We start from the raw sequence: 57,671 nt of genomic DNA on the forward strand, positions 1-57,671 counted from the left end.
TATAAGTAAACACACCTGATGCTGCAGTAGAAACCGGAAGTGTATAGGTGTTTCCTGTACTTGCCGGAGTTGTTACCGTAGTTGTTCCTCCATCTGTACTATAGGTAAAAGTATATGGTGCTGTTCCATTTGCTCCAGTAAAGGTAATATTTGGACTAGGTGCATTTTTACAAACCGTTGTGGTTCCTGTTATTGTCGCGGTAGGCAAAGCTCTAATGGTTACCGTTGCTGAACCAGTTATAGTTCGTGAACAAGTAGTTGTCGGATTCAAAACACTTACTAAAGTATAAACAGAATTAATTGTAAGGTTTGGAGTCGTTACAGTAGCTGTTCCTGAAGCATTTAAAAAGGCTTGGGCAGGGTTTCCATCAACAGTATAATTAACTGTTGCACCAGGTGTTCCAGTAAAAGTTATAACTGTATTAGTACCCGAACAAATAGTTGTTGTACCGGCAATAGTAGCCGAAGGTAATGGATTGACAATAAGATCAAAATCTGTTGTATAGTATGTCCCTGGAGTAATGGTACTCTCCATTCTGATATATATGGTTTGATTTGTTCCAACAAAATTATTTATCGGGCTTATCTCTGTACCTGGTACTCCGGCATTAGCGAGTGCTTGAGATGTATAATAGGTTATTGTATAATCCGCGGGGCTTTCACTTCCTAAGGCAATTGCCGTTTGAGGAGTTAAATTAAAGGATGCGGTTCCACTTCCAAATGAACTCTCACAGCGCGTCAGATCTGGAACCGGTGATATATTTCCGCAGGAAATTATTAAGTCAAAAGGTTTTACAACGGTACATCCATAGGCATTCACATAAATTGCCATATATATGGTTTGTCCTGAACTCACAAAAGCTGTTGGATTTGTAATCGGACTGGTTATAGTAGCTGCATCAGCAGCAGTGAGATGGTATGAAATATCGTAATCTGTAGGATTTAATGCTCCTAAAACAACACTTGCGTTTGATGTTAAATTAAAAGTATTAATACATTGAGTTATATCTACCGGCGAATTTGTTAAATCCGGATTAACATTTAATGTTACAGAAGTAGTAGCAGTTTGTGGCACACCACATACATTATAAACTGCATTTGCCGTGTAAGTTGTAGTTGCAGTTGGGCAAACAGTAATATTTGGTCCTGTACCAATTGGTGTTGAACCTTGTAACCAATTTATAATAACTGAAACAGGTGGTCCTGTTGGTGTAAAACGCCAAGCCTCTGGAATAGTTGTCACCGACCAGCTTCCTGTATCTCTTCCTGGAGCTGCTACCCATTGAGCTGACGAACCTCCAATCAAACCTATAGCTCCTGAACCAGCCCAAGGCGATCCGGCAACTCTTCTTTGTACAAAAACTTCAATGATATTTGAAACCTCATACAAAACAATTTGTGATGTTTGAAGTCCCGGACTAGTTGCAACAGAATTCCATTGACCCAAGTTATAGAAATTCACAATAAGTTTTCTACATGGATAAGTTCCCTGAAGAACCCAATTGACCTGACGGTCAGCTGCAGAAGGTGGTACACCCATATCTGTATCTTGGTATACTCCGAAAATTGACTGTGATTGGTTTTGCCCTGATATTGGCACACTTGTCGCCGGCCATGGGCAGAAAGAACCCGGTGTCTTAGGCACAAAGGTTAGCAAACCATTAGTCCCCGCATTACATGAGGTATAATTTTGTCCGTAGAAACAGAAGTTAAATGGCAAATTAATTACATCTGACCAAAAATCATCTCCACCTGTAATTGGAACAACATTATAACTCGGATCAATAAAAGGGTAAGGACAATATGGTATCGAAGTCGCTGCATAAGTTGAAGTAGACGGAACATCAGAGATATTCGCTTGTATATTTCTACATTCTCCCGTAGTACATAAAGTCAAATCTAATGGCAAACTAGTTGGTCCCGGAATAGTTCCAACAGTAGCACAACCATTTGGAACAACAGTAATAGTAACAGTAATCCCTGTATAATTTCTTTGACAAAATGTAGCGAAATTTTTAATACTAACTAGAGTATATACAGTAGTTACATTTAAAATAGGAGTTGTAAATGTACCTGTTCCACCAGCACCTACAAATGGAGCATAAGTATGTCCGAAATTATCCGTTAAGGTTACGCTGGAACTTGGAGTTCCTGTGATACTAATGACTGCCGTATTTCCTGGACATATTGTTCTATTCCCTGTAATATTAGCTACAGGTAAAGGATTTACAGTAACAGTGAGTGATCTTGTAACTGTACATGCGCCAATTGTAGAAGAAGCAGTATAGACAGTTGTACCTGCCGGAGATACTGTTGGGTTAGGAATATTAGGTGTTGTTAAACTTGGATCTGCCGGAGCAGCTGTCCATGTATATGGATTGGGACTTCCTGTAACAGAAAGTGTGGTTGAACTTCCTGCACAAACAGGAACATTGCCGCTTGTTGTTAAAAAAGGGCCAACAACAACATTTCCTATCGTTGCCGTGGCAGCAGTCGGAAGTGCGCTATCTGTAACAGAAACGGTATATATTCCGGGAGGCACTCCGACAAAAACACCAGTAGCATTATTCAGAGTTACCGGACCGGTAATATTATAATTTATATAAGGCAATGTACCTCCAATACCACTAACAGTTATTGAACCGTCACTAGCTGTAGCACATAATGCATTAGTAACATTATAGGTAACCATAAGGTCATCAGTAAGCATAAAATCATCTACAGCAAAATCATTTCCGACTGCACTTGTATTTGCATTCCATAATTCAATAGTTGCTGTGGTAGCTGCGGCTGTGAAAGAATAAACGACATGCTTCCATCCTAATGAAGGCAGCGGTGCCAATGTTGTACCTGCCACTAAGGTTAGTCCACTTCCTCCTGTTAACTGTATATTAATATCCGCTTGTGATGCCGGACCTGTAACCAAACTCGAAACTGATTTAATCCAATAACTAAATCTGTAAGTAGTTCCTATCGTTAACGTTGTGATTCCAGCTCCTGTATTTCCGGCTTTCCAAAACCTGGGATTTCCGGCAGTTGTATTACCATCAATAATCAACATTCTACCATTCCCGGATGTGTGATCCGAACTTGGAATAAAATTAGCGGTATTTATGATGTTGGGGTTTGTGGTGAACGCAAAGTTTCCTGTTGTAGTTGTGCCGGAATAAGGACTGTTTAAAAGCGTGTATCCAGCGCCATTGGTAACAAAACCAATCCCGGATCCTCCGAGTTCAAAGCCTGGATTAACAATTAAATTTTGTGAAAACAGAGAATTTGCAAATAAAAAAACAAGTAGTAGTAGTGTTGATTTTTTTTTCATATTTGGGAACAATTTTTTTTAGCAGCGAAATTTAAGTAATTTTAAGAAATAATTATCTTAAAATTTCTAAAATTTTTAATTAACAAAACTATTCCCAACAGATTAATTATAATTATTTATCTTTGTGTTTTAAATTTCAAAACCCGAATTAACAAAGAATTTGATGATAGATAGTGACCAATTTAATGAAGAATTAGGCGAAAATCATATTGCAACAAGTGCACAGAATCCTGTAAGAAATGATGCGTTTACTTTATCCGATGAACAAAAAATTGAACAAATAAAAAAAGATGTTGAAAATATCCTGCACACACTGGGAATGGATTTAACAGATGATAGCATAAAAGGAACACCAAATCGTGTTGCTAAAATGTTTGTCAAAGAAATTTTCGGAGGATTAAATCCAAATAAAAAACCAAAAGCTTCCACTTTTGCCAATAACTACAAATATGGTGAAATGCTGGTCGAAAAAAACATCACCCTCTACTCTACTTGTGAGCATCATTTATTACCAATAATCGGTAGAGCGCACGTTGCCTATATCTCTAACGGAACGGTTGTAGGACTTTCTAAAATGAACAGAATTGTAGATTATTACGCCAAAAGACCTCAGGTTCAGGAGCGTTTAACGATGCAAATTGTTCAGGAATTACAACAAGTTTTAGGAACTGAAGATGTGGCTTGCGTCATTGATGCCAAACACCTTTGCGTAAATTCACGCGGAATTCGTGATGTTGAAAGCAGCACGGTGACTTCTGAATATGGAGGAAAATTCAATGACGAACAAACCCGCAGAGAATTCCTGGATTACATCAAATTAGACACCGAATTTTAATAGCCCAGATTGACGCGACATCCTTTATTTTTAGGATTGGCCTTTGTGCCAACAAAGGCCAATCCTAAAAATAAAGATATAGCAGAAAGCTGGAAATAGCTCCTAATAAAATGCAATTATATAAAAACCATCAACTAAAAATATACAACTCTCTTTCGGGAGAAAAAGAAGTTTTCAAACCTGTGCATGCAGGAAATATTGGCATGTATGTGTGCGGACCAACCGTGTACAGCAACGTGCACCTTGGAAATGTTCGGACTTTCATGTCGTTTGATATGATTTTCAGATACTTTTTACATTTAGAATACAAAGTCCGCTACGTGAGAAACATCACCGATGTTGGCCATATTGTGGATGATGTGGATGATGGCGAAGATAAAATTGCCAAAAAAGCACGTGTCGAGCAACTCGAACCAATGGAAATTGTACAGCGTTATACTGTCGATTTTCACGATGTTCTGAATCAGTTTAATTTTCTTCCGCCAAGTATTGAACCAACCGCAACCGGGCATATCATTGAGCAGATTGAAATCGTAAATCAGATTATTGAAAAAGGATTTGGTTACGAAAAGAATGGCTCTGTTTATTTTGATGTGGTGAAGTTTAACATAAACAATCATTACGGAAAACTAAGTGGCAGAAACATTGACGATATGCTTGCCAATACCCGCGACACCGACGGTCAAAGCGACAAGAAAAACCCACAGGATTTTGCGCTTTGGAAAAGAGCCGAACCGGAACATATCATGCGTTGGCCTTCGCCCTGGGGCGTTGGTTTTCCTGGCTGGCATCTAGAATGTACTGCTATGAGCACCAAATACCTTGGTGAAACTTTTGATATTCACGGTGGCGGAATGGATTTGAAATTCCCGCATCACGAATGTGAAATTGCTCAGAATGAAGCCTGCACAGGACATAGTCCGGTGAATTATTGGATGCACGCCAACATGCTGAATCTGAATGGTAAAAAAATGTCAAAATCGACAGGGAACAATCTGCTCCCTGGTGAAATATATTCGGGTGGAAGTCCGTTTTTGAGCAAGCCTTTTTCTGCTAATGTGGCTCGTTTCTTTATGATGCAGGCACATTACCGAAGCATTCTCGACTTTACTAACGACGGAATTGTAGCTGCCGAAAAAGGATTTAACCGATTGATAGAAGGCATTGATATTCTGAAAGAATTAGAGCCAAGCGCTGCTTCTACTCTTGATATTGCTGCCTGGAAACAGAATTGCTATGAAGCAATGAATGACGATTTCAATACGCCAATTTTGATTGCAAACTTATTTGAAGGAATTCGATTTGTCAATTTGATAAACGATGGAAAAGAAACTCTTAATGCAGCCGATTTAAAAACACTTTCGGAAACCTTAAATACGTTCACTTTTGATGTTATCGGAATCAGAGATGAAAAATGTGCTGCCGATAATTCAGAAAAATTAGATGGTGTTGTTGAAATGCTGATTGGTATGAGAAATGAAGCCAGAGCGAATAAAAACTTTGCGTTGTCTGACCAGATTCGTGACCAGTTGTTAGTACTTGGAATCCAGTTAAAAGACGGAAAAGACGGTACAACTTTTACAGCTTAATATCAAATATGTTGAAGAAAATTGCCATAGCGCCATTACTTGTACTTATTTATTTTTACAAAATTGTATTGTCTCCGTTATTGCCCTCAAGTTGTCGATTTCAGCCAACATGCTCTACATATTTTATCGAAGCGTTAAAAATTCATGGTCCATTTAGAGGAACTTATTTGGGCATTAAAAGAATTGCAAGCTGTCACCCTTGGGGAAAAAGCGGCTATGATCCAGTTCCTGAAAAAAAATGTGCGCATTAAAGTTTCCTTAATTTGATAGACTTTTTAGAACAAATTACTATTTTTACATCCACACCTAACCCAAAATAACATGATCTGGAATCCATCAGAAGGAATTAATATTGGTTTTTTTACTATCCGTTTTTACAGCTTAATGTTTGTCATTGCATTTGGGCTTGGATGGTACATAATGAAACATATTTTTATTAGAGAAAAAGAGTCGCTTGAAAAATTAGACACGCTTTTTATTTGGACCGTTATTGCCACTTTACTTGGTGCACGTTTGGGTCACGTTTTTTTCTACGATTGGGAATATTACAGAAATAATCTATTAGAAATTTTACTTCCGTTTAGATTTAATCCACAGTTTGAATTTACCGGTTTTCAAGGTTTAGCAAGTCATGGAGCTGCAGCTGCCATTATTATTTTTATGTATTACTATAGCAAAAAAGTAATAAAAAGACCTTTGCTTTGGGTTTTGGACAGAGTAGTAATTCCTGTAGCTTGTGGTGCTATTTTTGTTCGGATTGGAAATTTCTTCAACTCCGAAATTGTTGGTAAAATAACTAATTCTCCATTTGGTGTTCGCTTTATAAGAGATTATTATTCTCCGAAAGAAGTGGTTAACTTCACTAAAATTTCAAATGTAAACGATGCCTATCACGCGCTTGTAAACGATCCAAAATATGCCGCACTTTTAGAAAAAGTTCCGGCAAAACATCCTGCACAATTGTATGAAGCTTTTGCTTATGTATTTGTATTTTTTATTCTCTTTTTCTTGTATTGGAAAACCAAAACAGCCGAAAAGCATGGTTTATTGTTTGGTTATTTCCTAATCCTACTTTGGTCAGTTCGATTTGTAGTTGAATATGTAAAAGAAAGCCAAGGTGGAATTGAAGAAACTTTCGGATTGCTTTCAACCGGGCAATGGCTGAGTATTCCTTTTATTTTAGTCGGAATCTATTACTTATTCGTTGCCGAAAAACCAGTAGAATAATTTGTCGTAATTTTCTTTTTAAATTAAAATATAATATTACTTTAGCCCACTCAATAAAAACCTAAAATACTATTATGAAAAAAAGAATCTCTATTACTGCTTTGTTATTATCGATGACAATTGTATTAAATAGCTGTGGTGTAATGTTTGGCGGAAGCAAATACCAAGGAACTATCATCGCAAAAGACCATCCTAATGCTGAAATCTATGCAAATGGAAAAAAATTAGGAAACGGACAGGCAACTGCACTTTTTCCAAGAGATAAAGAATTGACAGTTGAAATAAAAGAACCAGGCTGCGAAACAAAAACACAAACATTTGCTAAAGCATTCCGTACCGGAAACTTTATCTTAAGTGTTGTAAGCTGGGGATTACTAGGCTTAGCTGTTGACTTAGGAACTGGAGCGTCATACAAACCAGATCATAAACACAATCCTGCAATTCAAAAAGTTACTGATAAAGAATATACTTTTACTGTAGATGCTCCGGCCTGTAATAAATAATTCTATTTATATTCAATAAAAAGCCCTGATTTTATCAGGGCTTTTTTTATTCTTCTTCGTTTGCATTTGACTTAGCGTAATTGCGCCATTTCTCGATACAATCTGTCATATCTTGTGGCAATTCGGTGTCAAACCGCATAAATTCTTTGGTAACAGGATGTACAAATCCCAATGTTTTTGCATGTAATGCCTGTCTTGGCAACGTCTTAAAACAATTGTCTATAAACTGTTTGTATTTGGTAAAAGTGGTTCCTTTCAAAATCAAATCACCGCCATAACGTTCGTCATTGAATAAAGTATGCCCAATATATTTCATGTGCACACGAATCTGATGCGTTCTTCCGGTTTCCAATTTGCAGGAAACCAACGTAACATAACCAAAACGCTCCAAAACTTTATAATGTGTAACTGCATGTTTTCCAATATCGCCTTCAGGAAAAACAGCCATTTGCATTCTGTCTTTCACGTGACGCGCAATATTGCCTTCTACGGTTCCTGACTCTTGTTTTACATTTCCCCAGACCAACGCAATATATTCACGTTCCGAAGTTTTGTCTTCGAATTGTTTTGCCAGATGCGTCATCGCCTGCTCTGTTTTGGCAACGACCATAAGTCCGGAAGTGTTTTTGTCAATTCGGTGAACCAATCCTGGTCTGTCGCTTGAATTCTTTGGCAGGTTTTCAAAATGAAAAGCCAGAGCGTTTACTAATGTTCCTGTATAATTTCCGTGTCCGGGATGAACAACCAATCCTGGTGGTTTATTGATAACCAAAAGCGATTCATCTTCATAAACAATATCAAGTGGAATATTTTCGGGAAGTATCAGGTTTTCAAATGGCGGATGTGACAACATCACACGCACCACATCAAAAGGCTTAACGCGATAATTTGACTTTACCGGAATATCGTTCACCCAAATGTTTCCATCTTCGGCAGCTTTCTGAATTTTATTTCGGGTTGAATTAGCAACCAATTGCATCAGGAATTTATCGACACGCAACAACGATTGTCCTTTGTCAGCAACATGTCGGTGGTGTTCAAATAATTCCTCTTCTTCTAATTCAGGCGTATCGTTATTATTGAGCATCTACTTCGGGCATTTTTGTGGTATCAACTTCGGTAGTATCAACAGTTTCTTCATAAGTGATTTTTCCATCACCAAGAACCAAGTCAATTTTGGATGATTTCAGGATTTTATCACCAGCTTTTAGTTTCTTTCCGTTCTGGCGCAATTCAAGAACCATATCTTTTCCTAAATAAGGCTTATAGGTAATCTCTCCTTCTAACAAACCTACAGCTTCAAGTGTTGGAACTGCCTGACGATAGGTTTTCTCAATCAAATCAGGTAAGCTGACCATCGTATATTTTGAAGCGTTTATTTTGATATAAATCTTTCTTCCTTCTTTTACTTTTGCACCAGCTTTTGGCTCTTGATCAACTATAGTCAACTTTGGAAAATCAGGTCTGAAATCAACAGTGTCAAGGATTATATAATCTAAATCGATAGCGCTTAATTTTTCTTCAGCCTGTTCTGCAGAAAGTCGGGCCAAATCAGGAACTGTAATTTCCTGTCCGTGATGTGTGGTATAAGTTATCCAATGAAAAAATAAATATGCGATAGCGGCAAAAATTGCCATAGCGGCAAGAATTTGGGCAAAAAAAACTCGACTTGTTAAATACGCACGTAAACTCATAAAGAAATTTAATTTGCACAAAGATATAAAAAACATAAAGGTATTTGGTTTCAAAAAAATTGATAATTTTGTTTAAACTAAAACTTACCTAAATGAACGTAGCAGTAGTAATGGGTGGATATTCAGATGAATCTGTAATATCATTACGAAGTGGTCAATTAATCCTAAATCATCTTGACAAAACAAAATACCAACCTTTTGAAGTCCACGTACTTAAAGACGAATGGTATTGCGTAATCGATTCGGTAAAATATCCTGTCAACAAAGGTGATTTTACTTTTACCAAAGACAATCAGACCGTAAAATTTGACGTTGCCGTAAATACCGTTCACGGAACTCCGGGCGAAGACGGGCATTTACAAGCTTATTGGGAACTTATTGATTTGCCTTATTCGGGTTGCAATTACTATCAATCGAGTTTGACTTTTAATAAAAGAGATACACTTTCTGTGTTATCAAAATTTAATATACCAAAAGCAAAATCCATTTATATAACCAAAGGCGAAGCCATTGACGGAAAGAAAATTGAAGCCGAATTAGGTTTGCCATTCTTTGTTAAACCCAATCAATCCGGAAGCAGTTTGGGTGTTTCGATGGTCAGCACTTTAGAAGATTTACCTAAAGCTTTAGATTTTGCTTTCGCGGAAGACAATGATATTCTGATTGAATCCTATCTAAACGGAACCGAAGTTTCTGTCGGAGTTTTGAATTATAAAGGAGAAACCACAGTTTTGGGCATTACCGAAATTCTTTCTCAAAACGCATTCTTTGATTATGAAGCTAAATATTTAGGAAAATCAGAAGAAATTACGCCAGCCAGAATATCAGCAGAATTAGAAAAATTGGTCGTAGAAACCGCCAAAAAAGTATATGAAGCCTTAGGAATGAGTGGTTTTTCAAGAACTGATTTCATCATCATGAATGGCATTCCACATTTTATCGAAATCAATACCAATCCTGGTTTGTCGCCACAAAGTATTTTTCCGCAACAGGCAGCGTATGCAAATATTCCATTCAGCGATTTGTTGGATAACGAAATTAAATTAGCTTTACAAAGGAAACCTATCTGGAAAAAGTAAAATATGTTCTTCTACGGCGTAAAATCAAAATCACTAAAAAAAGGAATGTTAACCAGCATTCATTGTGATTATTGCGATGAAGACAGCGAAATGGAATATAATTTTCTTCAGAAATATTTCCATTTGTATTGGATTCCGCTTTTCCCTTTAAAAAAGAAAACAGAAGTTAGCTGTGAAAATTGTGGCCACCTATTTCAAAATAAGGAAATTACAAAAGACATCACTCAAAAATTAAATCGGGTAAAAGACCGCTACCCTACCCGAACTCCGGTTTGGGCATTCTCGGGAATAATCATTTTAGTATTATTCTTCACTTGGGCATTTTGGCAATCCGGAAGACACGAGGTTGTTGAAGGCGATTACATTAAAAATCCAAAAAAAGGCGATATCTATTTTTTAAATTTTACACCAGGTAATTACACGACGCTGCGGATTGATAAAGTAGATAAAACCAATGTTTACTACACACTGAATGATACTTCGGTTTATAAATACACCAAAGTCTTTTTTATAGAAGATGATAAATATTACACCAACAAAAAAGGGATTTATACACGTCAAAAAATTGAGGATTTTTACAAAAAAGACAGCATCATTTCGATAAAACGAAAATAAGAGTAACGGAAATATTGCGTTCAGCGATTTGCCTGATAACAAAATAACCTTAGCTTTACAAAGGAAACCAATTTGGAAGAAATAAAATTGCTGTCAGTTCTCAGTTTTCTGTAAAACTGACAACAGATAACTCACAACAGATAACTGAAAACTACAATGAAAAAAGCAGTATTCCCAGGTTCGTTTGACCCAATAACCAATGGTCATTATGATATTATTAAAAGAGGCGTTTCGCTTTTTGACGAAGTGATTGTTGCGATTGGAATCAATGCCGATAAAAAATACATGTTTTCGCTTGAAGACAGAAAAAGATTCATCGAGGAAACTTTTAAAAATGAACCAAAAGTAAAAGTGATTACTTATGAAGGCCTGACGATTGATTTGTGCCGAAAAATGGAAGCTAAGTTTATTCTCCGTGGTTTGCGGAATCCGGCCGATTTTGAATTTGAAAAAGCCATCGCTCATACCAATAGAAAATTGTCCAAAATTGAGACGGTGTTTCTGTTGACTGCTTCAAATACTTCTTATATTTCCTCAAGTATTGTTCGTGATGTAATCAGGAATAATGGCGATTACACGGTTTTGGTTCCGGAAAGTGTTATAGTTAAGAAATGAAAATTTTAGACATCTTTAAACCAAAAAGAATAGTTAAAACTGTTACTGTTTATATTTCAAATAAACATTCCGAGATAATAATAGCTCCTATTTCAACAGAAAAAAATAGACCTGGATATTATTTTGAACAAGAGACTTGTGAAGTAATTGATTTAAAAAGTTCGCCTGAAATTATTGGTGAAGCTATAAAACGTAATTTCAACAAGTTTCGCATTGCCAAAAATAACAATTCGGGAAAGGTAACTGATTGGCCAGGTTTAAAAACAAGCAAAGAAAAAACTAAAGTTGGTTTTGAAAAAAATTATACTAGAATATCAGTTACAGGTTGTAACGAATACAATATCAGTTTTGAAATCGAAACAATATTAAATTATCAATCAGAAATTGATTTGATTACTACAATTTCAGCATATGGTGATAACTCCAAATTAGGAACCAGAATCTTGAAAATTTACAATTCAGATATTTGTGAGCGAAAATTTTAAACTGAACACTACTCCTCCACTTTCTTAATCACTTTACGCGCAACTTCAATCTTGAATTTCTTGCCTTTCATTTTTTCGTCCCTAATGGCATTTAGTAAATCTTTTACTTTTTTGGATTTTACTGCTGCAAACGAAATGAAATCTTTGACTTCAATCAAACCCAAATCACCTTTTTCAAGTTTCCCTTTTTGCGAAAAGAAACCAACGATGTCAATCTTGTTTAGTTTATTCTTCTTTCCACCGCTGATATAAATTGTTTGGAATTCCGGTGGTTTTGGCAATGAATTGGAATTGTCAACATTTAAAACTTTCATGCCGTAGTTGATATAATCCATTTTTTTCTCACTTTCGTGATTAATGATATAAGCCGTTCCTGTTGTTAACATTCTCGCGGTTCTTCCGTTTCGATGCGTGAATTCATCTTCTTTTGATGGCAGATGATAATGAATTACATGTTTCATTTCAGGAATATCCAAACCACGTGCGGCCAAATCGGTGGTAACCAAATAACTCACACTTCAATTTCTAAACTGGATTAAAGCGCGCTCTCTTTCATCCTGATCCATTCCGCCGTGATAATACGTAGCATAAATTCCTTTTTCGTTTAACGTATCGCTAATGCGTTCGGCAGCATCACGATGATTACAGAATATAATCGCTGATTCTGATTTCAATGAACAAATCAAATTGAAAAGCGAATTGATTTTGTCTTTATCTTTAGAAACAACCATCTTCATATCCAGATTGCTGTTCTCTTCATTATTCGGAATAAAATCCAAAACGGTCGGATTGACAACTTTGGTATATCTCGGAATTTCAACATCCGAAGTTGCCGAAACCAAAATACGTTTGTTGACTTTGGTCAATCTCGAAATGATAAACGACATCTGTTCGTGAAAACCAAGCTGTAATGATTTATCAAATTCATCCAAAACCAAGGTTTCGATATAATCCGTTTTGAAAGTTCCTCTGTCGATATGATCCATAATCCTTCCCGGCGTTCCAATTAAAACCGCTGGTGGATTTGACAGATTCTTGATTTCTGTTTCGATAGAATGTCCGCCATAACAAACATTTACTTTGTAATTAGTTCCCATTTTTTTCCAAACCTGCTCAATCTGCAATCCCAATTCGCGTGACGGAACCAAAATCAGGCATTGAACCCTGGTGTTGATATCTTCGTTCAGCATTTCAAAAATTGGAAGTAAAAAAGCAAGCGTTTTTCCCGAACCTGTTGGCGAAAGCAATAAAACATTAGCATCATTCAGAATGGCTTCCGAAGCTGTTTCCTGCATTTCGTTTAGCCTTTCAATACCTAAATTCAGAAGTAAATTGTTGGAATGTGGATTTTTATACATGCAGCAAAGGTAAAGCCAATTACGAATTATGAATTATGAATTACAAAATAAAATTTGAAATCTCGCCAAACGCCTCTTGTTTGAATGTATTATATAATTTATTTACTTAGCAACCGTCTTTGCTAGGTGGCCTTTTATAAATCATTTTACTATCTCGTTCTACATAATCGCCCGACACTATTGGATATAAATACTTGGGCGCGTGCGATACGCTATGGCTTTTTATAATTATTTTGTTGTTAACTTTCAGGCTATGCAATTGCTCAAATTCATTGTTAAAATTCAAAATATTCTTTCCAGAATTTTCTGTACCAAAAGCAAGAATATAATCGTCACCATTAATCCTTACCATTACTCCGAAACCTAACCTTGAGCCTGGCGGAAGAGAAAGAGAGGTTATAACAGCCTCCATATTGGTATAATCTTTAATGTGATTGCTTATTTTAGCTTCAGCGGCATGCACTTTTTTACCTGCGGGAGACGCTTCCCATTTTTTGTAAATTATACCATCAGGAGTAGCCTCCCATTTTTTCAGTTCGGCTTCTCTTTCAGCAGCAGAAAATGGCTTTAAGGTTAACCTTTTAGAAGTTTCATTTTTAATTTCGCTATTAGCAAATACCAGTCCGCTTACCACAACCAGCGATAAGATCAGCACATAAATAACTTTTTTCATAATTTTTGGGTTTATTAAATAACATAAAGATTCTTTTGATTAATCAGATTACATAGAAATTTTTTTATTTTTCATATCCTTTCAAATTGATTCAACAAAATTACTTTGATATCTTAAGACATAAAGTATTTGGATTGTAAATAAAAATGTAAACTTTGTAAATAATAACTTGACACTATGCATCTTATTCAAAATTTCATCTCAGGAAAACGCAAATACCTGTTTGGGTTGATATTCCTTTCGTTTGTGTGTATGATCTGTGCGGCTTTCACTATGGAAGATAGTGACGGATTTGACTTTGCCAAAAGGGAAGTTTTAATCCGCAGCATCGGACACGAACTACTTTTACAGTCGGGCGATAGCACATCAAGAGTGCTTCCGGTAAAAAAGATTGCAGCCAATGAATATCAAATCAGCTTTGAGAATGAGCTTACTTTTCAACCGAAATTGCTAATGAATACAACAAGGCGTTTGTTGTCCAAAGACCCGCTCGCACGAGATTATGTTGTTAACGTTCTGAACTGTGATGACTCAAGTATAGCCTATGGATATGCCGTATCCAAAAATAAAAAAGATGATGTTGTAACCTGTATAGGAAGAAGACAACCCAAAGCCTGTTACATAATTAACATTAAATTCAAACCGACAGGAACAACTACAGCAAAAAATGGATATCTTTTGGGCAGCCTCTCATTTTTAGCATTTGCCGGTTTTATTTTTTTGAGATCTGCTAAGCCGCGAAAAACTTTACCTGACGGTCAACATACTAATATGTTCACTTGGGGATCGGTGTTGTTTGATGCGAAGAATCGTAAACTCATCATAAATGGAGAGACAATAGACCTGACCGGAACAGAAGCACGTGTATTGCTCATTTTCGCATTGTCTCCCAATGTTACCATAGAGAGAAGCCGACTGCAAAAAGAGATTTGGGAAGATGAGGGTGTTATTGTGGGACGAAGTCTGGATATGTTCATATCTAAACTTAGAAAAAAATTAGAAGTAAATCCCAATATCAAAATTGTTGTGATACGCGGAAAAGGATACAAACTTGAAATTACACCCGTACAGGCAATTACGAATTAAAAATTACGAATTACGAATTAGGAATTAAATTGAAAACGCTGTTAGTAGATTGGCTTTTTTATGCTTCTATTTCAAAAATTTTTATAAAATCATTTTCAAGTTTCTTTTTTTTCCACTTTACAGAAAAATGTAGAAATAGCGCCAAACCAGCTATAATTGAGTTCATTATTAAAACTATTTCAAAAGATTCCGATACACTATAAAAAGTCAAATTAAACATAACAAAAGCAATCAGCGGAAAGTATTTGAGCCAATAATAGCCGAATCCAATTGGTTTTAGTTCGTAATTTATTTCTGTTTGGTTATTTTTTTTTGATTTGAATTCTCCTGAAATTATAAATGGAGTCGCATAAATAATAGTATTTTTAGTTAATTCAAATTTTGTTTTATTGTATGTGCCAAAGAATATTTTCTCAGACTCTCCAAACGCATAAAAGACAGAAAATGGAGTTCCTAATATCCTTGGACTTCCATACTTGGTGTTTTTATTTAAACGTTCGCTAAATTCTGCAGGGTTTATTTTTGAAATCATTTCTGGTTTTTACTATCAGGAAACAATTCCTGCGTACGTTTTTCCATTTCACAGGCAATTATTTCTCCGTCGCCACCTTGTTCTGTAAGTTTTGCTTTGATGTTTTTGTAGCTTTCGGCATCTCTGTCCTGACTCAATTTAAAAACATGTTCTAATGATGTTACTTCGATTTCAAATGCGACAATCAACTTCATGAGTTTTTGTTTAAACGCTTCATCAACATTGTCAAAATAGGTAGATGATTGTTTGTTATAGCCTTCAAAATGAAGCGTGGTTTTTCTAAGTATGTCAATCAGCGCTTCATCATCTAAAAACTTGATTAAACCTTTGGCGTGGACCGACATATAATTCCATGTAGAAGCCATATGTGGATTGCTGTACCAGGTCGCGCTGACATAAGTATGATGTCCGGTAAAAACCACCAATACATTAGGATTGTGCAAAAACGTCAAATGGTGATCGGTGTTTTTCATGATATGTCCACGCAATATTTTCTTTCCGTTTTCTTCTTCAATAAATACCGGAATTTGTGTAGCAATTGGTTTGTTGTCTTTATCGCAACCTGAAATAAACGCAAACGGATTATCGTTTATAAACTGTTTGATTACTTCATCGTTTTTTTCTTTATAGTCTGGAAGATCGTACATGGTGATTTTTGTTACGAGTAAAAATTGTAATGAGTTATTGGACAAACTGCTGTTGTGCTTTGGCTTTGTGTGTTTTAAATTTCTAACTTATGTTATTTTTATGTTATTGTTGATTTCCAATATTTTATTTATAAAAATGTCATTCGTTTCTGGACTAATATAAATTACTTCAAATTTTCTATATTTTAAAATTAATCCATTTCTTGCAGTTGCTGGTTTTAAACCTGACCAAAGGGTTTTGGCTTTCATGATTTCTGTAATTTCTTCGATTTTTATTTTCCCTCTTATTGGACCACTTTTATATTTTAATTCTGTTTCAGACAATTCATATTCAGTTCCGAAATACAACCAAAATAATAGACCAATCAACATTACCATTAAAATAGCTGTGAATATAAATTCAAATTTTTCTCTTTGAAAAAATATTTGAATTAGAATAATTGCGATAAACAATCCACTTAGTCCTAATACAAAAAATTTAAAAAAATTATCTTTTCTACTTTTGAATTTCATCTCTATTTTTTTAGGTTGCACACAACGTTCAAGCGCTTGGCAAGGTTGCAAATTTCGGAACAAATTATTTTCTGTTAAAGATAAAAAATCTTGATAAACGTGACGTGAACTTACCGCAAAATTCGCATTCTTGCCAAACGGCCGTTGGTGGCAGTTTTTTATTGTATTGCTTTAATGAATTTTTTCATTTCGTCCATTTTACCAACTGTAATCCTTGTCCATTTACCTTGCTCTTCATAAATTCTTCCCCCTTGAATAGTATTGTTTTCTAATTGCTTGAAATAGTCCTTGCTATATTTTGCAAGTGAAAAATAGATAAAATTTGTATTAGAAGAAATGCACTCACAATTTAATTTTTTGAGTTCGCTGATAGTATATTGTCTTACATTTTCATTTAGCAAGTAGCAATTTGAAACAAATTTATCATCTTTCAACGAAGCTATGGCAGCAAGTTTTGATAATACACTAACGCTATTATTTGTATTGGATTGCAAATTTGCCAAATTATCAATTATTGTTTTGTTCGCAATTGCATACCCAATCCGTGCTCCAGCCAAACCATATATTTTGGAAAATGTTTTGGCGATAATAATATTTTTGTGGTCATTTACGATATTGCTAAGGGATTGCTGTTTAGTAAAGTCCAAATATGCCTCATCAATTAATACAATTGTATTTTGTGAAATCTTGGTTACAAATTCTACCAATGCTTCTCTTTCACAAATTGTTCCTGTTGGGTTATTTGGATTACAGATATAAACAAGTTTTGTATCTTGGTTTACAACTTCCAACATAGCTTGCAAATTAATTTTCTTGTCTGCAGTAAGTGGTACATTATTTTTCTTTAAACCTAAATTATCTAATGTAACTGTCCAATAATCATAGCTTGGGTCTGCGATTACATAATTTCCTTTGTCAAGTGATACAAATTTTGCAACCAAATCTAAAATTTCAGTTGAACCAGCTCCCAACAATATGTTTTCATCTTTAACACTATTTCTTTTTGCAAGGTCAGAAATCAGTTGTGTCGCAACATCCCAATTATATCGGTTACTAATATTCGCATTGTCTACAAATGCTTTCCTTGCTAATGGAGATGGACCATAGGGGTTTTCATTTGAGCGTAAAAAAATTAAGTTATCATGATTTTCTAAATTCTCAAAAAAGTCTTCTGAGATAACAGGAGATGCATAAGATTTTACATTTGTCAATCCAATGCCTGCAATTCCTAATCCAATTTGTTTTAACCAAAGTCTTCTGCTATTTTCCATATTTCCTTTTTTTTAATTTGACTTTAAAAAAATAGTTTGTTACAACCGCAGAGTGTTAAAATTGCCACCAACGTTCCGACGCTACAAGAAGTGGCGAACTTCGGAACTGCATATTTTCCACTAAGATAATTTTTCTTGCGAAAGAAAAATATGAATTTAGCAGATTTCTCGCCATTTCTTGAAACCGCTGTTAGCGGTTCGTGCTTTTATTGTTTATTTTTCATTACAATTTCTTTCACGCCTCCTTTTGTCAAAATTATAGAATTGTAGATGCCTGATTTATCCTTTATAAGTTCTATTGTTCTGTCATTATTGTTGGCTTTAAAAAATTTCGTTTGTGATTCGGGCAAAAGTTCTGTTTCTGAATTGTTATAATATAGTTTTTCTCCAATTTTGATTATTTCAATTTCTCCATACTTGCCTATGTATTTATCATAAATTGAATTGTCTATTTTAGTTTGATAATGTTTGTATGGAAGTTCTATCGGCATTTGTAAGGCAATTGCAGAAAGCCCATAAGCAATTATGTACGAAAATGATTCATTGTTAGAAAGTACTGTTACAAAAAGACTATCATCTGTAAATCGGTTGAGTGAAGTCATTGCTCCAAAAAAACCACCGTCATGAGAAATAAGTTGATGCCCATGATTATAAAATGGATTAATAATAAAACCATATCCCCAATTTTCTTTGCTATAAGGCGTAAACATTAGTTTTTTCATTTTCTCTGACAAAATTGTTGTTCCATAAAGTGCTTTATCCCATAGGGCTAAATCTTCAACGGTAGAATAAACTCCATCATGTCCAATATTGATTTTCCAATTTATATAAGGGTTGTTTGTGTATTTATTATCTTCTAAAATATAATTTTTAGCCTTTTTAGGAATCAAGATTTCGTTGGTAATCACTCCAGAGTTTTTCATTCCCACTTTTTCAAATATATGTTTGTTTAAATAATCGGCGTATTTTTCTCCTGAAACTTTTTCTATAATTTTTGCTAATAAATAATAACCAATATTGCTGTATGCCGTTTTTGTGCCAGGCGAAAATTCATAAGGCATTTTTTTAATTTCATTGTATGCAGAATCTGCAGACATACTACTTGTTGCTATTTCTTTAAAACCCATTGCAAGGCCTGAAGAATGAGATAATAACATGTGAATTGTGACGCTATCTGCTTTAGGATAATCTGGGAAGAACTGACTAAGTTTATCATTAAGCGAGAGTTTTCCTTTTTCTACTAATTGAAGAATTGCAGCCGCTGTAAATTGTTTAGTGACCGAAGCCAATTGATATTTTGTATCAATTGTATTTTTAATATTCCATTCATAATCTGCTAAACCATAAGCTTTTTTTAGTAAAATTGAACCGTTTTTTGTAACAATAACTGTTCCGCTGAAATTATTTATTTCGACTTGAGCTTGCATATATTTTGCAAGATTAGTTGATATGTTTTTTTGTCCAAAAATTATTGTTGGAAGAAGAATTAAAATTAAAGCGATTCCTAATTTTGCGGTTTTACGTATTTTTTTCATTAAAGTTTGAAATTATTTTAGTTAGTATTTTGTCAATTAATTCAACTCATTTTCTAATAATCTTTTAAGAATTGCATGTTTTTTATGTTTATGATAAGAGTTAATAATTCAATTGCTTTTTGAAGTACAAAGTTTAGAAGTGACTAAAATTTTCTACAATTGTGATTCTAATTTTAAAATGCGTGCTTTAATTTCATCAGCAGTTAATTCCATTTTAGTATTTGTTTTCAATAAATTTTCAAGTGCAATAATTTGAGCTTTTATTAACGCTTTTTCAGAACTTATTTTTATATCAGTATCAATACCGATATGTTCCCAATTAGTATTTGTGATTGAGCTTTTTTCAATTGAAACTGGTATAAATAAATGATATTTGTTGCCAATAAAAAACACTTTTACTGGATTTGCCGCACCATATGTTTTATCTCCAATTATTTTTGCAATTTTATTTTGTTGTAAATCATATGCTAAAGCTTCAGCAGCAGAAATAGTTTTGTTATTTACCAGAATAAATACGGGTTTACCTATATACTTTTGACCGTTCACTTTTTTCGCCGTGTAAGCTTTTGTGGTTTTATGATTATACCTTGTATAAGCCTCGCTTAATTTTATTTTATTTTCAAAAAAGTAACTTAAAAAAAGTCTTACCATTTTGCTATCTCCACCTCGATTGTTTCTTAAATCTATAATCAAAGCGTTTGTATTTGAAACAAAATTCATTGTAGCATCTAAAATTTGTTGAGCAGGTTTATTTCCTTCGGGAAATCCGGTATATTCAATGTAACCAATATTCCCATCTAATCTCATTACTTTTTCAAAGCCATAATTCCATTGTTTATTAATAGCATCATATTCTTTTAGCATTTCCTTTTCATTAACTACTTTTTCTTCTTCTTCATTTGGACGGTATAACACATTGAAATGCAAATCATTTCCGTTTTTGGTTAAATAGTTGGAAAGCGATTTTGCAAATTCTTTATCAGTAAGATTATCAAAAGTTTTAAGTTCTATTTCTGATTTTAATTTTTTAGAAAGTTGATTTGCCACATCTTCGAAAATGTAGTATTCATTAATGTTATCGGCTATTTCAATTATTTGTTTATTTCGTTCAGTCAAATCCTGAGCATTTGTTTTTAAGTAGAAACTGCTAACAAGGCTAAGTAATAATAGATTAAATACTATTTTCATTTTTTTAGATTTTACAATTAGTAATTATTTTATTTAAAGTTTTATTGAGTAAATCAATTTCTTCCAATGACAACCCATTTAGTGCTGTTTTTCTGTTTGTTTGGATAATTGGCGACAATAATTCAATTGTTTTTTGTCCTTTTTCTGTGATTTCAAGGTTAAATTTTCTTCTGTCTAATTCGTTTATTTTTCTTGTCAGATACTCTTTTTTCACCATTAGTTCAATAATTCTAGTAATTGAAGTATTGTCTTTAAAAATCAATTCAGCTATTTCCTTTTGAGAATAATTAGGATTTTTATTAAGCACAATTAATAATAGACATTGGTCAACTGTTATATCATTTACAATTCTCCCTATGTTTTTCTGTGAAATTTTTCTATACTCTTTTATTGTTTGTTCAATTGTATAGAGGACTGTTCCTGTTGGATTGCTTTTTTTCATATTAAATTAGTTGATGTAAATATAATTGATGCAAATATAGTTGTTGTATCAACTAAATAAAAATAATTTAACAAATTATTTTTATTTTTTAAAAAAATTGTAGTTTTTTAAATGAGATTTCTGGTGAGGTAGCATGACCGCTAACATTATATATGCGCTATTAATTTGTTTCTTCTCTTTCAAATATAATCATTAACTATTACACACGAGCAAAGCGACTGCCGAAGGAAATCATCAAACAGTTTTGTGTGAAAAATTTTTAAAAATCAAAACTCACACACAAATAAGTTGGCACTTCGACAGGCTCAGTGTGACAGTTAAGTGCGATTGTGTTTTCCAGTATTACAATTAAAAAGATAAATGTCAGTCTGAGCCTGTCGAAGACTTTCTTTAATAAAAAGAAACTACTATTTCAGCAGCCTTTCTTCTTCAAATAATAATTTGATATTTTCATACGAGTTTTTCAACGCTTCTTTTATTTGCTCGGGGTTGAGCCAAACCGCTTTTTCTATGCCTTCATTCGCCTGCGGAAATGGAATCCCATCAAATTTAGTCTGCATTTCAAACCAATGCGTGACTTTCAGTTTATACTTTCCGTTGCGTTTAAAAACATGGTAGGTTTTTTGAAGTTTTCGGGTAATGGCTAATTTGTCGACACCTGTTTCCTCTTCCACTTCGCGCATAGCAGTATCTTCAATTTCTTCTCCTCTTTCGATTCCGCCTTTTGGTAAATCCCATTTTCCGTTTCTGAAAATGAACAAAACTTCGCCTTTTTTATTAAAAACCAATCCACCTCCGGCTTTGCAAACCGGAATTTTTTCTTTCAGTTTTTTCAGAATCGCTTTTTCATCGGGATAATACAAATAAGCTTTCTGAATTTTGTTCTGAAACATTTTGATGATGACTTGCTCAAAATCAATGCTTTCCAACAAAAACAACTGAAAATCGGTCTCTTTGGCGATCTCGTTGGTTAAAAAAAGTGGTTTATCGTTGACAAAAACTTTATACATTTGTACTTATGATTATTAATAAAGACACAGCCGAAAAAACAGCCGAATTGCTTTTACAAATAAATGCAATTAAATTGAATCCAAAAAATCCTTTTACGTGGGCATCGGGTTGGAATTCTCCAATTTACTGCGACAACCGACTCATACTGTCTTTCCCGGCGATAAGAAATTTTGTACGCGAAGAATTTTCTAAACGTATTGAGAAAGAATTTGGAAAACCCGACGTTATAGCAGGCGTTGCAACTGGAGCAATTGGCATCGGAATGCTCGTTGCCGAATACATGGGATTGCCTTTTGTATATGTTCGCCCGGAACCAAAAAAACATGGTAGACAAAACCAGGTGGAAGGCTTTTTGCAAAAAGGGCAAAACGTAGTTGTTGTCGAAGATTTAATCAGTACCGGAAACAGTAGTCTGATAGCTGTTGAAGCCCTGAAAGAAGCCGGAGCACATGTTAAAGGAATGGTAGCGATTTTTACTTATGGCTTTGATGTTGCTATAGAGAATTTCAAAAAAGCGAATGTTGATTTGCATACATTAGCCGATTACAATAATTTATTAGAATTGGCTGTTGCCAAAAATTACATTACTGAAAAAGAACTCAAAACATTGCAGGAATGGCGTGAAAGTCCATCGACATGGAGTGTGTAAAAAAAGAACATAGAATATAGAACAAAGAACATAGAAGAAAAAGTAAGTATTAATAACTTATCTATTTTCTATATTCTATTCTCTATTTTCTCTAAAACAAAAACTATGAATTTAGAAAGCCCGAAAGTTACCATAGAAAAATCAGCACAACACATCTTTGATTCATTGTCTGATGTAAAAAACTTTGAAAAACTAATGCCTGAGAATATTGCCAAATTTGAAGTTTTGGGTGATGATATTTTCAACTTTGGTTTAAAAGGAATGCCGGAAATCAAATTGAAGATGAAAGACAAAACTCCAAATTCCAAAGTGGTTTTAGCTGCTGCAAGCGATAAATTACCATTTACTTTAACAGCAAACATTGATTCAGTTTCTGATTCGTCAAGCGCAGTGCAATTGCATTTTGAAGGCGATTTCAATCCAATGATGGCAATGATGATAAAAGGGCCAATCTCAAAATTCATAGAGACGTTGGCGGAGAATATGCATAAGTTGTAAAATTCGTAATTCGTAATTATAAATAAAAAAGCTACTGAGAAGTAGCTTTTTTATTTATTTAACGGTCGTCAATCGCTTGTCAATAACGCGTTCCATATAATCCTGGACAAACGCTTTGCAGCGTAACTCAAGTGAATTCATTTCTGCGTTTCGTTGTGAAATTAGATTATGCTCCATTCCTTTATCATCTGCAGCATAAAACCCAATTGCTTTCTTCCCATCAAAAGTGCAGATATAATTGCCGCTCATAAACTGGTACATATTAGAACCATATTTTATCACAAATGGCGCTACTTTCTTTTCGCTAATTAAGCTTCTACCCCAACTTCTGAAAGGCTTTTGATACCCAATCATATCCAAAAGCGTTGGGAAAATATCGATTTGTTGTGCCCAGTCATTGTTAACACCAACATATTTTTCATCAGGAGAAAAGAACAGAATGGGCACTGTGTTTTTATTGAATTCCTTTTTGTATTCATCATAAGCAATTGTGTTTCCGTGATCTGCTACGAGAACAAAAATGGTGTTTTTGTACCAAGGTTCTTTTTTGGCTGCAGCGAAAAATTTCTTCAGCGCCATATCTGTGTAACCTATGCATTGATTGATATTGACTTTGCCTTTTGGAAATTTGCCTTCATACTTCTCCGGAACTTTATACGGCTCGTGAGATGAAACCGTGAATATCGTTCCCATAAAAGGTTGCTTTTTCTGTGACAACGTTTTATTGAAAAACTGGAAGAAAGGTTCATCCCAAATTCCCCAAACGCCATCAAAATCAGCATCGTTACTATACTCTGTTTTGCCATAATAATGGTCGTAACCCAATATATTTCCGAACCCTAAAAATCCCATCGAACCATTTGGCGCACCATGAAAAAACGAAGTGTCATAACCTTCACTTTTTAAAGTAGAAACCAGCGATTCTATTTTTTGCTTTGGATATGGTGAAGAAGTAAACGCATTCTGAAACGACGGAATTCCGGCAATAACAGACGACATTCCGTGAATCGATTTCCAGCCATTGGCATACGCATTGGTAAAAATTAAACTTTGCTGCGCCAACGAATCTACGAATGGTGTATAGCCTTCATAATCCGGAATTTTTGTTCCTTTATTAAAAGCACCGCTATATTCTCTGGCAAAGCTTTCTATAATAAAAATGACAATATTTGGTTTAGTTGGCGGATTGTTTTTGTATTGTTTTATCGGCATCAATAAACTATCAACCTGCGCTTTGGAAACAAGATTTACTTTCTTAAATGTATTGGTATTCCAGGTTCTGATTATCGCAAATGGTGTGTTCAAAACCACATCGGCCTGACCGGAACTTTTAGTATAACGGCTGGCATCTAAAATATTAATTGGCCGTGTACTTTTCTTAAAATCACCTCGAATTCCTCCAATGCAAAGAGTTGTAATCAACAGGAAACTTACCACCGAAAAGAAGAAATATTTAATGCTCGGTCTTTCTGTATTATCAACTATTTTAATCTTTTTATAAATCCAAATCCAAAGTAATGCCAACACAAAAAACAGCAAAAACACGTGCCAATAGTTTTTCAAAAAATCAAAAAACAAAAGCGCTTTATTGCTCTCATTTTCAAGTGTATCAAGCGAGGCTCTTGTACTTCTGCTAAAAGTATATCGATAATAAATAAAGTCAATGAAATTAGCTGAGTAAGCCAAGAAATTGGTAACAAAATAGATGTAGAATAATACCTTTTGATATGCCTTTTTTGTATTGACAACTGCAGGAAAAATGGAAACTAAAATGAATAAGCTGTTTACATACAAGATGGTTGTGGTGTCGAAAACCAATCCGTGATAAGACAATTTCAGAAAATCAATGAGGCCGTCAACTTTAATCAAAGAACTGTTATAAACATAAAATAAAACTCGGGCTATGGAGTAAAAAACGTAAGCTAATAAAATTCTAAAAACGAGTATTTTGTATTCGTCAAAACGCGGGTATCTTTTCATAAATAGTAAAAAAAGGAACAGAGCAAAACTACATATTTCAGTGGTAAATGCTGCATATTTTAAATTAATATTGTGCATCACGCTACTTTTATTTAATTTGCACTAAAATATCAGCATAATGACTCAAATCTCAAGACTTTTTGACTTCCCATACCATCAGCTTGAAAAGTATAATCTTCAGGACGCATTAGTTACAAAACAAAACGGACAATGGATTAAAACTTCAACAAAGGAATATCTTGAAAAAGCCAACACGATTTCGAGAGCATTATTGGGAATGGGAATTCAGAAAAATGACAAGATTGCCATCATTTCTTCCAACAACAGAACCGAGTGGCATATCATGGATATTGGCGTTTTGCAGACCGGTGCGCAGACAGTGCCAATCTATCCAACCATTTCAGAAATCGATTATGAATATATTTTAAATCATTCTGAAGCGATGTATTGCATCGTATCTGACGAAGAAGTTTTGGGGAAAGTGAATCAGATTAAAGCCAATGTTCCAAAACTTAAAGAAGTGTATTCATTCAATGAAATTCCAGGTTGTAAAAACTGGTCTGAATTACTGGAATTGGGAAAAGACGAAAGCAATCAGAATGAAGTTGAAGAACGAAAAAATAACGTTAAGCCACTTGAATTAGCAACGATAATTTATACTTCGGGAACAACCGGAAGACCAAAAGGCGTAATGCTTTCGCACAACAATATTGTTTCAAATGTTTTGGACAGTGCCGACAGAATTCCGTTTAATCCAGGTGAGAGTCGTGCGTTGAGCTTCCTTCCTATTTGCCATATTTATGAACGGATGGTAACTTATATATATCAGTTTTATGGTTGTTCGATTTACTTTGGAGAATCCATTGAAAAGATTTCAGATAATATAAAAGAAGTCAATCCAACCGTAATGACGGGCGTTCCAAGGCTTATTGAAAAAGTTTACGAAAAGATTATTGCCAAAGGTTCTGAACTTACCGGAATAAAAAAGAAGTTGTTTTTCTGGGCGATTGATATCGGATTGAAATATGAGCCTTATGGAGCCAATGGTTTTTGGTATGAATTACAGTTAAAAGTTGCCCAAAAACTTATTTTCAGCAAATGGAAAGCTGGTTTGGGCGGAAGATTAGATTTGATTGTAAACGGAAGTGCAGCATTACAGCCACGCTTAGCTCGAATATTTGCGGCTGCAGAAATCTATGTTATGGAAGGTTATGGTTTATCTGAAACTTCACCTGTAATATCTGTAAACGACATGCGAAACAGAGGTTTCAGAATTGGAACTGCCGGAAGAATTATCAATAATGTAGAAGTTAAAATCGCTGCCGATGGTGAAATACTTTGTAAAGGTCCAAATGTGATGATGGGTTATTACAAAGACGAAGCGCTGACCAAAGAAGCAATCGTTGACGGTTATTTTCATACAGGCGATATTGGTGAAATTGATGCCGATGGTTTCCTCAAAATTACCGACCGGAAAAAAGAAATGTTCAAAACATCAGGCGGAAAATACATTGCGCCACAGTTATTGGAAAATGCTATGAAGCAATCTCGTTTTATTGAGCAGATTATGGTTATTGGCGACGGACAGAAAATGCCTGCTGCCTTCATTCAGCCCAATTTCGAATTTGTAAAAGAATGGGCAAAGTTGCATAAAATAAATATTGGAACAACCAACGAAGAAATTATACAAAATCCTGAAGTCATCAAACGCATCCTCCAGGAAGTTGACACGGTGAATGAGAAATTCGGTAACTGGGAAAAAATCAAAAAGTTTGAATTAACTCCGGATTTGTGGACAGTTCCAGCCGGACATTTAACGCCGACAATGAAACTAAAACGCAAAATTGTAATGGAAAAATACATTAATCTGTTTCACAAAATTTACGATTCCAACTAACCTTTAACTCTTTAAACTATGAAAATAAAACAAATTCTAATCACATTGATAACGGTAACTTTATTTTCTGGCTGCAAAGAAAATAAATCGGAAACTACTAAAGCACAAAATTCTACAAGTGACAGCATAAAAGCCAACTATTTGGATTACTCTAAAAGTGATGATCAGGCAACTGGCGGCATCAAAATGATTCCGATCAAAACTCCAAAAGGCACTTTTAATGTCTGGACAAAACGGGTCGGAAACAATCCTACTATAAAAGTCCTTTTATTGCATGGTGGCCCTGGCGGAACTCATGAGTTTTTTGAGAGCTATGACGGTTATTTCCCAAATGAAAGTATTGAGTACATTTACTATGACCAGCTGGGTTCTTATTATAGTGACCAGCCAAGTGATAAAAGCTTGTGGACTATTGACCGTTTTGTTGAAGAAGTGGAACAAGTCCGCATAGCTTTAAAATTGGACAATTCTAATTTCTATTTATTAGGTCAGTCCTGGGGCGGCATATTGGCTATGGAATATGCTTTGAAATATCAAAAAAATTTAAAAGGATTGGTCATTTCAAATATGATGGCGAGTGCGCCAGCGTATAACAAATATGCTGAAGATGTTCTTGGTCCGAAACTTCCAAAAGAAGTTTTTAATCAAATAAAGGAATTTGAAAAAAACAAAGACTATCAGAATCCAAAATATGCTGAATTGCTATTCAAATATTATTATACGGAACATATACTTAGAATGCCAATCGATAAATGGCCTGAGTCAATCAACAGAGCCTTCAAGCATTTGAATCCTGAGGTGTATATTTATATGCAAGGGCCAAGTGAATTCGGAATTACGGGCGATGCCACTTTAAAAAACTGGGATATCACTTCAAAGTTAAAAACACTTACGATTCCGACACTCGTAATTGGCTCACAATATGACACTATGGATCCAAAACATATGGAATGGATTTCCAAAGAAGTCCAAAACGGACGGTTTTTATATTGTCCAAACGGAAGTCATTGTTCTCAATTTGATGATCAGGAACATTATTTTCCTGGTGTAATTAAGTTTTTAAGAGATGTTGAGGCCGGTAATTTTAAAAAGTCTTAACCATCAATAATCCCATTCAGAGTAAAGCTTCTTAAAAAATTAAGAAGCTTTTTTTACATCAAATCCATAACGATAATTCATAATGTTTTGTCATTTAGGTTATTAACATTATTGATTTTTAAATAGTTAATAATTAATTATGTTAATTTTTAACAATAGTTCAATTATCAATACTTTTATTCTACTAACCATTTAATTTTTTAATTATGAATGTAAAAAACTTTTTAATCGGTGGAATTGTTGGAGGAATTGTTGACTTCTTATTAGGATGGCTTGTTTATGGCATGCTATTGAAAAACATGATGCCTCCACCAGAAGGTTCTGGACCAGAAAATATGTTGTACATTTTCCTAGGCTGCATGTCTTTTGGTTTTTTAATTTCCTGGGTATTTGCACAAGGAGAAGGAATTTCTAACGTTACTGCCGGAATTAAAATGGCAATCGGTATATCGATATTTATGTCGCTATGCACTCATTTCTTCCAAAACATGTATAGTGACAGTGTAGATGTTAAGATGGTTGCTATTGATATTGTAGCAGGATTGGTTTTGGCTACTGGTGTCGGAGCTGTCGTTGCAATGGTCAATGGCAAGATGAAATAAAGTATTACAATTTTCATAGTGAAAAGCGCCTGGGGATTCGTTTCTGGGCGCTTTTGTTATTTAGCATAACTTCCTTAGCGCCAATAATGTGAATTATGCAATTTTAAAGAATTATTTTGTAAGGCATATAACAAAACAAAGAACCAACTTTGTTCAACCAATAAATGGAAAAACAAAACAAATCCTAAAAGTTGGCTTATCAACCTAAAAAATAAAAATTATGAATTTAAAAAGAATCTTCGGAGCTGTACTAACCGTTTTAGGAATTGCCAGTTTAATATATGCTGCGCAAATGTTCCTTAGCGGAAACGATGGAAATAGACAAATCAGAGAGCTTATAGTATTTACTGTTCTCGGGTTAATTTTTTTCGTGACCGGAATCAGTTTGGTCCGAACTACAAAAGACGAAGCATAAATGAAATAAATATACACTAACATTTAAAATTAATAATTATGAAAACAATCACAAAACTCAGAATGTTGATGATTATCTTATCATTAGCCATAACTGCTCCAGCGTTTGCTACAATTGACCCGGCAACGGAAGCAGCCGTTAATAATGCAACGACTGATAAAGCTAAAACCGAAATTTTCGAAAACAGGATTAAAGAAATCAGAGATATGGATAGAACTGATATGACCCGTGCTGAAAGAAAAGAACTTAGAAAAGAAGTTAAAGAAATAAAAACTTCGATGAAAGCTCTTAGTGGTGGTGTTTATATTTCAGTAGGAGCCATTATCATCATTTTGTTATTGATTTTAATATTATAATCTAAAGAAAGTATTTATACTTACTCTTTTACGTCCTATACCCTAAATTCTCTGGAATTTCTTTCAGGGAATTTTAGTTAACTCTAGTTTCATCAACAGAAATTTCTATTCACTCTTATTATTAAGCTATTGATATATGATTACTGCTATAAAGAATATGTTTACCAATACTGGAGATATTTCCTTATTTACCGCAAGGTTTTTTAAAGAAGCATTTCTACCTCCGTTTCAAATCAATGAATTTTTCAGACAATGTTATACTGTTGGCTGTAAATCATTGCCTTTGGTGTCATTAACTGGCTTTATTATGGGTGTAGTGCTCACGATACAATCCCGCCCAACAATGGTGAAGTTTGGTGCAGAAACCTGGCTGCCAAGTATGGTGTCACTTTCACTTATCAGAGAAATTGCACCGGTAATAACCGCTTTAATATGTGCCGGAAAAATAGCATCGAGCATGGGAGCCGAGTTAGGTTCGATGAAAGTAACTGAACAGATAGATGCTATGGAAGTATCAGCTATAAATCCATTTAAATATTTGGTGGTTACCCGTGTTTTAGCCACTACTTTAATGATTCCGCTTTTAGTTCTTTATGCTGATTTCATTGGTATTGCTGGAGGTTATATCGGATATAACATTCATGGTTCTATGAGTTTACAACGTTATCTTGCTGGTGTTTTTGATCATTTGGAATTTATGGATATTGTTCCGGCAACCATTAAAACTTTTTTCTTTGGATTCTTTATCGGGATGATAGGTTGTTATAAAGGCTTTACCGCTTCCAATGGAACTGCCAGTGTGGGAGTAGCGGCAAATTCAGCCGTTGTAACTGCTTCGCTATCCATTTTTATCATTGACATGTTGGCTGTTCAATTAACCGATTTATTTCTTTAACCCATGGAAAAAAATACGCCAGCAATAGAAATCAAAAATCTTCATAAAACTTTTGGAGATAAAACTGTACTTGATGGGATTGATGTTACAGTAAATAAAGGCGAAGATGTTGTCATTCTGGGGCGTTCGGGTGCCGGAAAATCAGTAACCATTAAATGCATAGTTGGATTAGTGAAGCCAGATAAAGGTGCAGTAAAAGTTTTCGGGACAGATGTAACCAAATTAAACGCCAAAGAACTTAACGAAATCAGAACCCGAATTGGATTTATGTTTCAAAATGGTGCTCTTTATGATTCTATGTCGGTCAGACAAAATCTCGCGTTTACTTTAAAACATCATAATAAGAATATTAGTAAAGAAGAAACTGAAGAAAAAATAACCGAAGCGCTTGACAATGTAGGGTTACTGGAGGCCATAGACAAAATGCCTTCAGAACTTTCAGGAGGTATGCAAAAACGAATTGGGATGGCGCGGACATTAATCGTTAAACCCGAAATAATTTTGTATGACGAACCTACTTCGGGACTTGATACCATAACATCGCGCGAAATAAGCGAATTAATGGTGGCCATACAAAAAAAGAATAAAACAGCGTCTATAATTATTACTCATGACTTGGCTTGCGCCAAATTAACCGCTGATAGAATTATAGTTTTACAAGACGGAGTTATAGCCGAAGAAGGTACCTATGCACAACTCGAAAAAAGCAAAAATCCTTCAGTACAAGCATTTTTTAAATAATTAAAAAAACAAAAACCATGGTAAAAAATACAGGAAATATATGGAAATTAGGGGCGTTTGTAATCTTAGGAATCTTACTCTTTATGGTAGCTGTTTATCTGATTGGGCAAAACAAAAATTTGTTTACTGAAACCTTTCAGGTAAAAGCCACTTTCAGCAATGTGAGCGGACTGACACCAGGGAATAATGTCCGGTTTGGAGGTATCAACATTGGAACAGTAAAGACCATTGAGTTTGTATCTGATAGTTCCGTGGTAGTAACAGCGGTAATTAAGGAAGAGGTACACAAATACATTAAAAGTGATGCGATGGCAAGTATTGGCTCAGACGGCTTAATGGGAGATAAAGTATTAACCATTTCGCCCGGAACAAATTCAAAACAAATGGTAAAAAACGACGGATTTATTGCATCTAACAAAGCAGTAGAACTGGAAGATATTATGGGAAGCCTCAAAGTAAGTGTAGACAATGCCCAATACATTACTTATGAGTTGGCTGAGTTCACCGCAAAAATGAATAACAAAAATACGTTACTGTCAAGACTGGTAAGCGATGAAAAATTAGGAGAATCAGTAGAAAAAAGTCTCAATAATCTTCAGGGTGCTACCAAAGGTTTGAACGAAAATATGGAAGCAGCCAAACATAATTTCCTTTTGCGCGGTTATTTCAAGAAAAAGGAAAAAGCCGAAGAAAAAAAGAAAAAAGAATTAGAAGAACAAAAGAAAGAAGCGCTGAAAAAAGCTGAAGATGAAAAGAAAAAATAACAGAATGAAATTCTGAAACATTCTTCAAATATTCTGTAACGCTATAAGCCGTGCGATTTAGCAACTTTGTAATATAATTTTTTAATAACCTATAAATATTGCTAAATGAAAAAATTAATTTTAATGCTGAGCATTGTGGCTGGAGTTTCAATGTTCTCTTCTTGTAGTAATGATAATTCCACAGGTAGTGGAGATTATGCATACAAAGTTCGTATGACCGATGCCCCTGGTCCTTATGATTCAGTGAATATCGATTTACAAGGGGTAGAAGTTACCGGAAACAACGGTGAAACTGTAATGCTTAATACTACTGAAGGCATGTACAACTTACTGGATTACTCAAATGGTACCAGTGTGTTAATTGCAAACAGCAATCTCGTAGATGCTGATGTACAACAAATCAGATTGATATTGGGATCTAACAGTACAGTTGTTGTTGATGGGGTAACCTATCCTTTAAGCACACCTAGTGCTGAACAAAGCGGATTGAAAATAAACGTAAATCAAACACTAAGTGCAGATGTTGATAACGAAATCCTGCTCGATTTTGATGCAGGTGCTTCAATTATTCAAACCGGTAATGGAACCTATAAATTAAAACCAGTTTTACGAACAGTTGTTGCAACATCTGGTACTATTAGAGGTTCTATAACACCAATAGGTAATGCGATGGTAACGGCAACCTCAGCTACATCTGTAGAATATACAAGTAGTACAAACGATGCCGGTCAATTCCAGATTTCAGGATTACCAGCTGGTACTTACACGCTTACCATAACTCCTGAATTACCTTTACTTCCTATCATCCAAACAGATGTAGTAGTAACGACGGGAGTTGTAACCAATGTAGGTATTATAACATTCTAGAAACAACAAACTAATTATAAACGTGAAAAAGCGCTTCAGGGATGGAGGGCTTTTTTTTATGCAAAATAGTTTCCGTTGATTGCTTTCAACTCCTTGTTATTTGATCAATAAAAAAAAGGCCGTAAACTATTGTTTACGACCTTTTTAATTTTTAATCTAAAAGTCTAATTGAAATGCTTTGCAATAAAAACAGCAAAGTTTTCATCGCTCATTTTATTGGAAGTACTTTCACTGGATACCGCGTTTTTATACTGTGGTGTTTCAGCCAGAAATTTCATAAACTGTTCCTGGCTTTGTCCAGTTCCGGTTATGTGTATTTCATCAATATTGGGCATTTTACTAGCAATTTCTTTAAAGAACTTATGAGTTAACCCAATCTCCTGATTATTTGTTGTTTTTTCATTTGAATGATGATCTGGGCCTGCATTAGATACATGGCCAAGAATAATAAATTCTCCTTCATTAACATTCTCTTTTCCTACGATTATTGCGTTGTGTGAATCCATCCAAACACCGAACTGTTTTTTGTTTTTATCTGACATTTTTTTATTTTTCTTAAAGGTAAGCCTTTTGAAAAGTAAATACTGTTTTTTGTGTTAACATTGTGACGCTTCATAAAAAAGTACAGAAAGAACAAGAAGAAAATCGAATAAAGCATCATCATCAGTTATATAATTTACGAATGGATATATTATAAACCCTATGTGGAATTATATAAACCTACTTCTCCACCAAAAAAGGTAACCCATCATAAATAAAAATTTAACATAAATACTATGCGTGCATAATAAAAATTTTGTATCTTTGAACTTCTTATAGTAAAGATATGAAAGATAAAACTATAGATTATATACTCCGCGCTACCTGGCAGGCAGTGTCCAGAATGTACAACGAAGAAGCGTCCAAATTTGAAGGTTCAATGGCAATTGGTTTTGCATTGTTAAGCATCGATCGTGAAGAAGGAACGCCTTCAACAGCCATAAGCATGAGAATGGGAATGGAACCTACAAGTCTCACACGAACATTAAAAACTCTGGAAGAAAAAGGGTTAATATACCGCAAAAAGAATCCCGATGATGGTCGTGGCGTCCTAATATACCTCACCGATTTGGGTAAACAAATGAGGGAACAGTCTAAAATTACCGTTTTGAAATTCAACGAAATTGTAAGGCAAAATATCTCCGATGAAAAGTTACAACACTTTATCGAGGTTTCCGAGATTATTAATGAATTGATTACGGAGAAGAAGATTTTTTAAAGGCTATTTTAAATTTTTAATTATAAATTTTAAATGATTTTATAATTAAAATAGAAAGACTTACTAACAACACACGACTAATTTAAAATTCAAAATTTATAATTTAAAATAATTTAAATGAAGAGGATAATTAAAAAAGTGGCAGTAGTTGGCTCAGGAATTATGGGCTCAGGAATTGCTTGTCATTTTGCTAACATTGGCTTGGAAGTTTTGCTTTTGGATATCGTTCCAAATGAACTTACTGAAATTGAAACCAAAAAAGAATTGACATTAGAAAGTAAAGCCGTTCGCAACCGATTGGTAAACGACCATTTAGCCAATGCTTTAAAATCTAACCCATCTCCTATTTACAGCCAGAAGTTTGCCTCCAGAATCACAACTGGAAACACAACCGATGATATGGCTAAGATTACCAACTACGATTGGATTATCGAAGTCGTGGTGGAACGCTTAGATATCAAGAAATTGGTTTTCGAACAAATTGACAAATTCAGAAAACCGGGAACTTTAGTCACTTCAAATACTTCCGGGATTCCAATTCATTTTATGAGCGAAGGACGAAGTGAAGATTTCCAGAAGCATTTCTGCGGAACCCATTTCTTTAATCCAGCACGTTATTTAAAATTATTCGAAATCATTCCAGGGCCACAAACTTCCCAGGAAGTTTTGGATTTCCTGTTTGATTATGGTTCAAAATATTTAGGCAAAACTTCGGTCATTGCCAAAGACACTCCGGCTTTTATCGGAAACAGAATCGGAATTTTCGGAATCCAGAGTTTATTCCATTTGGTAAAAGAAATGGGACTAACAATCGAGGAAGTTGATAAGTTAACCGGACCAGTTATTGGCCGTCCAAAATCGGCTACGTTCAGAACCGTTGATGTTGTTGGTCTGGATACTTTAGTTCATGTAGCCAATGGTTTATATGAAGGTGTGCCAAATGACGAAGCGCATGACTTATTTAAACTTCCGGATTTCATCAATAAAATGTTGGAAAACAAATGGCTGGGAAGCAAAACGGGACAAGGTTTCTACAAAAAAGTAGACAAAGACATCTTGTCTTTAGATTTGGATACGATGGAATATCGTCCGGCAAAGAAAGCTTCTTTCGCTACTTTGGAATTGACAAAAACCATTGATAAACCTATTGACCGATTCAGGGTTTTAGTAAAAGGAAAAGACAAAGCGGGTGATTTCTACAGAAAAAATTTCTCTGCGATGTTTGCTTATGTTTCGAATCGTGTTCCCGAAATCACAGATGATTTCTATAAAATCGACGATGCGATGAAAGCTGGTTTTGGATGGGAAAACGGACCATTTGAAATTTGGGATGCCATTGGAGTTCAGAAAGGTATCGAATTGATGGAAGCAGAAGGTTTAAAACCGGCAGCATGGGTTCGTGAAATGATAGCTTCAGATACAACCAGTTTCTATAGTATAAAAGAAGGAAATACCTATTATTATAATATTCCAACAAAATCACAAGTTAAAGTTCCGGGACAAGACAGTTTCATCATCCTGAACAACATCCGCGAAAGCAAAAAAGTTTGGAGCAACAGTGGTGTCATCATTGAAGATTTGGGTGACGGAATCTTAAACTTAGAATTCCAATCCAAAATGAACACGATTGGTGGTGATGTTTTAGTCGGAATCAATAAAGCAATCGACCTTGCCGAAAAAGAATACAACGGACTGGTAATCGGAAATCAGGGAGCGAATTTCTCTGTCGGTGCCAATATCGGAATGATATTTATGATGGCAGTCGAACAGGAATATGAAGAACTGAATATGGCAATCAAAATGTTTCAGGATACAATGATGCGCGTTCGTTATTCATCAATTCCTGTTATTGTTGCGCCTCACGGAATGACATTAGGTGGTGGTTGTGAAATGACACTTCACGCAGATAAAGTTGTGGCTGCAGCCGAAAGTTATATTGGTTTAGTTGAGTTTGGTGTCGGAGTAATTCCGGGCGGCGGTGGTTCTAAAGAAATGGCATTACGTGCTTCTGATTTGTTCCGTAAAAATGATGTGGAATTAAATGTACTGCAGGAATATTTCTTAGCTGTAGCAATGGCAAAAGTATCAACATCTGCTTATGAAGCTTTCGATACCGGAATTCTGCAAAAAGGGAAAGATATCATTGTAGTAAATAAAGACAGGCAAATCGCGGAAGCAAAAAAACATGCCTTATTAATGGCAGAAGTCGGATACACACAACCAATCAAAAGAACTGATGTAAAAGTCTTGGGAAAACAGGCATTGGGAATGTTCTTAGTCGGAACCGACCAAATGGTAGCGGGAAAATACATTTCGGAACACGACCAAAAAATAGCCAACAAACTGGCATACGTAATGGCTGGCGGCGATTTATCAGAACCAACATTCGTATCAGAACAATACTTGTTAGATCTTGAAAGAGAAGCGTTCCTTTCATTATGTACTGAAAGAAAAACGTTAGAAAGAATACAGTTTATGTTAACTAAAGGGAAACCGCTTAGAAATTAGAAATTAGAAAATAGAACATAGAAAAAAGAATATAGACTCGCAACTGCAAAAAGTCTATTCTCTATATTCTATTTTCTATACTCTTAAAAAATAAAAAGATGAAAACAGCATATATAGTAAAAGCATACAGAACAGCCGTCGGAAAAGCACCAAAAGGAGTTTTTCGTTTCAAACGTCCCGACGAATTGGCTGCAGAAACCATACAGTTCATGATGAGTGAATTGCCTGATTTCGATAAAACCCGAATCGACGATGTGATGGTTGGAAATGCTATGCCCGAAGCCGAACAAGGTTTAAACGTTGCGCGTTTGATTTCGCTAATGGGATTAAAAGTTACCGATGTTCCTGGTGTAACTGTAAATAGATATTGCGCCTCCGGATTGGAAACTATTGCAATGGCAACTGCAAAAATCCAAAACGGAATGGCAGATTGCATTATCGCTGGTGGTGCCGAAAGCATGTCTTTCATTCCGATGGGCGGTTACAAACCAACTCCTGATTACGCCGTCGCGGCCGAAGGTCACGAAGATTACTATTGGGGAATGGGTTTAACTGCAGAAGCGGTCGCCAAACAGTTCAACGTTTCCCGCGAAGATCAGGATGCATTTGCATTGAATTCGCATCTAAAAGCAATTAAAGCTCAGGCTGAAGGTAAATTTGACAAACAGATTGTCCCGATTACGATTGAGCAAATTTTTGTCAATGAAAATGGTAAAAAAGAAACCAAATCATATACCGTAACCAAAGATGAAGGTCCAAGAGCTGATACTAACGCTGCGGCTTTAGCAAAACTAAAACCAGTTTTCGCCGCCGATGGCAGTGTAACTGCTGGGAGCTCTTCACAAATGAGCGATGGTGCTGCTTTTGTTTTAGTCATGAGTGAAGACATGGTCAAAGAATTAAACCTCACTCCTATTGCCCGCATGGTCAGCTATGCTGCAGCAGGTGTGGAACCAAGAATCATGGGAATTGGTCCGGTAAAAGCAATTCCGAAAGCGTTGGCTCAGGCTGGTTTAAAACTGAATGATATCAACTTAATTGAGCTAAACGAAGCTTTTGCTTCTCAGGCTTTAGCCGTTACAAGAGAATTGGGATTGAATCCGGATATCGTTAATGTTAATGGTGGCGCAATTGCACTCGGACATCCATTAGGCTGCACCGGAGCAAAACTATCCGTACAGTTATTTGACGAAATGAAACGCCGTGGCGATAAATATGGGATTGTTTCAATGTGCGTCGGAACAGGACAAGGTGCGGCGGGAATCTATGAGTTATTATAAATTTTGAATTATAAATTATAAATGAAAGACAATCTGATAGCAATAAAAACATTTGATTTTTCTTTGATGATAATCGGATTGTTCATTCAATTAAAAAAGGAAAACGAGTTTATTGTATCTAAACAATTACTAAGATGTGGGACAAGTATCGGTGCGAATGTAGAAGAAGCCATTGCTGCACAATCAAAAAAAGATTTTATAAATAAACTTTCAATAGCTAATAAAGAAGCGAGAGAAACTAAATACTGGTTAAGATTATTGGATAAATCTGAATTGACAAAAATTGGATTAGAGAATTATCTAATAGAAATAGAACACATAATAAACATCATTACCAAGATTATTAAAACATCACAAGAATCAAAATAATTTAAAAATTATAATTCAAAATTTAAAATAACAATACAATGGAAGATATAACAAGAGGTGGACAGTTTTTGGTAAAGGAAACCAAATGTGAAAATGTATTCACTCCGGAAGACTTTAGCGAAGAGCAAATCATGATGCGCGATTCTGTAAAAGAATTCGTTGACAAAGAAATCTGGCCAAACAAAAATCGGTTTGAAGCCAAAGATTACGCTTTCACAGAAGAAGTAATGAAGAAAGCCGGAGACATGGGATTCCTTAGCGTTGGTGTTCCTGAAGCTTATGGCGGAATGGGAATGGGATTCGTCGATACGTGTTTGGTTTGCGATTATATTTCAGGTGCAACCGGTTCGTTTTCTACCGCTTTTGGCGCTCATACCGGAATTGGGACGATGCCTATTACGTTATACGGAACCGAAGAACAAAAACAAAAATATGTGCCAAAATTAGCTACCGGCGAATGGTTTGGTGCCTATTGCTTAACCGAACCGGGTGCAGGTTCTGATGCCAACTCAGGAAAAACCAAAGCAGTTTTGTCTGCAGATGGGAAATATTATAGCATTACAGGAGGAAAAATGTGGATTTCAAACGCAGGTTTCTGTTCCTTATTTATCGTGTTTGCCCGAATCGAAGATGATAAAAACATTACAGGTTTTATTGTAGAAAATGATCCAGCTAATGGAATCACAATGAATGAAGAAGAGCATAAATTGGGAATCCGTGCTTCCTCTACACGTCAGGTTTTCTTTAATGATACAAAAGTTCCGGTTGAAAATATGCTTGCCGGTCGTGGCGAAGGTTTCAAAATTGCCATGAATGCTTTGAATGTTGGCCGTATCAAACTGGCTGCGGCTTGTCTTGATGCACAACGTCGTGTGACTACAAATGCTGTTCATTATGCAAACGAAAGAATCCAGTTTAATGTCCCAATTTCAAGCTTTGGTGCGATTCGTTACAAACTGGCGGAAATGGCAACTTCAGCGTATGCCGGAGAAAGCGCAACCTATCGCGCTGCTAAAGACATTGAAACGCGTATTAAACTTCGTGAAGCAGAAGGCGCCTCACATCAGGAAGCTGAATTAAAAGGTGTCGAAGAATTCGCTATCGAATGTTCAATTCTAAAAGTAGCAGTTTCTGAAGATGTTCAAAATGCTGCCGATGAAGGAATACAAATCTATGGCGGAATGGGATTCTCTGAAGATACTCCGATGGAAAGCGCCTGGCGTGATGCCCGTATTGCCCGTATTTATGAAGGAACGAACGAAATCAACAGAATGCTATCGGTTGGAATGCTAATCAAAAAAGCGATGAAAGGTCATATTGATTTACTTGGCCCGGCATCAAAAGTTCAGGAAGAATTAATGGGAATTCCATCATTCGATACTCCGGATTATTCTGAATTATTTTCGGAAGAAAAAGAACTAATTGGCAAACTGAAAAAAGCATTCTTAATGGTTGCTGGTGGTGCCGTTCAAAAATATGGACCGGATTTAGACGCACATCAGCAATTATTAACAGCTGCAGCCGATATTTTAATTGAAATATACATGGCTGAAAGCACTCTTCTACGTACTGAGAAATTAGCCAAAAAAGCTGGAGAAGATAATGTTAAAGAGCAAATCGCTATGGCGAAATTATACTTATACAAAGCAGTAGATGTAGTAACCCAAAAAGGAAAAGAAAGTATTATTTCTTTTGCCGAAGGCGATGAACAACGCATGATGCTTATGGGATTGCGTCGTTTTACAAAATACACCAACATGCCTAATATTGTGGGATTGAGAGAAACAATCACAACAAAATTAGTTGCGAAAAATAGTTATTGTTTTTAGTTTAAATTAAGTTAATTGTTTGGAAAAGCTGCTCTGAAAAGAGTGGCTTTTTTTATTGTTTAAGAACTTTAAAATGTGAAATTTTCGTATCGCTTTGCGCGTTTATTAAATACATTCCCGAAGCCTGACTGCTTAAATCAATAGTTTCATGCAATAAATTCGAATAGCGATTGCTGTAAATTTTATTTCCTAAAACGTCATAAACACTAATTTCAACATCTGTTAAAGCATTGTTTCCAACAGCATCAATATTCAAAATTCCGTTAGAAGGATTAGGATACAAAACCAAATCGTTTCCATATTGATTTTGATTAACACCTAAAACGCCACCTGCAAATTGATACAAATAAGCAAAAGCCTGAAAGTATTGATTGGCAATATTCAAATCGTGAACAATTAAAATATTCTCGTCATTTTTATTTTCTGCCGAAGAACTCCAATTGTGTGAACCAACTAAAACCAAAGGATCTGAAGCACTGTTATAGTTATCCACCACCATGAATTTATGATGCATTATACCACTTCCCGAATATACAACAGCATGATTGGCAGCCAAACCAGATTGAATCGTACTTATTTGATTTCCAGATGGATTCTGGCTATCAACAACGATATTGGTATTTGTCAATCCACCGTTATATTTATTAATTAAAGCACTGGCAACATCACTTCTTGTTACTACCATTGTGGCGACATCAATATCAGTATTAGCTGAATTTATAGAGGAAATAATTTTGGAATTAGTCCCATCACTCGGACTAAAATAGCTGTTCACAACCTTACCGCCAATATTATAGGCATGTGGTGTATTATTAGTTTTATCGGGACCGAATTTCGACAAGGCGGCATTTGGCGTCATAGTACTTGAACCCCACATTTCTTCAAACTCAATTCTGTATCCTAAAGCTAATGTCTGGTCTTGTATAACAATGGCACTATTCCTGTCTGGTCCATCTATTTGAACCGTTGTCCAATTGGTTGAACCTGTCCAAACGAAAGGTTTATTTGCATCGGCAACATTGGCATCGAATATCACAAACTTATTATGCATAATGCCATAAGCTGCATCGTTCGGACTTGCTAATCTTGGTATTGCAGCATTTAATAAAGGTATCATTACACTACTTGTACTGCCATCATAAATAACCCGCACTTGTACACCTCGCGTATAGGCGGCATTTATAGCACCCGCAATTCCTGTAGTTGCACTAGGCGAATACGAATTATAAATAGTAATATCCATTGTAGTCGTACAGGCATTGATATAAGTAATCAACATATCATCCAGCGTGTTGCCCAAGTTAACAGCGCTTTGAATTTGAGCATAACTTGTATCAACCTGATGATTAAAATAAACGTTTATCGTACCCGTAGAAAGTGACGAATTAGCAATAAAACCGCGGTGAATATTGGATACTTCATTACCAAAAATGTATTCAAGCTGAACTATTTCAGATGGATATAAATTATTTAAAGTATAGGTTTTGGAAGTTCTTGAAAAATCGACATTGCTGTGAGTTACAACATCAACAGCACTTAACAGCACTGGCGTGTCTTTGTTCTCATCAAATTGAATGGTAATGGTTGAATTTCCATAAACAATTGTATAATCTTCTTCTTTAGATTGCTGGCTATAGCAAGCTGATAATTGCAGCAGCGTTAAAAGTATAACGCATGATATTCTTTTAATAAACATTGTGGTAGTTTTTCCAAAAGTATCAAATGGAAATTAAAATTGCATGAAGACGGTTTATTCAAAAATGGCCGACAAGAAGCCATTTCTCTTTAATTTAAAAATGAAAAAACCTTTCAGCTACTGCCATCTCTGGTATTTCTATTTATCAGAATTGTATTGAGAATCTGTTAACAGCCATTTTTCTCGATTACTTTAATTTCATTTTTCTGCATTAAGTAAGGTTTTTTGTAGATTTATTTTGGATTTCATCCTTACATAAGATTTTAATTTCCGATAAATTCATAATCTGTAAATGGCTATATTTGCCTAACTAAATCGATATAGTACAATGGAAGAATGCATCTCCGTTTTTGATATGCTCAAAATTGGTGTTGGACCATCAAGTTCACACACTCTTGGACCTTGGCGTGCAGCCGAACGCTTTTTAACCGAATTACAAACAGAAAACATACTCGAAAAAGTAACCCGCGTCAAAGTTGATTTGTATGGTTCGCTTTCACTAACAGGAAAAGGACACGCAACAGATTTGGCAATAATGCTAGGACTAAGCGGTCAAGATCCAGAATATATCCCGGTGCAGGACATTGCCGGAATTGTAAAGAAGATTGAAGACAAAAACGAAATCAATTTAGCAAACAAAATCGTTATCCCATTCTATTTCCTGCAGGACATTATATTCAATAAAAACTTTCTTCCTTTTCATGCTAATGGATTAACTTTTACAGCTTCTTTGCTTGATGAAAGTGAATATGTTTCTACCTTCTACTCTATTGGTGGCGGTTTTGTGGTCAAAGAAGAACGCGTAAATGCCAAGAAGAAATTAGAAATAAAATGTGCCTTTCCATTTCCAATTCAAAACGCAGAGGAATTACTTCAATATACAATTACTGAAAACAAAATGATCTCTGAAATCGTTTACGAGAATGAAAAAGCAATGCGTACCGAAGCAGAAATTCACCACGAATTAATGCGTATTTGGAACACCATGCTCGAATGCATGTACATTGGTTGTCATTCAGAAGGTGTTCTTCCCGGTGGTTTAAATGTGCGTCGACGCGCTTTTGATATGCATCAGGGATTAATTGGTTTAGCTAATTATTCTAATCCACAGGAATGGATGCAAAGCATTCGCAAAACCGAAGTAAAGTTTCGTCAAATACTTAAATGGGTTTCTTGCTTTGCCTTAGCGGTAAATGAAGTAAACGCCGCTTTAGGAAGAGTTGTAACTGCTCCTACCAACGGAAGTGCCGGCGTAATTCCAGCAGTTTTAATGTACTATTTGACAATCGAAAACCACGAAGCAGGCGAAAAAGAAATCAAACAATTCCTAATGGTAGCCGGAGAAATAGGTAGCATCTTCAAAAAAGGCTCTACTATTTCAGCAGCGATGGGCGGTTGCCAGGCAGAAATCGGAGTTTCATCATCTATGGCAGCAGCAGCTTTATGTGAAGTGATGGGCGGAACACCTGACCAGGTTTTAATGGCAGCCGAAATTGCAATGGAGCATCATCTAGGTATGACATGTGACCCAATTGGTGGTTTGGTTCAGATTCCGTGTATTGAACGCAATACCATGGGTGCCATAAAAGCAATAAATGCTGCAGAACTTGCGATGGAAACTGATGCCAAAAATGCTAAAGTGCCTTTGGACAAAGTTATAGAAACGATGTGGAAAACTGCTAAAGACATGAATTCAAAATACAAAGAAACTTCCGAAGGTGGCTTGGCTGTTGCCGTAAACATGGCTGACTGTTAGAAATTTTGTAACTTTTTATATTAATTATATAAAGGTTTTACGTAATAAAATTTCCATCTTTGAAGTAAATAAAGCGTAAAACAAGAAATCATTCCCAACTTGTTTTTTGAATTAAAATTTTAATTTTTTGATTTGAAAAAGTACTTCACAAAAGGATTACGGATTATCCTTTGGATAATGCTGTCATTGATAGGGTTATTCCTGTTACTTGTTATTGCGCTTCAAATTCCTGCCGTACAACAATTCGCAAAAGACAAAGTCGTTACCTATCTCGAAAATAAAATCAAGACTAAAGTTGTCATCAACAAAGTTAAAATTGGTTTTCCAAAAGACTTAGTTCTGGAAGGTGTTTATTTTCAAGACAAAAAAAAGGATACGCTTTTGGCAGGTAAAAAAATTACAGCAAACCTTGATATGTATGGATTATTCCACAACAGAGTAGAAATCAATTCGCTTGAATTAGAAAGTGTTGTTGTACATATAAACAGAGATAAAACAAACAAATTCAATTTTGATTATATCGTAGAGGCATTCAAATCACCTGAAAAACAAAATGACAATTCAGCTCCAATGGAGTTTTCTCTCGACAAAATCAATCTGAATAATGTCAGACTCCGCTTTAATGATGTGTATAACAATAATGATTTGAAACTCGATGTGGGCAAAATGAAGGCCAAGATTAAAACCTTCGACTTAAAGCAAATGAATTTTGAAGTTCCTGAACTGACAGTTGACGGAATCAAGTTTTATTATAAACAAGGATTAGTCAATACTGAAATTGCCAATACAAAAAATCTAAAAAGCCCCGATTTAAAACTAAAGTTAGGAACGCTCGATTTGTCAAAAATAAAGATTGATTACCAAAATGATAACTCTAAGTTGGTCATGAATCTTATTTCGGATAAACTTTTCGCTAAAGTCAAGGTGTTTGATTTAGAAAACAATCAAATCGATTTGACTCAAATTGGAATATCAGATGCAAACTTTGCGTTGAATATTGGTAAGACCGAAAAAGAAAAAAACAGTAATTCTTCTTCCAAATCAACAGACTGGAAAGTAAAAGTTAATGATGTTGCGTTTAAAAAAGTAAACTTCATTTATAACGATGACAACTCCGCGTCAATTCCAAGAGGCATGGATTACAAACATTTAAACATCCAAAACCTCGATCTTGATGCAGACTATATTGCGTTTAATTCTCCAACAGTTTGGGGAAAAATCAACGCGATGAAAGCGGAAGAAAAAAACGGGTTAATAGTAGAATCTTTAAAAACAACTTTTTACTATGGTGAGAAATCAGCCTATGCGAAAGATTTGTACCTGAAAACGCCACAAACAACATTGCGAAACGAAATCATTGTTGGTTATCCATCTATTGAATCGCTTTCTAAAAATCCAGGCGAGCTTATTATCAAAGCCAAACTAAATCAAAGCAAAATTGCATTCAGAGATTTATTGCTGATTGTACCGCAACTCTACGATATTTATCCGTTTAAGGACAATCAAAATGTGGTTTTGTCAGCCAACACAACGCTTTCAGGAAAACTGAATAATTTGAAATTTCCTTATCTACAGGTTAGTGGCATTGGAAACACCAAAGTAAATGTCAGTGGTTCGATTGTTGGGCTGCCGGATTCAGATAAAGCTTATTACGATTTTAATATCAAAAACCTGGAATCCGGCGCAAAAGACGCTTATACTATTTTGCCGAAAAATACGATTCCTACTACTATCCAATTACCTGAACAGTTTACTGCTAAAGGCACTTTTAAAGGAACTATGAAAAGTTTCAACACCAATATGTATTTCACAAGTAGTTCCGGAAACGGCAAAATAAAAGGTGCATTAGACCGAAGAGTTAAAGACCGGGAAAAATACAATTTTGATGCAACGTTTGATAATTTTGATTTGGGCAGAATGTTGAAAAACGATTCCATTGGAAGAATTACACTCAAAACAGATATAAAAGGAACTGGTTTTAATCCAAAAACTGCAAATGCTATTGGCAAGGCAGTAATAGTTAAAGCAAATTACAATCACTATACTTATCAAAATGTGGTGATTGATGGAAAAATAAACAACAGCCTTTTTGATGTAAAAGCTTTTACAAATGATCCAAATCTAAAGTTTGATTTGGTTTCAAGCGGAAGTTTTAAAGACAAATATCCAAAAGGAACGCTGCATCTGAATGTTGATATTGCCGATTTGGACAAACTCAATCTGCATGCCGGACCATTAAAATTGAAAGGTGTTTTAGATGCAGATATTGAATCCGCAAATTTGGATTATCTGAATGGAACTGCGAGCGTGCATCATTTGATTATTGCTACTGACAAAGAACAATTCGCAACCGATTCCATAAATGTAGCAGCAGTTTCTACGGCAGAGAAAAATTCAATTGTATTGAGTTCTAAGTTTATGGATGCAGAATTCATTGGGAAATACAGATTGTCAACCTTGGCAAACTCTGTTAAACAAAGCGTTTCAAATTACTATAATTTAAAAACAACCTCGAAAAATGTTCCTTATGGCGATCAACAATTAGCATTTAAAGTCAATGTAAAGCCTACTCCTATTTTGTTAAAATTGGTTCCAAATCTAATAAACATCGAACCAATTTCACTCACCGGAAGATATAATTCAGTGAATGATACTATCATTGTTAATGGTTCTATTCCAAAATTGGTTTATGGCACAAATATTATTTCAAATGCTGTTCTCAAAATTGATAAAAAAGACAATGCTTTGCTTTACAGTTTTAGCGTTGATGAAATCAGGGATAATGAATTTCAGCTTCATCGAACAAGCATTGTCGGTAAAGCTGAAAATGATGTTGTTGATTACACTTTATTGGTTAAAGACTTTAAAAATAAAGACCGCTATGTGATTGCCGGGAATTTAAAATCTACAAATGACGGGCATGAAATTTCATTTGATCCTGCAAAATTGTTATTGAATTATGATTCCTGGGTGATTTCTGAAGATAATAAAATTCGTTTTGCCAACAACTCAATTTATTTTGACAATTTCGTATTGAGTAACGACAAAAGCAGTATTAGTCTTCAATCAGTTTCAAATGGATCCAATCCACCTTTGGCTGTTGAGTTTAAAGATTTTAAAATACAAACCATTACCAATATAGTTCAGATGAAAAATATTGAAATGGACGGAAATATCAATGGAAAAGCTGAGTTTAAAGACCTGATGTCAAAAGTGCTTTTTACAGCTGATGCTACAATTGATCACTTTACTTTCAAAAAGGAAGAAGTTGGAACGATTTATATAAATGTCGATAACTTTACTGCCAATACTTATACCGCCAAAATTGAACTTACCGAACAGGACAACCAAATGAATCTTGAGGGAACTTACAAAGCAAGCGATGATGCGCTGAATATGGATTTGGATATTCAAAAGCTGAATCTGAAAAGCATTCAGGGTTTTTCTATGGAGAATATAAAAGAAGGAACCGGCTATTTCACCGGGAAATTCAAAGTAACAGGCAACACAACCAATCCGAAATTAATTGGCGATTTAAAGTTTAACGGAATCGGATTTAAAGCCACAAAACTGAATGCGAAATTCAAATCGATGAACGACACGATGGTCTTTACCGATAACGCTATCGTTCTTGATAATTTCACTATTTATGATGAAAAGAAAAATGATTTGATTATCAATGGAAAAATCAATAATCAGAATTATGCCAACTTAGGTTTTGATTTGACTGTTGATGCCGATAATTTCAAAGCTGTAAATTCTTCTGCAAAAGATAACGATACTTTTTATGGCCAATTGGTTTTAGACAATCATCTGAAAGTTAAAGGAACTTACAACAATCCATATGTTGAAGGAACTATCAAAATCGACAAAAACACGAAATTTACAATTGTGTTACCGCAGGACGATCCATACATTGCCGACAGAGAAGGAATAGTTGAATTCATTGATCAGGATCAACCACCATTATTCACAAAACTTGCTGATGAAAATCTTAGCGAAACCGAAGTAAAAGGTATCAATGCTTTTGTAGATATTGAAATTGATAAAGATGCCGAAATATCAATGGTTATTGATAAAGGAAATGGCGACTTTTTAAGATTAAAAGGTGAAGCCCAACTTACAGGTGCCATGGATCCTTCGGGGAAAACCACATTAACAGGACGTTATGAACTGGAAGAAGGAAGTTATGAAATGAATTTTAATCTGGTTAAAAGAAAATTTGACATCAAAAAGGGAAGCTACATACTTTGGACAGGAGAACCAACTAAAGCCGATATCAATATCACAGCCATTTATAAAGTCAACGCTTCGCCAATCGATTTGTTAGATAACCAATTATCATCGTTTTCGCCTGAAGAACGAAACACCTTCAAACAAAAAATCCCTTTTGAAACCGAACTGAAAATGAAAGGGGAATTATTGAAGCCAAGCATTACTTTCGACATTGTGCTGCCTGAAGGAAACAACAATGTTTCAGGCGATATAATTACTAGAACTGAAGCTAAATTGGCTCAATTACGACAAGAGCCGGATGATTTGAACAAACAGGTATTTGCATTGCTTCTGTTAAAAAGATTCATCGGAGATAATCCGTTTTCGAGTGAAAATGGTGGCATTACTGCTTCATCATTCGCAAGAGAAAGTGTTAGTAAAATATTATCACAACAGCTTAATAACTTTGCCAGCGATTTTGTAAAAGGATTTGAAGTTGATTTTGATTTGGATTCTTCTGACGATTATACAACAGGTCAAAAAGAAAACAAAACCGATTTGAATGTAGGGCTTTCCAAAAAATTATTGAATGACAGATTGAAAGTTACCGTTGGAAGTACTTTTGGGATTGAAGGTCCGGAACAGCCAAACAAAGAAACCAATACAATTGGAGGAGATCTTTCAGCCGAATACCAACTCTCCAAAGACGGACGATACAAACTTCGCGCCTATCGAAAAAACCTGTATCAGGTAGCGTTGCAGGGACAGGTTATCGAAACAGGACTGGGATTCATCATCACGATGGATTATAACAAATTCAAAGAATTATTTCATTCCAGAAAAGAAGTTAAAAAAACAAAAAAAGCTATTAAAGCCGAGAAAAAAGCCGAAGAAGTTGAAAAAGCCAAAGAAAAATCAGATGATTAAGAACGCATTATATATCGCCATTCTTGTATTATTTGCAGCAGCCTGCAGCGGTACTCATAATTTGCCCGAAGGTGAACTGCTGTATACCGGCGGAACAATAAAGGTTGTAAAAGACAGCACAATTTCCGGGAAACAGCGTCATGAATTGCAGAAAAAAATGAAAGATGTAATTCGTCCTATTCCAAACAAAAAGTTTTTGGGCATGCGTCCGAAATTATTCTTCTACAATCTGGCAGGAGATGCAAAAAAAGAAAAAGGCTTTCGTCATTGGTTAAAAACTACACTCGGTGAAGCACCTGTTTTATTTAGCGAAGTCGATCTGGAATACAATAGAAGTCTGTTGCAAAACTTCTCTGAAAACAATGGCTATTTCAACACCCGGACAAGTGCCGATTCAACCAGACATGGTAAACGCGCCACAGCCGAATATAAAGTGACTACCGGAAGACAATACAAAATCAAATCAGTGCAATTTCCAAACGATTCTTCTGATGTTGGAAAAGCGGTAGCAAGAACACAAAGAAGAAGTTTGCTACAGGTTGGAAAAGCTTATAACCTTGAAGTGATAAAAGCCGAAAGAGAACGAATCGACACGCGATTGAAACAAAGAGGTTTTTATTATTTTAATGAAGATTACATAAAAGTACAGGTGGACAGCACTGTTGGCAAGTATGAAGTTGATTTGATTGTGAAAGTAAAAGACGAAGCGCCAAAAATTGCTAAAACGGTTTATAAAATCAATAAAATTGTCATTTATCCAAATTTTGCTCTGAATCAGGATTCATTAACTGTAGCCGAAAAATACAACGATTATACCATCATTGGAAATGACGGTTTGTTCAGACCGCGAATTTGGGACCGCACCTTATATTTCAAGAAAAATGATTTATACAATCGTACTGATCATAGTTTAACACTGAACAGATTGGTGAATCTGGGAACATTCAAATTTGTAAAAAATCAGTTCAAACCTTCTGATACCATTGGAAATTATTTAGATGCCTATTATTATTTGACACCGCTTCCACGAAAATCAATCCGTGTTGAAGTATTGGCAAAAACCAATTCTGCGAATTATACCGGTAGTGAATTAAAAGTAAACTGGAGCAATCGCAACACTTTTCACGGAGCAGAATTACTTGCTCTTTCGGCTTTTGGCGGAATTGAAGTCCAGCTAGGTGGAAAGAACAATGGTTTTAATGTGTATCGATTTGGTGGTGAAGCAAGCCTTACATGGCCAAGATTTATTGCGCCATTCAAAATAAAATCATCGAGCGGATTTGTACCAAGGACAAACACAACTATTGGTTATGAATATCAAAACAGGCAGAAACTATATTCATTGCAAACTTTCAAAGCTTCATTTGGATATGGATGGAAAGAAAACGCACGCAAGGAACATCAGTTGAACATAACCGAAATAACCTATGCGAGTCCCGAAAATGTAACCGATTTGTATCGCGACCAAATTATTTTGAATCCGTCATTAAAATATGTGATTGATAAACAACTCATCTTTGGACCAACTTATTCTTATACGTACAACACTGAAATGCGGCAAAGAAGAAAAAATTTGTTCTATTATAAGGGTGGTATTGATTTATCAGGAAATTTAGCCGGAGTGATTACAGGTGCCGATATCAAAGCCGGAGATACCATCAAAGTTTTTGATATTCCGTTCAGCCAGTTTGCCAAAATTCAGAATGAGTTCAAGCACACTTATAAATTTGGCAAAAACTCTATGATCAAAAGCCGAATCATCGCGGGAGTAGCATATCCTTATGGCAACTCCGATAAGATTCCGTTTGTCAAACAATTTTTCATAGGTGGAACCAACAGTTTACGTGCATTCCGTTCACGGTCGCTTGGTCCGGGAACTTACAATGCCCAAACGGAAGTAGGTGTATTTATTCCGGATCAATCGGGTGACCTAAAATTAGAATTCAACACCGAGTTCCGAAGCAATATTTACAAATTCATAAACGGAGCTGTATTTATGGATGCAGGAAATATTTGGCTTTTGAACGATGATCCAAATAAACCAGGTGCCAAATTTTCCAAAGATTTCATGAAAGAAATTGCCGTTGGTCTTGGTGCGGGATTGCGTTTTGATTTCAGCTTCTTAGTGCTTAGAACCGATTTGGCATTCCCAATCCGAAAACCTTATTTACCCGACGGGCAACGATGGGTAATTGACGAGGTTAATTTCCTTAACGGTCCGTGGCGAAGTGAAAACCTGCTTTTTAATTTGGCAATTGGATATCCGTTTTAAATTTTTTAGACCATTCCCAATTTGAAGTAAAAAGTACTTCCCAATCCCAATTGGCTCTCTACACCAATTGTTCCGTTCTGTGCTTCAATAAATTCTTTGCTTATCGCCAAACCTAAACCTGTACCCGATTTATTACTTCCGGGGATTTGAAAATATTTGTCAAAGATTTTGGTCTGATATCGACTATCAATACCTTGACCCTTATCAATAACCTGAAATACAAGTTGATCATTTTCAGTTTTCAAATTAACTTTTATTATACTATTATCAGGTGAATACCTAATAGCATTGGTGAGGAAATTAATCAAAACCCATGCTGTTTTTTCAGAATCGGCTTTTACTTCAGATAGATTTTTTTCGGATTGAACGATGAACTCAATATGCTTTTGTTCAGCTTGTGTTTTTACCGCTTCAATGGCATAATTTACAATTTCATGAGCCTTACTTTTCTCAATATTCAACTGAATATTACCCGTTTCTAACTGTGATAATTCTAATAATTCTCCGGTAATTTTAAGTAATCGCTGACTGTCTTCTTTAATACTTTCTATCAAGTGTTTTTGGTCATCATTTATAGTTCCTATTTCTTTTTTTTCAAGTAATTGCAAACTCATTTTAATAGATGAAATAGGTGTTTTTAATTCATGTGAAACTGTTGCAATAAAATTAGTTTTGGCAAAATCCAATTCTTTGAAAATGGTGATATTCCGCAAAATAATCACATTACCAATATCAATTAATTTGTCTTCACCTGTTGGCTTTATAGTGATATTTACAGTTTCCTTTTCGAAATAACTTTCTTTTCCGTTGGCAAAAATAGTCATCGGATGTGCTTTGGCACTTTCCAATTCATTTATTATTAAAGATTTTAACAAATCGTTACTTAAAGCCAAGGTTGATGCTAATTTTCCAATAACTTCTTCCGATTTAAGGCCCATAATTTTTAATGCTTCATCATTAACGAACAAAAGTATTCCTTCGTTATCAAGACCGATAATTGGGTCATTCATATTGTTAATCAATGTTTCCAAACGCTTCTTTTCAAAAGTTAATTTATGCAGGTTACTACTGCTGTATTCTTCCAACTTTTTTGCCATGATATTAAATGATTTTGCTAAATCACCATATTCATTATGATTCATAAAATGAACACGCTCCTTGTAATTCCCATTGGCAATTTCTTTGATGCTCGTTGTTAATTCTTTAATGGGATTGGCAATATTATTTGGCAAATTCATCAATAAGTTAAACGCTATCAAAAAACACAAAGTACCTAGAATGGCTATCGAAAAATTGGCTGTTTCTGCTGTTTTTTTGGCAACATCGCTCTTTTGTTTAATGGCAATCATATTGAGTTCCATTATTTCGAAAATATCTTGTCTGATTTTATTTTTTAACTTCTCATCATCACGATTTTTTTCTAAGGTTTTGAAGCTTTCTTGAAGATTATTAGTCACAGCTTCTTCACCGTTTTCTGTAACATTGGCGATTTGAAGCTTTAAATTGGTTTCAAAAATTGTTATAGCTTTATTTTCATCAGAAGCAATATTCTCCAATGACAGCAACATGTTTCTGGAATATTCCAATGTGTTATAATTGGCTTTCAGGATGTTTTGAGTGTCCTTTTTTATTGAAAAGATACAATAGGCACTTACAAGCGAAAGGATAATTATCAGAAAGAATAATAATCCTACTCCGAGATTTAATTTAGTTTTAGTTTTCATCTTATGATAATATTACAAGATCAACATTTGATTCAGAAAGATTGTTTAATAATCTTCTAAAAATGGTTGTTGACAAAATTACTTTAAATAAATTGAAATGCGGTTTTCCAATGCAAAGGGTTGTAATGTCTTTTTCTTCCACAATTTTCAGCATTGCATCGGTTATATTTGAAGCTTCAATTTTAATTACTTCGGCTCCGAGTTGTGTGGCCAATTTGAAATTATTAATCAAATGACGTTGTTTGTCCAAGGCAATTTTATCCGGACTTTCTTTAGGAGTTTCTACATACAAAACATACCAAATTCCGTTATAGTAACTTGCCAATCGTGCTGCTTTCCGAATAACAATCTTAGCCGTTCTGTCATTGCTGCTGATACACGCCAATAGTTTTTCATGTTTTATTCCGGTATTTTTTGGGACTTCATTTTCAACTTTTCGAACCACTTGACTTGCTACTTCTTTCAATGCCAATTCACGCAATTGCAGAATTTGATCTGATTTAAAAAAATTAGTCAGTGCAGTTTGAATTTTATCTTCAGTATAAATTTTGCCTTCCTTCAAACGAGAAATCAAGTCTTCAGCCGTCAAATCAATATTTACAACTTCATCTGCCAAACGCAACACATTATCAGGAACACGTTCCAAAACATCAATGTTTGTGATGCGCTTTACATCTTCATTCAGACTTTCTATATGCTGAATATTCACAGCTGAAATCACATTAATTCCGGCTTCCAGAATTTCCAAAACATCCTGCCAACGCTTTTCGTTTTTGCTTCCTTCTACGTTAGTATGTGCCAATTCATCAACAATCACAACTTCAGGACGCAAATTAATAATGGCTTGAACGTCCATTTCTTCGAGTTGTTTTCCTTTATAGAAAATTGTTCTTCTCGGAATAACTGGTAAACCATCAAGCAATTCATGTGTTTCTTTACGCAAATGTGTTTCGATATAACCAATTTTCACATCAATCCCATTCTTCAACAATGAATGTGCTTCCTGCAGCATACGATAGGTTTTGCCCACACCGGCACTCATACCAATGTAAATTTTAAACTTTCCTTTACGCGATTTCTGAATTAAATCGAGAAAGTGTTGGGCATTATTTTCCTTTTCGTCGTGCATTTATTTTATTCTAAAAATTAAAAAGATATTGCTAATGCTGTAGTCAAAAAAGTATTCTGATTCGTTGGATTTCCGTTTTTCAAAAATATATCATCCTTGCTGTTTAAATTTCTGGCTTCAATTCTAAACATAATATTATCAGCAATTAAGTAATCAAAATTAGCTGAAACTCCAAAAGTTTTAAATCCGTTTTCAGTTCCTGTTGCAATAATTACACCTTGTTTATCTTGATAATATTCCCCTCTTAACCCCAATTGTACTTTAGCAATTGGTTTATATTGTGCAATAAATACTGGCGAATACCATACGTCATAATTACTACTTCCTGTTACCGTTTGTTGTGCACCAATATCAAATCCAGCTGTCAAACTCGTTTTTTCTGAAACTTTAAATTGTCCGTAAAAATTATTGAAATAACGCCATTTACGAATTGAATCAGGTTGCTCATTTCCAATATAAGTACTCCAATTCAACGTTGCTTTAGCTGTTTTATAAGTGATTTGAGTTCCAAAAGCCGGAGTTTGATTGCCGTCAATTTTCTGAATGCGTTGCCAACCGTTCAAATACATCGCAGCCAAATACCATTTTTCTGATTTAGAAGTGTATCCAATTTTAACTCCAGCTTCATAATAAGGCGAGTTATCAGCCAAAATACTTCGAGTTAAATTCACACAATCCTTTCCAATCGCACTTTCAAAACCAATGTGCGAAGGCATAATTCCGGCATCAACCCAAAGGTTAGCGGTTTTAGAAATTTTCACACCAACATTCGCTTCAAAAACATTTTTCAGTAAATCCTGCTCGCCAGCCAGATTGTATTCCGGATAAGTTCCGGCCATTAAGGCAAAATTTCCTCGCAGATTATCTTTGGTGTAATTGGCTTTTACAAAACCTAAATTCAGATTCAATTCGTTGTGTTTATTATGACTGTACACAAAGCTCGGACGCAAATGATTGTCTGGGTTTCCAAAATCATAACTGTAATACGTTTCTAAATATCCCGAAAACGTAAATGGGCTTTTTGCTGTCGCTGTTTCCTGCGCGTTTATTGTTGTAAATCCGAAAGCTAGTAAAGCTGTAACTAATATTTTTTTCATTTTGTTGTTTTTATTTGAAGCTAATCCGGCTGTTCGTTGCAATCTTTTCTTTTTTAAAGAAAAAAAGAAAAGGATTTCCACTGCCATCCGGGCTAGGGCACTCTATTTTAAATTGCTATTTTGTTATATTATCCAATGTAATATTCAATTGCAGCACGTTAATTTTTTCTGTTCCCAAACATCCTAAAAGTGGTGAAACAGTATTTTCTTTAATTAAAGTCAACACTTTTTCTTCTGAAATATTTCTGGCTTTTGCTACTCTGTTAGCTTGTACTTTCGCACCCTGAACCGAAATGTTTGGATCCAATCCACTTCCTGAAGCAGTAACCAATTCTGATGGAACTTCGTTGCGTTTCACTGTTGGATTTTTAAGTAAAAAAGTATCTATCCTGGTTTTAACTTCTGCCAAATATTCTGGATTTGTGGTTCCTTTATTGCTTCCACCAGAACCCGCAGCATTATAATTAACCGCAGAAGGACGAGACCAAAAGTATTTGTCTTTCGTAAATTTCTGTGCCACATTAATGTGATGGTTTTTTCCATTTACCATCACGATTTCACCTTTTCCCTGATTAGGAGCAAACTGCGCAATTCCGTAAATACTCAACGTATAAAACCCTGCGAAAAACAACGCACAAAATAAGGTCAATCGAACTGCGGGAATGATATTTTCTTTCATAATTTCTATTATTTTTAATCTGAACTTATTTCAGGTTCTTTTATTAATATTCTATTTTTCTAATTACTAATTACTAGTCACTAATTACTAGTCACTATTTTTTACACAAACAATGCTACTGCCAAATCAATCAATTTTATCCCAATAAACGGAATGATAATTCCACCGATTCCGTAGATGAATAAATTTCTACGCAACAACGCCGATGCACCAATTGGTTTGTAAGCAACACCTCGCAACGCAAGTGGAATAAGGAACGGAATAATAATCGCATTAAAAATTACCGCTGATAAAATCGCACTTTGTGGACTGTGCAAATGCATAATATTCAAACCTTGCAAAGCTGGAATTGCGGTAATAAATAGCGCTGGAATAATAGCAAAATACTTCGCCACATCATTCGCAATAGAAAACGTTGTTAACGTTCCTCTGGTCATCAAAAGTTGTTTCCCAATTTCTACAATTTCGATTAATTTGGTTGGATCATTATCTAAATCGACCATGTTCCCGGCTTCTTTTGCGGCTTGAGTTCCGCTGTTCATGGCGACACCTACATTGGCTTGAGCCAGAGCTGGCGCATCATTTGTTCCGTCACCCATCATTGCAACCAATCGTCCTTCGGCTTGTTCTTTTTTGATATAATTCATTTTATCTTCTGGTTTGGCTTCGGCAATAAAATCATCAACACCAGCTTTTTCAGCGATAAATTTGGCAGTCAATGGATTGTCTCCAGTTACCATTACCGTTTTGATTCCCATTCTGCGTAATCTTTCAAAACGTTCTTTCATACCGGTTTTGATAATGTCCTGCAACTCAATCACACCTTGAACCTGATTGTTTTTGATTACTACTAAAGGAGTTCCGCCGTTTGAAGCAATATCAATTACCTTTTGAGCTGTATCTTCAGGAAAAGGATTTCCTGCTTGTTGTGCGATGTTTTTCGCGGCATCTTGCGCACCTTTTCGAATGTTGGTTCCATCTTTCAAAACCACACCAGATGTTCTGGTTTCCGCAGTAAATTTGATTAAAGTCGCACCTTCAATTGATAATTTATTCGCTACATCAGCTCCAGCTAATTCAACAATACTTTTACCTTCGGGCGTATCATCTGCCAAAGAACTCAAAACGGCAGACTGAATAAATTCTTGTTCCGAAATTCCTTTTGTTGGATAAAAACTGGTAGCTTTTCTATTTCCGATAGTTATTGTACCCGTTTTATCTAAGAGTAAAACATCAATATCTCCAGCTGTTTCCACCGCTTTTCCTGATTTGGTAATGACATTTGCACGCAACGCTCTATCCATTCCGGCAATTCCGATGGCTGATAATAAGCCGCCAATTGTGGTTGGAATCAAACACACAAACAAAGCAATAAATGATGCGATTGTGATTGGGGCATTCGCATATTTTGCAAATGGTGCTAACGTAACGGTTACGATGATAAAGACCAATGTAAATCCGGCTAACAAAATTGTCAATGCAATTTCGTTTGGTGTTTTTTGACGGCTTGCACCTTCCACCAAAGCAATCATTTTATCCAAGAAACTTTCTCCTGGTTCTGACGTTACCTGCACTTTTATTTTATCGGATAAGACTTTTGTTCCGCCCGTTACTGATGATTTATCGCCACCTGCTTCTCTAATAACCGGAGCACTTTCTCCAGTAATGGCACTTTCATCAATAGTTGCTAAACCTTCGATGATTTCTCCATCGGTGGCAATAATATCGCCAGCTTCACATACAAATACATCGCCTTTTTTTAATTGAGCAGATGAAATGAATTGACCATTTTCTAATCTTGCGGGAGTTTCTTCACGGGTTTTTCGCAAACTATTGGCTTGTGCTTTTCCTCTTGCTTCTGCTATTGCTTCGGCGAAATTCGCAAACAATAACGTAATTAACAATACTAAAAAAACGATGAAGTTATAAATAAAACTTCCTTGTGATGCT

General features: G+C 35.2%; 48 protein-coding genes and 2 pseudogenes (1 of these 50 running past the window's edge). 29 read left to right on the plus strand and 21 right to left on the minus strand.

Annotation, left to right across the window (positions count from 1 at the left end; genetic code table 11):
- A pseudogene (locus ABIQ27_RS03810) lies at nucleotides 1-3,322 on the minus strand (hypothetical protein); the annotation flags it as partial.
- 163 nt (nucleotides 3,323-3,485) lie between these two features.
- Between ABIQ27_RS03810 and folE the strand changes: the two are divergent.
- From folE to ABIQ27_RS03835, 5 genes are all read left to right on the plus strand, one after another.
- A complete protein-coding gene (gene folE / locus ABIQ27_RS03815; protein ID WP_348032208.1) occupies nucleotides 3,486-4,157 on the plus strand; it encodes a GTP cyclohydrolase I FolE in 672 nt (223 codons plus the stop codon).
- A gap of 110 nt (nucleotides 4,158-4,267) precedes the next feature.
- The gene (gene cysS / locus ABIQ27_RS03820; RefSeq protein ID WP_348032210.1) at nucleotides 4,268-5,746 is read left to right on the plus strand and encodes a cysteine--tRNA ligase; all 1,479 of its coding nucleotides are present in this window, start codon (nucleotides 4,268-4,270) and stop codon (nucleotides 5,744-5,746) included.
- 8 nt (nucleotides 5,747-5,754) lie between these two features.
- Nucleotides 5,755-5,997 carry a membrane protein insertion efficiency factor YidD gene (gene yidD / locus ABIQ27_RS03825; protein WP_348032214.1) on the plus strand — a complete coding sequence of 81 codons (243 nt, stop codon included), beginning with the start codon at nucleotides 5,755-5,757 and terminating at the stop codon, nucleotides 5,995-5,997.
- Between the two features lie 70 nt (nucleotides 5,998-6,067).
- Nucleotides 6,068-6,973 (plus strand): prolipoprotein diacylglyceryl transferase, encoded by a 906-nt coding sequence (lgt, locus tag ABIQ27_RS03830; RefSeq protein ID WP_348032216.1) that lies wholly within the window; start codon nucleotides 6,068-6,070, stop codon nucleotides 6,971-6,973.
- 74 nt (nucleotides 6,974-7,047) lie between these two features.
- On the plus strand, nucleotides 7,048-7,476 hold the full coding sequence (locus ABIQ27_RS03835) for a hypothetical protein (protein ID WP_348032218.1): 429 nt from the start codon (nucleotides 7,048-7,050) through the stop codon (nucleotides 7,474-7,476).
- Nucleotides 7,477-7,522: 46 nt separating this feature from the next.
- Here the strand turns inward: ABIQ27_RS03835 and ABIQ27_RS03840 are convergent, their stop codons facing one another.
- Both ABIQ27_RS03840 and ABIQ27_RS03845 read right to left on the minus strand, forming a co-directional pair.
- A complete protein-coding gene (locus tag ABIQ27_RS03840) occupies nucleotides 7,523-8,563 on the minus strand; it encodes an RluA family pseudouridine synthase (protein WP_348032220.1) in 1,041 nt (346 codons plus the stop codon).
- Entirely contained in the window at nucleotides 8,553-9,170 is a 618-nt protein-coding gene (locus ABIQ27_RS03845; protein WP_348032222.1) for a PASTA domain-containing protein, read from the minus strand. The genes ABIQ27_RS03840 and ABIQ27_RS03845 overlap by 11 nt, the downstream gene beginning before the upstream one ends.
- Before the next feature lie 92 nt (nucleotides 9,171-9,262).
- Between ABIQ27_RS03845 and ABIQ27_RS03850 the strand changes: the two genes are divergently transcribed.
- The 4 genes from ABIQ27_RS03850 to ABIQ27_RS03865 all read left to right on the plus strand — a co-directional run bounded on the left by ABIQ27_RS03850 (nucleotide 9,263) and on the right by ABIQ27_RS03865 (nucleotide 11,964).
- Entirely contained in the window at nucleotides 9,263-10,249 is a 987-nt protein-coding gene (locus ABIQ27_RS03850) for a D-alanine--D-alanine ligase (protein WP_348032224.1), read from the plus strand.
- Between the two features lie 3 nt (nucleotides 10,250-10,252).
- Nucleotides 10,253-10,864: a zinc-ribbon domain-containing protein gene (locus ABIQ27_RS03855; protein WP_348032226.1), complete on the plus strand. Its 612-nt coding sequence runs from the start codon at nucleotides 10,253-10,255 to the stop codon at nucleotides 10,862-10,864.
- A gap of 156 nt (nucleotides 10,865-11,020) precedes the next feature.
- The gene (coaD, locus tag ABIQ27_RS03860; RefSeq protein WP_348032228.1) at nucleotides 11,021-11,479 is read left to right on the plus strand and encodes a pantetheine-phosphate adenylyltransferase; all 459 of its coding nucleotides are present in this window, start codon (nucleotides 11,021-11,023) and stop codon (nucleotides 11,477-11,479) included.
- Nucleotides 11,476-11,964 carry a hypothetical protein gene (locus ABIQ27_RS03865; RefSeq protein WP_348032230.1) on the plus strand — a complete coding sequence of 163 codons (489 nt, stop codon included), beginning with the start codon at nucleotides 11,476-11,478 and terminating at the stop codon, nucleotides 11,962-11,964. Before coaD ends, ABIQ27_RS03865 begins: the two co-directional genes overlap by 4 nt.
- An 8-nt stretch (nucleotides 11,965-11,972) precedes the next feature.
- On the opposite strand, the pseudogene ABIQ27_RS03870 reads toward ABIQ27_RS03865, so the two are convergent.
- Nucleotides 11,973-13,322, minus strand: a pseudogene (locus ABIQ27_RS03870) (DEAD/DEAH box helicase).
- A gap of 106 nt (nucleotides 13,323-13,428) precedes the next feature.
- Entirely contained in the window at nucleotides 13,429-13,995 is a 567-nt protein-coding gene (locus ABIQ27_RS03875; RefSeq protein ID WP_348032232.1) for a hypothetical protein, read from the minus strand.
- A 252-nt stretch (nucleotides 13,996-14,247) separates the two neighbouring features.
- Here ABIQ27_RS03875 and ABIQ27_RS03880 point away from each other — a divergent pair, with 252 nt between their 5' ends.
- On the plus strand, nucleotides 14,248-15,081 hold the full coding sequence (locus tag ABIQ27_RS03880) for a winged helix-turn-helix domain-containing protein (protein ID WP_348032308.1): 834 nt from the start codon (nucleotides 14,248-14,250) through the stop codon (nucleotides 15,079-15,081).
- Between the two features lie 58 nt (nucleotides 15,082-15,139).
- On the opposite strand, the gene ABIQ27_RS03885 is transcribed toward ABIQ27_RS03880, so the two are convergent.
- The 8 genes from ABIQ27_RS03885 to ABIQ27_RS03920 all read right to left on the minus strand — a co-directional run bounded on the left by ABIQ27_RS03885 (nucleotide 15,140) and on the right by ABIQ27_RS03920 (nucleotide 22,219).
- A complete protein-coding gene (locus ABIQ27_RS03885; RefSeq protein WP_348032234.1) occupies nucleotides 15,140-15,613 on the minus strand; it encodes a hypothetical protein in 474 nt (157 codons plus the stop codon).
- Entirely contained in the window at nucleotides 15,610-16,260 is a 651-nt protein-coding gene (locus ABIQ27_RS03890; protein ID WP_348032236.1) for an FMN-binding negative transcriptional regulator, read from the minus strand. The genes ABIQ27_RS03885 and ABIQ27_RS03890 overlap by 4 nt, the downstream gene beginning before the upstream one ends.
- Before the next feature lie 87 nt (nucleotides 16,261-16,347).
- On the minus strand, nucleotides 16,348-16,773 hold the full coding sequence (locus ABIQ27_RS03895; protein WP_348032238.1) for a PH domain-containing protein: 426 nt from the start codon (nucleotides 16,771-16,773) through the stop codon (nucleotides 16,348-16,350).
- 158 nt (nucleotides 16,774-16,931) lie between these two features.
- Nucleotides 16,932-18,044 carry an aminotransferase class I/II-fold pyridoxal phosphate-dependent enzyme gene (locus tag ABIQ27_RS03900; RefSeq protein ID WP_348032239.1) on the minus strand — a complete coding sequence of 371 codons (1,113 nt, stop codon included), beginning with the start codon at nucleotides 18,042-18,044 and terminating at the stop codon, nucleotides 16,932-16,934.
- A 206-nt stretch (nucleotides 18,045-18,250) separates the two neighbouring features.
- Nucleotides 18,251-19,579 (minus strand): serine hydrolase domain-containing protein, encoded by a 1,329-nt coding sequence (locus tag ABIQ27_RS03905; RefSeq protein ID WP_348032241.1) that lies wholly within the window; start codon nucleotides 19,577-19,579, stop codon nucleotides 18,251-18,253.
- Nucleotides 19,580-19,732: 153 nt separating this feature from the next.
- A complete protein-coding gene (locus ABIQ27_RS03910) occupies nucleotides 19,733-20,767 on the minus strand; it encodes a S41 family peptidase (RefSeq protein WP_348032243.1) in 1,035 nt (344 codons plus the stop codon).
- Between the two features lie 4 nt (nucleotides 20,768-20,771).
- Entirely contained in the window at nucleotides 20,772-21,209 is a 438-nt protein-coding gene (locus ABIQ27_RS03915; RefSeq protein ID WP_348032245.1) for a MarR family transcriptional regulator, read from the minus strand.
- Nucleotides 21,210-21,616: 407 nt separating this feature from the next.
- Entirely contained in the window at nucleotides 21,617-22,219 is a 603-nt protein-coding gene (locus tag ABIQ27_RS03920) for an NUDIX domain-containing protein (RefSeq protein ID WP_348032247.1), read from the minus strand.
- 8 nt (nucleotides 22,220-22,227) lie between these two features.
- Between ABIQ27_RS03920 and pyrE the strand changes: the two genes are divergently transcribed.
- Together pyrE and ABIQ27_RS03930 are read left to right on the plus strand one after the other, a co-directional pair.
- Complete coding sequence (gene pyrE / locus ABIQ27_RS03925) at nucleotides 22,228-22,869, plus strand: orotate phosphoribosyltransferase (RefSeq protein ID WP_348032248.1); 642 nt, start codon at nucleotides 22,228-22,230, stop codon at nucleotides 22,867-22,869.
- A 105-nt stretch (nucleotides 22,870-22,974) separates the two neighbouring features.
- Complete coding sequence (locus tag ABIQ27_RS03930; RefSeq protein ID WP_348032249.1) at nucleotides 22,975-23,367, plus strand: SRPBCC family protein; 393 nt, start codon at nucleotides 22,975-22,977, stop codon at nucleotides 23,365-23,367.
- 54 nt (nucleotides 23,368-23,421) lie between these two features.
- Here ABIQ27_RS03930 and ABIQ27_RS03935 read toward each other — a convergent pair whose 3' ends face one another.
- Entirely contained in the window at nucleotides 23,422-25,347 is a 1,926-nt protein-coding gene (locus tag ABIQ27_RS03935; RefSeq protein WP_348032250.1) for an LTA synthase family protein, read from the minus strand.
- A gap of 118 nt (nucleotides 25,348-25,465) precedes the next feature.
- On the opposite strand from ABIQ27_RS03935, the gene ABIQ27_RS03940 reads away from it, so the two are divergent.
- From ABIQ27_RS03940 to ABIQ27_RS03980, 9 genes are all read left to right on the plus strand, one after another.
- Nucleotides 25,466-27,244: a long-chain fatty acid--CoA ligase gene (locus ABIQ27_RS03940; protein WP_348032252.1), complete on the plus strand. Its 1,779-nt coding sequence runs from the start codon at nucleotides 25,466-25,468 to the stop codon at nucleotides 27,242-27,244.
- An 18-nt stretch (nucleotides 27,245-27,262) separates the two neighbouring features.
- Complete coding sequence (locus ABIQ27_RS03945; RefSeq protein WP_348032253.1) at nucleotides 27,263-28,342, plus strand: proline iminopeptidase-family hydrolase; 1,080 nt, start codon at nucleotides 27,263-27,265, stop codon at nucleotides 28,340-28,342.
- Between the two features lie 206 nt (nucleotides 28,343-28,548).
- Nucleotides 28,549-28,944 (plus strand): hypothetical protein, encoded by a 396-nt coding sequence (locus ABIQ27_RS03950; RefSeq protein ID WP_348032255.1) that lies wholly within the window; start codon nucleotides 28,549-28,551, stop codon nucleotides 28,942-28,944.
- Nucleotides 28,945-29,164: 220 nt separating this feature from the next.
- Complete coding sequence (locus ABIQ27_RS03955) at nucleotides 29,165-29,359, plus strand: hypothetical protein (protein WP_348032257.1); 195 nt, start codon at nucleotides 29,165-29,167, stop codon at nucleotides 29,357-29,359.
- A gap of 38 nt (nucleotides 29,360-29,397) precedes the next feature.
- Nucleotides 29,398-29,715 (plus strand): hypothetical protein, encoded by a 318-nt coding sequence (locus ABIQ27_RS03960; RefSeq protein ID WP_348032258.1) that lies wholly within the window; start codon nucleotides 29,398-29,400, stop codon nucleotides 29,713-29,715.
- Between the two features lie 136 nt (nucleotides 29,716-29,851).
- On the plus strand, nucleotides 29,852-30,610 hold the full coding sequence (locus tag ABIQ27_RS03965) for an ABC transporter permease (RefSeq protein ID WP_348032260.1): 759 nt from the start codon (nucleotides 29,852-29,854) through the stop codon (nucleotides 30,608-30,610).
- 3 nt (nucleotides 30,611-30,613) lie between these two features.
- Nucleotides 30,614-31,351: an ATP-binding cassette domain-containing protein gene (locus tag ABIQ27_RS03970; RefSeq protein WP_348032262.1), complete on the plus strand. Its 738-nt coding sequence runs from the start codon at nucleotides 30,614-30,616 to the stop codon at nucleotides 31,349-31,351.
- Between the two features lie 17 nt (nucleotides 31,352-31,368).
- Complete coding sequence (locus ABIQ27_RS03975; RefSeq protein ID WP_348032264.1) at nucleotides 31,369-32,115, plus strand: MlaD family protein; 747 nt, start codon at nucleotides 31,369-31,371, stop codon at nucleotides 32,113-32,115.
- A gap of 105 nt (nucleotides 32,116-32,220) precedes the next feature.
- A complete protein-coding gene (locus ABIQ27_RS03980; RefSeq protein WP_348032266.1) occupies nucleotides 32,221-32,982 on the plus strand; it encodes a DUF4382 domain-containing protein in 762 nt (253 codons plus the stop codon).
- A 164-nt stretch (nucleotides 32,983-33,146) separates the two neighbouring features.
- On the opposite strand, the gene ABIQ27_RS03985 is transcribed toward ABIQ27_RS03980, so the two are convergent.
- Complete coding sequence (locus ABIQ27_RS03985) at nucleotides 33,147-33,524, minus strand: hypothetical protein (protein WP_348032267.1); 378 nt, start codon at nucleotides 33,522-33,524, stop codon at nucleotides 33,147-33,149.
- 284 nt (nucleotides 33,525-33,808) lie between these two features.
- Between ABIQ27_RS03985 and ABIQ27_RS03990 the strand changes: the two genes are divergently transcribed.
- The 5 genes from ABIQ27_RS03990 (at nucleotide 33,809) to ABIQ27_RS04010 (ending at nucleotide 40,226) form a co-directional block, all read left to right on the plus strand.
- Complete coding sequence (locus tag ABIQ27_RS03990; protein WP_348032269.1) at nucleotides 33,809-34,240, plus strand: MarR family transcriptional regulator; 432 nt, start codon at nucleotides 33,809-33,811, stop codon at nucleotides 34,238-34,240.
- A 117-nt stretch (nucleotides 34,241-34,357) separates the two neighbouring features.
- Complete coding sequence (locus tag ABIQ27_RS03995) at nucleotides 34,358-36,748, plus strand: 3-hydroxyacyl-CoA dehydrogenase/enoyl-CoA hydratase family protein (RefSeq protein ID WP_348032271.1); 2,391 nt, start codon at nucleotides 34,358-34,360, stop codon at nucleotides 36,746-36,748.
- Nucleotides 36,749-36,846: 98 nt separating this feature from the next.
- Entirely contained in the window at nucleotides 36,847-38,028 is a 1,182-nt protein-coding gene (locus ABIQ27_RS04000) for an acetyl-CoA C-acyltransferase (protein ID WP_348032273.1), read from the plus strand.
- 21 nt (nucleotides 38,029-38,049) lie between these two features.
- Nucleotides 38,050-38,397 (plus strand): four helix bundle protein, encoded by a 348-nt coding sequence (locus tag ABIQ27_RS04005; protein WP_348032275.1) that lies wholly within the window; start codon nucleotides 38,050-38,052, stop codon nucleotides 38,395-38,397.
- Nucleotides 38,398-38,435: 38 nt separating this feature from the next.
- A complete protein-coding gene (locus ABIQ27_RS04010; RefSeq protein ID WP_348032276.1) occupies nucleotides 38,436-40,226 on the plus strand; it encodes an acyl-CoA dehydrogenase family protein in 1,791 nt (596 codons plus the stop codon).
- Nucleotides 40,227-40,278: 52 nt separating this feature from the next.
- On the opposite strand, the gene ABIQ27_RS04015 is transcribed toward ABIQ27_RS04010, so the two are convergent.
- Nucleotides 40,279-41,922 (minus strand): phospholipase D-like domain-containing protein, encoded by a 1,644-nt coding sequence (locus tag ABIQ27_RS04015; RefSeq protein ID WP_348032278.1) that lies wholly within the window; start codon nucleotides 41,920-41,922, stop codon nucleotides 40,279-40,281.
- Nucleotides 41,923-42,250: 328 nt separating this feature from the next.
- On the opposite strand from ABIQ27_RS04015, the gene ABIQ27_RS04020 reads away from it, so the two are divergent.
- The 3 genes from ABIQ27_RS04020 to ABIQ27_RS04030 all read left to right on the plus strand — a co-directional run bounded on the left by ABIQ27_RS04020 (nucleotide 42,251) and on the right by ABIQ27_RS04030 (nucleotide 51,092).
- On the plus strand, nucleotides 42,251-43,678 hold the full coding sequence (locus tag ABIQ27_RS04020) for an L-serine ammonia-lyase (RefSeq protein ID WP_348032280.1): 1,428 nt from the start codon (nucleotides 42,251-42,253) through the stop codon (nucleotides 43,676-43,678).
- Nucleotides 43,679-43,810: 132 nt separating this feature from the next.
- Nucleotides 43,811-48,820, plus strand: coding sequence for a translocation/assembly module TamB domain-containing protein (locus tag ABIQ27_RS04025; RefSeq protein ID WP_348032282.1), 5,010 nt, complete (start codon nucleotides 43,811-43,813; stop codon nucleotides 48,818-48,820).
- Entirely contained in the window at nucleotides 48,813-51,092 is a 2,280-nt protein-coding gene (locus ABIQ27_RS04030) for a BamA/TamA family outer membrane protein (protein ID WP_348032283.1), read from the plus strand. The genes ABIQ27_RS04025 and ABIQ27_RS04030 overlap by 8 nt, the downstream gene beginning before the upstream one ends.
- Nucleotides 51,093-51,097: 5 nt before the next feature.
- Here the strand turns inward: ABIQ27_RS04030 and ABIQ27_RS04035 are convergent, their stop codons facing one another.
- The 5 genes from ABIQ27_RS04035 to kdpB all read right to left on the minus strand — a co-directional run.
- The gene (locus ABIQ27_RS04035) at nucleotides 51,098-52,816 is read right to left on the minus strand and encodes an ATP-binding protein (RefSeq protein WP_348032285.1); all 1,719 of its coding nucleotides are present in this window, start codon (nucleotides 52,814-52,816) and stop codon (nucleotides 51,098-51,100) included.
- A gap of 1 nt (nucleotide 52,817) precedes the next feature.
- Nucleotides 52,818-53,945: a sensor protein KdpD gene (locus tag ABIQ27_RS04040; protein WP_348032287.1), complete on the minus strand. Its 1,128-nt coding sequence runs from the start codon at nucleotides 53,943-53,945 to the stop codon at nucleotides 52,818-52,820.
- A 17-nt stretch (nucleotides 53,946-53,962) separates the two neighbouring features.
- The gene (locus ABIQ27_RS04045; protein WP_348032289.1) at nucleotides 53,963-55,042 is read right to left on the minus strand and encodes a porin; all 1,080 of its coding nucleotides are present in this window, start codon (nucleotides 55,040-55,042) and stop codon (nucleotides 53,963-53,965) included.
- Between the two features lie 115 nt (nucleotides 55,043-55,157).
- On the minus strand, nucleotides 55,158-55,721 hold the full coding sequence (locus ABIQ27_RS04050) for a K(+)-transporting ATPase subunit C (RefSeq protein ID WP_348032290.1): 564 nt from the start codon (nucleotides 55,719-55,721) through the stop codon (nucleotides 55,158-55,160).
- Nucleotides 55,722-55,822: 101 nt separating this feature from the next.
- Nucleotides 55,823-57,671 carry the 3' portion of a potassium-transporting ATPase subunit KdpB gene (gene kdpB, locus ABIQ27_RS04055; RefSeq protein ID WP_348032291.1) on the minus strand. The gene runs 170 nt beyond the window's last position, so 1,849 of the gene's 2,019 nt are visible here — the last part of the coding sequence; the start codon falls outside the window, past its right edge — the gene reads right to left on this strand; it ends in the stop codon at nucleotides 55,823-55,825.

Source organism: Flavobacterium sp. (genome assembly GCF_039916025.1).
In the GTDB taxonomy this organism is placed as follows: domain Bacteria; phylum Bacteroidota; class Bacteroidia; order Flavobacteriales; family Flavobacteriaceae; genus Flavobacterium.

Bases quoted from the DNA above. Each gene is read 5' to 3' on its own strand.
- ABIQ27_RS04010 (WP_348032276.1), top strand. From the start codon at position 38,436: ATGGAAGATATAACAAGAGGTGGACAGTTTTTGGTAAAGGAAACCAAA.
- ABIQ27_RS03855 (WP_348032226.1), top strand. From the start codon at position 10,253: ATGTTCTTCTACGGCGTAAAATCAAAATCACTAAAAAAAGGAATGTTA.
- ABIQ27_RS03915 (WP_348032245.1), bottom strand. From the start codon at position 21,209: ATGAAAAAAAGCAATCCAACAGGAACAGTCCTCTATACAATTGAACAA.
- ABIQ27_RS04005 (WP_348032275.1), top strand. From the start codon at position 38,050: ATGAAAGACAATCTGATAGCAATAAAAACATTTGATTTTTCTTTGATG.
- ABIQ27_RS04035 (WP_348032285.1), bottom strand. From the start codon at position 52,816: ATGAAAACTAAAACTAAATTAAATCTCGGAGTAGGATTATTATTCTTT.
- lgt (WP_348032216.1), top strand. From the start codon at position 6,068: ATGATCTGGAATCCATCAGAAGGAATTAATATTGGTTTTTTTACTATC.
- ABIQ27_RS03885 (WP_348032234.1), bottom strand. From the start codon at position 15,613: ATGATTTCAAAAATAAACCCTGCAGAATTTAGCGAACGTTTAAATAAA.
- ABIQ27_RS03990 (WP_348032269.1), top strand. From the start codon at position 33,809: ATGAAAGATAAAACTATAGATTATATACTCCGCGCTACCTGGCAGGCA.
- ABIQ27_RS03945 (WP_348032253.1), top strand. From the start codon at position 27,263: ATGAAAATAAAACAAATTCTAATCACATTGATAACGGTAACTTTATTT.
- ABIQ27_RS03985 (WP_348032267.1), bottom strand. From the start codon at position 33,524: ATGTCAGATAAAAACAAAAAACAGTTCGGTGTTTGGATGGATTCACAC.
- ABIQ27_RS03980 (WP_348032266.1), top strand. From the start codon at position 32,221: ATGAAAAAATTAATTTTAATGCTGAGCATTGTGGCTGGAGTTTCAATG.
- ABIQ27_RS03995 (WP_348032271.1), top strand. From the start codon at position 34,358: ATGAAGAGGATAATTAAAAAAGTGGCAGTAGTTGGCTCAGGAATTATG.
- ABIQ27_RS04040 (WP_348032287.1), bottom strand. From the start codon at position 53,945: ATGCACGACGAAAAGGAAAATAATGCCCAACACTTTCTCGATTTAATT.
- ABIQ27_RS03965 (WP_348032260.1), top strand. From the start codon at position 29,852: ATGATTACTGCTATAAAGAATATGTTTACCAATACTGGAGATATTTCC.
- ABIQ27_RS03880 (WP_348032308.1), top strand. From the start codon at position 14,248: ATGATCTGTGCGGCTTTCACTATGGAAGATAGTGACGGATTTGACTTT.
- ABIQ27_RS04030 (WP_348032283.1), top strand. From the start codon at position 48,813: ATGATTAAGAACGCATTATATATCGCCATTCTTGTATTATTTGCAGCA.
- folE (WP_348032208.1), top strand. From the start codon at position 3,486: ATGATAGATAGTGACCAATTTAATGAAGAATTAGGCGAAAATCATATT.
- ABIQ27_RS03905 (WP_348032241.1), bottom strand. From the start codon at position 19,579: ATGAAAAAAATACGTAAAACCGCAAAATTAGGAATCGCTTTAATTTTA.
- ABIQ27_RS03840 (WP_348032220.1), bottom strand. From the start codon at position 8,563: ATGCTCAATAATAACGATACGCCTGAATTAGAAGAAGAGGAATTATTT.
- ABIQ27_RS03850 (WP_348032224.1), top strand. From the start codon at position 9,263: ATGAACGTAGCAGTAGTAATGGGTGGATATTCAGATGAATCTGTAATA.
- ABIQ27_RS04050 (WP_348032290.1), bottom strand. From the start codon at position 55,721: ATGAAAGAAAATATCATTCCCGCAGTTCGATTGACCTTATTTTGTGCG.
- ABIQ27_RS04020 (WP_348032280.1), top strand. From the start codon at position 42,251: ATGGAAGAATGCATCTCCGTTTTTGATATGCTCAAAATTGGTGTTGGA.
- ABIQ27_RS03920 (WP_348032247.1), bottom strand. From the start codon at position 22,219: ATGTATAAAGTTTTTGTCAACGATAAACCACTTTTTTTAACCAACGAG.
- ABIQ27_RS04015 (WP_348032278.1), bottom strand. From the start codon at position 41,922: ATGTTTATTAAAAGAATATCATGCGTTATACTTTTAACGCTGCTGCAA.
- ABIQ27_RS03875 (WP_348032232.1), bottom strand. From the start codon at position 13,995: ATGAAAAAAGTTATTTATGTGCTGATCTTATCGCTGGTTGTGGTAAGC.
- ABIQ27_RS03900 (WP_348032239.1), bottom strand. From the start codon at position 18,044: ATGGAAAATAGCAGAAGACTTTGGTTAAAACAAATTGGATTAGGAATT.
- ABIQ27_RS04000 (WP_348032273.1), top strand. From the start codon at position 36,847: ATGAAAACAGCATATATAGTAAAAGCATACAGAACAGCCGTCGGAAAA.
- ABIQ27_RS03950 (WP_348032255.1), top strand. From the start codon at position 28,549: ATGAATGTAAAAAACTTTTTAATCGGTGGAATTGTTGGAGGAATTGTT.
- yidD (WP_348032214.1), top strand. From the start codon at position 5,755: ATGTTGAAGAAAATTGCCATAGCGCCATTACTTGTACTTATTTATTTT.
- ABIQ27_RS03835 (WP_348032218.1), top strand. From the start codon at position 7,048: ATGAAAAAAAGAATCTCTATTACTGCTTTGTTATTATCGATGACAATT.
- ABIQ27_RS03960 (WP_348032258.1), top strand. From the start codon at position 29,398: ATGAAAACAATCACAAAACTCAGAATGTTGATGATTATCTTATCATTA.
- coaD (WP_348032228.1), top strand. From the start codon at position 11,021: ATGAAAAAAGCAGTATTCCCAGGTTCGTTTGACCCAATAACCAATGGT.
- pyrE (WP_348032248.1), top strand. From the start codon at position 22,228: ATGATTATTAATAAAGACACAGCCGAAAAAACAGCCGAATTGCTTTTA.
- ABIQ27_RS04045 (WP_348032289.1), bottom strand. From the start codon at position 55,042: ATGAAAAAAATATTAGTTACAGCTTTACTAGCTTTCGGATTTACAACA.
- cysS (WP_348032210.1), top strand. From the start codon at position 4,268: ATGCAATTATATAAAAACCATCAACTAAAAATATACAACTCTCTTTCG.
- ABIQ27_RS03955 (WP_348032257.1), top strand. From the start codon at position 29,165: ATGAATTTAAAAAGAATCTTCGGAGCTGTACTAACCGTTTTAGGAATT.
- ABIQ27_RS03940 (WP_348032252.1), top strand. From the start codon at position 25,466: ATGACTCAAATCTCAAGACTTTTTGACTTCCCATACCATCAGCTTGAA.
- ABIQ27_RS03865 (WP_348032230.1), top strand. From the start codon at position 11,476: ATGAAAATTTTAGACATCTTTAAACCAAAAAGAATAGTTAAAACTGTT.
- ABIQ27_RS03910 (WP_348032243.1), bottom strand. From the start codon at position 20,767: ATGAAAATAGTATTTAATCTATTATTACTTAGCCTTGTTAGCAGTTTC.
- ABIQ27_RS03930 (WP_348032249.1), top strand. From the start codon at position 22,975: ATGAATTTAGAAAGCCCGAAAGTTACCATAGAAAAATCAGCACAACAC.
- ABIQ27_RS03935 (WP_348032250.1), bottom strand. From the start codon at position 25,347: ATGAAAAGATACCCGCGTTTTGACGAATACAAAATACTCGTTTTTAGA.
- ABIQ27_RS03845 (WP_348032222.1), bottom strand. From the start codon at position 9,170: ATGAGTTTACGTGCGTATTTAACAAGTCGAGTTTTTTTTGCCCAAATT.
- ABIQ27_RS03975 (WP_348032264.1), top strand. From the start codon at position 31,369: ATGGTAAAAAATACAGGAAATATATGGAAATTAGGGGCGTTTGTAATC.
- ABIQ27_RS03895 (WP_348032238.1), bottom strand. From the start codon at position 16,773: ATGAAATTCAAAAGTAGAAAAGATAATTTTTTTAAATTTTTTGTATTA.
- ABIQ27_RS03970 (WP_348032262.1), top strand. From the start codon at position 30,614: ATGGAAAAAAATACGCCAGCAATAGAAATCAAAAATCTTCATAAAACT.
- ABIQ27_RS03890 (WP_348032236.1), bottom strand. From the start codon at position 16,260: ATGTACGATCTTCCAGACTATAAAGAAAAAAACGATGAAGTAATCAAA.